Origin of the sequence: Sphingomonas nostoxanthinifaciens (assembly GCF_019930585.1) — a bacterium.
Classification (GTDB): Bacteria; Pseudomonadota; Alphaproteobacteria; order Sphingomonadales; family Sphingomonadaceae; genus Sphingomonas_I; species Sphingomonas_I nostoxanthinifaciens.
In genome coordinates this window covers 3,172,855-3,225,567 of the sequence record NZ_CP082839.1, presented here as the reverse complement: position 1 = coordinate 3,225,567, position 52,713 = coordinate 3,172,855, and the positions used below count along the sequence as shown (strand labels likewise).

At 65.7% G+C, this 52,713-nt stretch carries 69 protein-coding genes and 3 tRNA genes (2 of these 72 cut by a window edge); 16 read left to right on the top strand and 56 right to left on the bottom strand.

All coding sequences use genetic code 11. The features are described 5' to 3' along the window. Positions 1-80, top strand: the 3' portion of a protein-coding gene (locus K8P63_RS15285; protein ID WP_223796876.1) for a hypothetical protein. 121 nt of this gene lie to the left of the window's left edge; 80 of the gene's 201 nt are visible here — the last part of the coding sequence; the start codon falls outside the window, past its left edge; the stop codon is at positions 78-80. 160 nt (positions 81-240) lie between these two features. Here K8P63_RS15285 and K8P63_RS15280 read toward each other — a convergent pair whose 3' ends face one another. The 8 genes from K8P63_RS15280 to K8P63_RS15245 all read right to left on the bottom strand — a co-directional run bounded on the left by K8P63_RS15280 (position 241) and on the right by K8P63_RS15245 (position 6,678). Continuing rightward, a complete protein-coding gene (locus tag K8P63_RS15280) occupies positions 241-528 on the bottom strand; it encodes a DUF167 domain-containing protein (protein WP_223796875.1) in 288 nt (95 codons plus the stop codon). Beyond that, positions 528-830, bottom strand: coding sequence for an alkylphosphonate utilization protein (locus tag K8P63_RS15275; RefSeq protein ID WP_223796874.1), 303 nt, complete (start codon positions 828-830; stop codon positions 528-530). Before K8P63_RS15275 ends, K8P63_RS15280 begins: the two co-directional genes overlap by 1 nt. Positions 831-1,018: 188 nt before the next feature. Further along, positions 1,019-1,094 (bottom strand) — tRNA-Lys (locus tag K8P63_RS15270). 81 nt (positions 1,095-1,175) lie between these two features. Next, positions 1,176-2,279: a rod shape-determining protein RodA gene (gene rodA, locus K8P63_RS15265; protein ID WP_223796873.1), complete on the bottom strand. Its 1,104-nt coding sequence runs from the start codon at positions 2,277-2,279 to the stop codon at positions 1,176-1,178. Continuing rightward, positions 2,276-4,237, bottom strand: coding sequence for a penicillin-binding protein 2 (mrdA, locus tag K8P63_RS15260; protein ID WP_223796872.1), 1,962 nt, complete (start codon positions 4,235-4,237; stop codon positions 2,276-2,278). The genes rodA and mrdA overlap by 4 nt, the downstream gene beginning before the upstream one ends. Beyond that, complete coding sequence (locus K8P63_RS15255) at positions 4,234-4,746, bottom strand: rod shape-determining protein MreD (RefSeq protein WP_223796871.1); 513 nt, start codon at positions 4,744-4,746, stop codon at positions 4,234-4,236. The genes mrdA and K8P63_RS15255 overlap by 4 nt, the downstream gene beginning before the upstream one ends. Next, positions 4,743-5,621, bottom strand: a complete 879-nt coding sequence (gene mreC, locus K8P63_RS15250) for a rod shape-determining protein MreC (RefSeq protein ID WP_223796870.1) — start codon at positions 5,619-5,621, stop codon at positions 4,743-4,745. The genes K8P63_RS15255 and mreC overlap by 4 nt, the downstream gene beginning before the upstream one ends. 16 nt (positions 5,622-5,637) lie before the next feature. Further along, a complete protein-coding gene (locus tag K8P63_RS15245) occupies positions 5,638-6,678 on the bottom strand; it encodes a rod shape-determining protein (RefSeq protein WP_317629315.1) in 1,041 nt (346 codons plus the stop codon). A 100-nt stretch (positions 6,679-6,778) separates the two neighbouring features. On the opposite strand from K8P63_RS15245, the gene mutL reads away from it, so the two are divergent. Then, entirely contained in the window at positions 6,779-8,539 is a 1,761-nt protein-coding gene (gene mutL, locus K8P63_RS15240; RefSeq protein WP_223796869.1) for a DNA mismatch repair endonuclease MutL, read from the top strand. 156 nt (positions 8,540-8,695) lie between these two features. After that, a complete protein-coding gene (locus tag K8P63_RS15235; RefSeq protein ID WP_223796868.1) occupies positions 8,696-8,902 on the top strand; it encodes a hypothetical protein in 207 nt (68 codons plus the stop codon). 91 nt (positions 8,903-8,993) lie between these two features. Here K8P63_RS15235 and K8P63_RS15230 read toward each other — a convergent pair whose 3' ends face one another. From K8P63_RS15230 to K8P63_RS15220, 3 genes are all read right to left on the bottom strand, one after another. After that, on the bottom strand, positions 8,994-9,599 hold the full coding sequence (locus K8P63_RS15230) for a PEPxxWA-CTERM sorting domain-containing protein (protein WP_223796867.1): 606 nt from the start codon (positions 9,597-9,599) through the stop codon (positions 8,994-8,996). A gap of 137 nt (positions 9,600-9,736) precedes the next feature. Next, entirely contained in the window at positions 9,737-11,578 is a 1,842-nt protein-coding gene (ilvD, locus tag K8P63_RS15225; protein WP_223796866.1) for a dihydroxy-acid dehydratase, read from the bottom strand. A gap of 35 nt (positions 11,579-11,613) precedes the next feature. Continuing rightward, a tRNA-Cys gene (locus K8P63_RS15220) sits at positions 11,614-11,687 on the bottom strand. A gap of 130 nt (positions 11,688-11,817) precedes the next feature. On the opposite strand from K8P63_RS15220, the gene K8P63_RS15215 reads away from it, so the two are divergent. From K8P63_RS15215 to K8P63_RS15165, 11 genes are all read left to right on the top strand, one after another. Beyond that, positions 11,818-12,195, top strand: a complete 378-nt coding sequence (locus tag K8P63_RS15215) for a hypothetical protein (protein WP_223796865.1) — start codon at positions 11,818-11,820, stop codon at positions 12,193-12,195. After that, positions 12,192-12,383, top strand: a complete 192-nt coding sequence (locus tag K8P63_RS15210; protein WP_223796864.1) for a hypothetical protein — start codon at positions 12,192-12,194, stop codon at positions 12,381-12,383. The genes K8P63_RS15215 and K8P63_RS15210 overlap by 4 nt, the downstream gene beginning before the upstream one ends. A gap of 140 nt (positions 12,384-12,523) precedes the next feature. Further along, the gene (locus K8P63_RS15205; RefSeq protein ID WP_223796863.1) at positions 12,524-13,156 is read left to right on the top strand and encodes an SOS response-associated peptidase; all 633 of its coding nucleotides are present in this window, start codon (positions 12,524-12,526) and stop codon (positions 13,154-13,156) included. A 10-nt stretch (positions 13,157-13,166) separates the two neighbouring features. After that, a complete protein-coding gene (locus tag K8P63_RS15200; protein ID WP_223796862.1) occupies positions 13,167-13,499 on the top strand; it encodes a hypothetical protein in 333 nt (110 codons plus the stop codon). A 30-nt stretch (positions 13,500-13,529) separates the two neighbouring features. Then, complete coding sequence (locus tag K8P63_RS15195) at positions 13,530-13,841, top strand: hypothetical protein (RefSeq protein ID WP_223796861.1); 312 nt, start codon at positions 13,530-13,532, stop codon at positions 13,839-13,841. A gap of 173 nt (positions 13,842-14,014) precedes the next feature. Beyond that, complete coding sequence (locus K8P63_RS15190) at positions 14,015-14,551, top strand: PEPxxWA-CTERM sorting domain-containing protein (protein ID WP_223796860.1); 537 nt, start codon at positions 14,015-14,017, stop codon at positions 14,549-14,551. Positions 14,552-14,592: 41 nt separating this feature from the next. Next, positions 14,593-14,883, top strand: coding sequence for a hypothetical protein (locus tag K8P63_RS15185; RefSeq protein ID WP_223796859.1), 291 nt, complete (start codon positions 14,593-14,595; stop codon positions 14,881-14,883). Then, positions 14,880-15,185, top strand: a complete 306-nt coding sequence (locus K8P63_RS15180) for a hypothetical protein (RefSeq protein ID WP_223796858.1) — start codon at positions 14,880-14,882, stop codon at positions 15,183-15,185. The genes K8P63_RS15185 and K8P63_RS15180 overlap by 4 nt, the downstream gene beginning before the upstream one ends. After that, positions 15,185-15,364: a hypothetical protein gene (locus K8P63_RS15175; RefSeq protein WP_223796857.1), complete on the top strand. Its 180-nt coding sequence runs from the start codon at positions 15,185-15,187 to the stop codon at positions 15,362-15,364. The genes K8P63_RS15180 and K8P63_RS15175 overlap by 1 nt, the downstream gene beginning before the upstream one ends. 216 nt (positions 15,365-15,580) lie before the next feature. Continuing rightward, entirely contained in the window at positions 15,581-16,354 is a 774-nt protein-coding gene (locus K8P63_RS15170) for a PEPxxWA-CTERM sorting domain-containing protein (RefSeq protein ID WP_223796856.1), read from the top strand. A gap of 628 nt (positions 16,355-16,982) precedes the next feature. Continuing rightward, positions 16,983-18,830, top strand: coding sequence for a methyl-accepting chemotaxis protein (locus tag K8P63_RS15165; protein ID WP_223796855.1), 1,848 nt, complete (start codon positions 16,983-16,985; stop codon positions 18,828-18,830). Between the two features lie 272 nt (positions 18,831-19,102). On the opposite strand, the gene K8P63_RS15160 is transcribed toward K8P63_RS15165, so the two are convergent. Then, complete coding sequence (locus K8P63_RS15160; protein ID WP_223796854.1) at positions 19,103-19,471, bottom strand: hypothetical protein; 369 nt, start codon at positions 19,469-19,471, stop codon at positions 19,103-19,105. Positions 19,472-19,490: 19 nt separating this feature from the next. Next, positions 19,491-19,811 (bottom strand): Pam3-gp28 family putative phage holin, encoded by a 321-nt coding sequence (locus tag K8P63_RS15155; RefSeq protein WP_223796853.1) that lies wholly within the window; start codon positions 19,809-19,811, stop codon positions 19,491-19,493. Positions 19,812-19,897: 86 nt separating this feature from the next. On the opposite strand from K8P63_RS15155, the gene K8P63_RS15150 reads away from it, so the two are divergent. Further along, positions 19,898-20,062 carry a hypothetical protein gene (locus tag K8P63_RS15150; RefSeq protein ID WP_223796852.1) on the top strand — a complete coding sequence of 55 codons (165 nt, stop codon included), beginning with the start codon at positions 19,898-19,900 and terminating at the stop codon, positions 20,060-20,062. 1 nt (position 20,063) lies between these two features. On the opposite strand, the gene K8P63_RS15145 is transcribed toward K8P63_RS15150, so the two are convergent. The 13 genes from K8P63_RS15145 to K8P63_RS15085 form a co-directional block, all read right to left on the bottom strand. Next, positions 20,064-20,786, bottom strand: coding sequence for a glycoside hydrolase family 19 protein (locus K8P63_RS15145; protein WP_223796851.1), 723 nt, complete (start codon positions 20,784-20,786; stop codon positions 20,064-20,066). 639 nt (positions 20,787-21,425) lie between these two features. After that, positions 21,426-21,872, bottom strand: coding sequence for a phage holin family protein (locus tag K8P63_RS15140; RefSeq protein ID WP_223796850.1), 447 nt, complete (start codon positions 21,870-21,872; stop codon positions 21,426-21,428). 50 nt (positions 21,873-21,922) lie between these two features. Further along, a complete protein-coding gene (locus tag K8P63_RS15135; protein WP_223796849.1) occupies positions 21,923-22,555 on the bottom strand; it encodes a hypothetical protein in 633 nt (210 codons plus the stop codon). 230 nt (positions 22,556-22,785) lie between these two features. After that, positions 22,786-24,459, bottom strand: a complete 1,674-nt coding sequence (locus K8P63_RS15130; protein ID WP_223796848.1) for a GDSL-type esterase/lipase family protein — start codon at positions 24,457-24,459, stop codon at positions 22,786-22,788. A gap of 90 nt (positions 24,460-24,549) precedes the next feature. After that, positions 24,550-25,122, bottom strand: a complete 573-nt coding sequence (locus tag K8P63_RS15125; protein ID WP_223796847.1) for a hypothetical protein — start codon at positions 25,120-25,122, stop codon at positions 24,550-24,552. Between the two features lie 26 nt (positions 25,123-25,148). Further along, positions 25,149-25,529, bottom strand: a complete 381-nt coding sequence (locus K8P63_RS15120; protein WP_223796846.1) for a hypothetical protein — start codon at positions 25,527-25,529, stop codon at positions 25,149-25,151. 181 nt (positions 25,530-25,710) lie between these two features. Beyond that, the gene (locus K8P63_RS15115) at positions 25,711-25,998 is read right to left on the bottom strand and encodes a hypothetical protein (protein ID WP_223796845.1); all 288 of its coding nucleotides are present in this window, start codon (positions 25,996-25,998) and stop codon (positions 25,711-25,713) included. Between the two features lie 14 nt (positions 25,999-26,012). After that, positions 26,013-26,423 carry a hypothetical protein gene (locus K8P63_RS15110; protein ID WP_223796844.1) on the bottom strand — a complete coding sequence of 137 codons (411 nt, stop codon included), beginning with the start codon at positions 26,421-26,423 and terminating at the stop codon, positions 26,013-26,015. Between the two features lie 9 nt (positions 26,424-26,432). Then, positions 26,433-31,271 (bottom strand): phage tail protein, encoded by a 4,839-nt coding sequence (locus K8P63_RS15105; protein ID WP_223796843.1) that lies wholly within the window; start codon positions 31,269-31,271, stop codon positions 26,433-26,435. Then, complete coding sequence (locus K8P63_RS15100; protein WP_223796842.1) at positions 31,238-31,684, bottom strand: DUF6950 family protein; 447 nt, start codon at positions 31,682-31,684, stop codon at positions 31,238-31,240. Before K8P63_RS15100 ends, K8P63_RS15105 begins: the two co-directional genes overlap by 34 nt. Then, complete coding sequence (locus K8P63_RS15095; protein ID WP_223796841.1) at positions 31,681-32,334, bottom strand: hypothetical protein; 654 nt, start codon at positions 32,332-32,334, stop codon at positions 31,681-31,683. Before K8P63_RS15095 ends, K8P63_RS15100 begins: the two co-directional genes overlap by 4 nt. Next, positions 32,331-32,930 carry a hypothetical protein gene (locus tag K8P63_RS15090; protein ID WP_223796840.1) on the bottom strand — a complete coding sequence of 200 codons (600 nt, stop codon included), beginning with the start codon at positions 32,928-32,930 and terminating at the stop codon, positions 32,331-32,333. Before K8P63_RS15090 ends, K8P63_RS15095 begins: the two co-directional genes overlap by 4 nt. Position 32,931: 1 nt before the next feature. Further along, the gene (locus K8P63_RS15085) at positions 32,932-35,151 is read right to left on the bottom strand and encodes a phage tail tape measure C-terminal domain-containing protein (protein ID WP_223796839.1); all 2,220 of its coding nucleotides are present in this window, start codon (positions 35,149-35,151) and stop codon (positions 32,932-32,934) included. Between the two features lie 30 nt (positions 35,152-35,181). Here K8P63_RS15085 and K8P63_RS15080 point away from each other — a divergent pair, with 30 nt between their 5' ends. Beyond that, positions 35,182-35,676: a hypothetical protein gene (locus K8P63_RS15080; protein WP_223796838.1), complete on the top strand. Its 495-nt coding sequence runs from the start codon at positions 35,182-35,184 to the stop codon at positions 35,674-35,676. Positions 35,677-35,682: 6 nt separating this feature from the next. Here the strand turns inward: K8P63_RS15080 and K8P63_RS15075 are convergent, their stop codons facing one another. The 30 genes from K8P63_RS15075 to K8P63_RS14935 form a co-directional block, all read right to left on the bottom strand. Further along, positions 35,683-36,096: a hypothetical protein gene (locus tag K8P63_RS15075; RefSeq protein ID WP_223796837.1), complete on the bottom strand. Its 414-nt coding sequence runs from the start codon at positions 36,094-36,096 to the stop codon at positions 35,683-35,685. 12 nt (positions 36,097-36,108) lie between these two features. Further along, positions 36,109-36,240, bottom strand: a complete 132-nt coding sequence (locus K8P63_RS21035) for a phage tail assembly chaperone (RefSeq protein ID WP_223796836.1) — start codon at positions 36,238-36,240, stop codon at positions 36,109-36,111. Then, a complete protein-coding gene (locus tag K8P63_RS15065; protein ID WP_223796835.1) occupies positions 36,240-36,650 on the bottom strand; it encodes a GTA-gp10 family protein in 411 nt (136 codons plus the stop codon). The genes K8P63_RS21035 and K8P63_RS15065 overlap by 1 nt, the downstream gene beginning before the upstream one ends. Next, positions 36,637-36,936: a hypothetical protein gene (locus tag K8P63_RS15060; protein WP_223796834.1), complete on the bottom strand. Its 300-nt coding sequence runs from the start codon at positions 36,934-36,936 to the stop codon at positions 36,637-36,639. The genes K8P63_RS15065 and K8P63_RS15060 overlap by 14 nt, the downstream gene beginning before the upstream one ends. Positions 36,937-36,963: 27 nt before the next feature. After that, positions 36,964-37,404 (bottom strand): phage tail tube protein, encoded by a 441-nt coding sequence (locus K8P63_RS15055; protein ID WP_223796833.1) that lies wholly within the window; start codon positions 37,402-37,404, stop codon positions 36,964-36,966. A 66-nt stretch (positions 37,405-37,470) separates the two neighbouring features. Next, complete coding sequence (gene gp17 / locus K8P63_RS15050) at positions 37,471-37,866, bottom strand: tail completion protein gp17 (RefSeq protein WP_223796832.1); 396 nt, start codon at positions 37,864-37,866, stop codon at positions 37,471-37,473. After that, positions 37,866-38,366 carry a hypothetical protein gene (locus K8P63_RS15045; RefSeq protein WP_223796831.1) on the bottom strand — a complete coding sequence of 167 codons (501 nt, stop codon included), beginning with the start codon at positions 38,364-38,366 and terminating at the stop codon, positions 37,866-37,868. Before K8P63_RS15045 ends, gp17 begins: the two co-directional genes overlap by 1 nt. Then, entirely contained in the window at positions 38,363-38,722 is a 360-nt protein-coding gene (locus K8P63_RS15040; RefSeq protein WP_223796830.1) for a phage head closure protein, read from the bottom strand. Before K8P63_RS15040 ends, K8P63_RS15045 begins: the two co-directional genes overlap by 4 nt. Continuing rightward, positions 38,722-39,303 (bottom strand): head-tail connector protein, encoded by a 582-nt coding sequence (locus tag K8P63_RS15035; RefSeq protein ID WP_223796829.1) that lies wholly within the window; start codon positions 39,301-39,303, stop codon positions 38,722-38,724. The genes K8P63_RS15040 and K8P63_RS15035 overlap by 1 nt, the downstream gene beginning before the upstream one ends. Positions 39,304-39,306: 3 nt before the next feature. After that, positions 39,307-40,218, bottom strand: coding sequence for a collagen-like protein (locus tag K8P63_RS15030; RefSeq protein ID WP_223796828.1), 912 nt, complete (start codon positions 40,216-40,218; stop codon positions 39,307-39,309). Next, complete coding sequence (locus K8P63_RS15025) at positions 40,169-41,566, bottom strand: phage portal protein (protein ID WP_223796827.1); 1,398 nt, start codon at positions 41,564-41,566, stop codon at positions 40,169-40,171. The genes K8P63_RS15030 and K8P63_RS15025 overlap by 50 nt, the downstream gene beginning before the upstream one ends. 3 nt (positions 41,567-41,569) lie before the next feature. Next, complete coding sequence (locus K8P63_RS15020; RefSeq protein ID WP_223796826.1) at positions 41,570-41,800, bottom strand: hypothetical protein; 231 nt, start codon at positions 41,798-41,800, stop codon at positions 41,570-41,572. Between the two features lie 50 nt (positions 41,801-41,850). Beyond that, positions 41,851-43,245: a phage major capsid protein gene (locus tag K8P63_RS15015; RefSeq protein WP_223796825.1), complete on the bottom strand. Its 1,395-nt coding sequence runs from the start codon at positions 43,243-43,245 to the stop codon at positions 41,851-41,853. Continuing rightward, positions 43,242-43,859, bottom strand: coding sequence for an HK97 family phage prohead protease (locus tag K8P63_RS15010; RefSeq protein WP_223796824.1), 618 nt, complete (start codon positions 43,857-43,859; stop codon positions 43,242-43,244). Before K8P63_RS15010 ends, K8P63_RS15015 begins: the two co-directional genes overlap by 4 nt. Before the next feature lie 18 nt (positions 43,860-43,877). Further along, complete coding sequence (locus K8P63_RS20815; protein ID WP_263282732.1) at positions 43,878-44,843, bottom strand: phage terminase family protein; 966 nt, start codon at positions 44,841-44,843, stop codon at positions 43,878-43,880. After that, complete coding sequence (locus K8P63_RS20810; RefSeq protein ID WP_263282643.1) at positions 44,840-45,562, bottom strand: phage terminase family protein; 723 nt, start codon at positions 45,560-45,562, stop codon at positions 44,840-44,842. The genes K8P63_RS20815 and K8P63_RS20810 overlap by 4 nt, the downstream gene beginning before the upstream one ends. 148 nt (positions 45,563-45,710) lie before the next feature. Next, the gene (locus tag K8P63_RS15000; protein WP_223796823.1) at positions 45,711-46,175 is read right to left on the bottom strand and encodes a hypothetical protein; all 465 of its coding nucleotides are present in this window, start codon (positions 46,173-46,175) and stop codon (positions 45,711-45,713) included. A gap of 29 nt (positions 46,176-46,204) precedes the next feature. After that, entirely contained in the window at positions 46,205-46,447 is a 243-nt protein-coding gene (locus K8P63_RS14995) for an HNH endonuclease signature motif containing protein (RefSeq protein WP_223799841.1), read from the bottom strand. A gap of 168 nt (positions 46,448-46,615) precedes the next feature. Continuing rightward, complete coding sequence (locus K8P63_RS14990; RefSeq protein ID WP_223796822.1) at positions 46,616-46,765, bottom strand: hypothetical protein; 150 nt, start codon at positions 46,763-46,765, stop codon at positions 46,616-46,618. 559 nt (positions 46,766-47,324) lie between these two features. After that, the gene (locus K8P63_RS14985; protein ID WP_223796821.1) at positions 47,325-47,468 is read right to left on the bottom strand and encodes a hypothetical protein; all 144 of its coding nucleotides are present in this window, start codon (positions 47,466-47,468) and stop codon (positions 47,325-47,327) included. A 24-nt stretch (positions 47,469-47,492) separates the two neighbouring features. Beyond that, a tRNA-Gly gene (locus K8P63_RS14980) sits at positions 47,493-47,566 on the bottom strand. 120 nt (positions 47,567-47,686) lie between these two features. Next, on the bottom strand, positions 47,687-48,256 hold the full coding sequence (nusG, locus tag K8P63_RS14975; RefSeq protein WP_223796820.1) for a transcription termination/antitermination protein NusG: 570 nt from the start codon (positions 48,254-48,256) through the stop codon (positions 47,687-47,689). A gap of 40 nt (positions 48,257-48,296) precedes the next feature. Further along, the gene (locus K8P63_RS14970; RefSeq protein ID WP_223796819.1) at positions 48,297-49,232 is read right to left on the bottom strand and encodes a hypothetical protein; all 936 of its coding nucleotides are present in this window, start codon (positions 49,230-49,232) and stop codon (positions 48,297-48,299) included. Continuing rightward, positions 49,129-49,755 carry a hypothetical protein gene (locus K8P63_RS14965; protein ID WP_223796818.1) on the bottom strand — a complete coding sequence of 209 codons (627 nt, stop codon included), beginning with the start codon at positions 49,753-49,755 and terminating at the stop codon, positions 49,129-49,131. Before K8P63_RS14965 ends, K8P63_RS14970 begins: the two co-directional genes overlap by 104 nt. A gap of 322 nt (positions 49,756-50,077) precedes the next feature. Continuing rightward, positions 50,078-50,218 (bottom strand): hypothetical protein, encoded by a 141-nt coding sequence (locus K8P63_RS14960; RefSeq protein ID WP_223796817.1) that lies wholly within the window; start codon positions 50,216-50,218, stop codon positions 50,078-50,080. A gap of 38 nt (positions 50,219-50,256) precedes the next feature. Continuing rightward, positions 50,257-50,496 (bottom strand): DUF2312 domain-containing protein, encoded by a 240-nt coding sequence (locus K8P63_RS14955; protein WP_223796816.1) that lies wholly within the window; start codon positions 50,494-50,496, stop codon positions 50,257-50,259. Next, positions 50,496-50,702: a hypothetical protein gene (locus tag K8P63_RS14950; protein WP_223796815.1), complete on the bottom strand. Its 207-nt coding sequence runs from the start codon at positions 50,700-50,702 to the stop codon at positions 50,496-50,498. Before K8P63_RS14950 ends, K8P63_RS14955 begins: the two co-directional genes overlap by 1 nt. Continuing rightward, positions 50,702-51,892, bottom strand: a complete 1,191-nt coding sequence (locus K8P63_RS14945) for a DNA polymerase III subunit beta (RefSeq protein WP_223796814.1) — start codon at positions 51,890-51,892, stop codon at positions 50,702-50,704. The genes K8P63_RS14950 and K8P63_RS14945 overlap by 1 nt, the downstream gene beginning before the upstream one ends. Beyond that, positions 51,885-52,523, bottom strand: coding sequence for a hypothetical protein (locus K8P63_RS14940; protein ID WP_223796813.1), 639 nt, complete (start codon positions 52,521-52,523; stop codon positions 51,885-51,887). Before K8P63_RS14940 ends, K8P63_RS14945 begins: the two co-directional genes overlap by 8 nt. After that, positions 52,520-52,713, bottom strand: the end of a protein-coding gene (locus K8P63_RS14935) for a hypothetical protein (RefSeq protein ID WP_223796812.1). The gene runs 454 nt beyond the window's last position; only the last 194 of its 648 coding nucleotides appear in the window; its start codon lies off the right edge, out of view; the stop codon is at positions 52,520-52,522. The genes K8P63_RS14940 and K8P63_RS14935 overlap by 4 nt, the downstream gene beginning before the upstream one ends.

Below are 52,713 nucleotides of genomic sequence, written 5' to 3'. Positions count from 1 at the left end.
CGCAACGCGTCGATATCGGCAAGCCGGCGCCGGGCACGTTCGCGACGCCGGTCGATGTTTGGGTGACGCCGAAGGGCTGAGACGCGCGCCGCGCGGCGCCGCGTCGAACGCATGCTGCCGGGTCGAGCGCCACGCGAGCCGTTCGCTGCGCAACGGCGCTATCGATGGGGTCGCCCGGCCGGTTCTGGCGCCGATCTCCCGGATCGCGCACATCGGCGGCCTGGAAATGGCCGCTTCGGGTCACGGCGTTAAACGTATGAGCTTGTTTCGGCTGGCAGCGCCGCGCACCAATTCCAGCGTGGATACGGATCGACCGATTGCCTTTGCGAGCAGTCGCAAAACCGCTTCGTTCGCCGCGCCGTCTTCGGGCGGCGCGGTAGTCCGCACGGTAAGCGCGCCACCCGGCGCGGGCAGCATTATCGCATCGGCCGATGCACAGGGCGATACCCGCACTTCCAGCCGCCCGTCTGCGTCGGCCAGCGCCAGGATGGCCGCAGCGGGCGGCATGGTCGGCTTCGGGCGCGCCATTATCGTTTGCGGACGAACTCGGCGCGCAGCACGAGGCCCTTGATGCCGTCGTAGCGGCAGTCGATCTCCTGCGCATCCCCGGTCAGCCGGATCGACTTGATGAGCGTGCCGCGCTTGAGCGTCTGGCCGGCCCCCTTGACGTCGAGATCCTTGACGAGCGTGACCTGATCGCCATCGGCCAGCACATTGCCGACCGCGTCGCGCACCTCAACCTGCGCCGCAAGCCGGTGATTGGCGGCCGCCTCGGCAGCCGGAACCCACTCGCCGCTGTCCTCGTCATAGACATAATCGTCGTCGGACACGTCGCCTCCTGCTCGATCCTCATCGTCGGCGGCCTTCTACGCCGCGCAATGGCTTGTTTCCATGTCGGCCAAGCGACGGCGCTGCCGAGCGACTAGAACACACCGGGAAAGTCTGAATTGCGGTCCGAATTAATGTCAGAAGGCGCACGTCTCCCGTCAGAAAAAGCGTGCTTTTCTAACGAGATATGTGGTGGACGCACTTGGGCTCGAACCAAGGACCCGCTGATTAAGAGTCAGCTGCTCTACCAACTGAGCTATGCGTCCATGCCGGATACGGCGCGACGGGTAAGCCCGTCGGAGGCGCGCGGTTAGCAAGGCGATCCGCGCTTGTAAACACCCAATTGCTCAAAGACGTGCGGGCTTGCGGTGGCGGTCGATCGCCATCAGCAGCCCCAGGCAGATCAGCACCGTCATCATCGCCGATCCGCCCCACGAGATCAGAGGCAGCGGGATGCCCACCACCGGCGCCAGCCCCATCACCATCAGCATGTTGATCGTCGCGTAGAAGAAGATCGTCGTCGCGAGCCCCGCCGCCGCGATGCGGCCGAAGCGCGTCGGCGCGCCGAGCGCCACGCGCATGCCCCAGCCGACGACCACCGCATAGGCCAGGATGATGCCGATGCCGCCGGCGAGACCCCATTCTTCGGCCATGGTGGCAAAGGCGAAGTCCGTATGGCCTTCGGGGAGATAGTCGAGATGGCTCTGCGTGCCGTTGAGGAAGCCCTTGCCGAACACGCCGCCCGATCCGATCGCGATCTTCGACTGGATGATGTGATAGCCGGTGCCGAGCGGATCGCTTTCGGGATTGAGGAAGATCTCGATCCGGCTGCGCTGGTAATCGTGCATCCGCGCGAGCGCGATCGGGGTCAGCGCCGCCGCCGCCGCCGCCGCGCCGACGAACAGCCGCACCGGCACGCCGGCCAGGAACATCGCGGTGACTCCGCCGAACGCGATCATCAATGCGGTGCCGAGATCGGGCTGCACCAGCACGAGCAGGAAGGGCAGGCCGATCATCAGCGCCGCCGGCCAGATGGCGTTGAAGCGCCGCACTTCGGCCGCCGGCAGATGATCGTAGAAAGCGGCGAGCGCCACCACGATCGCCGGCTTCATCAGCTCGGATGGCTGCAGGCGGATGATCTTGAGGTCGAGCCAGCGCCGGCTGCCGCCGCCGACCACGCCCAGCGCCTCGACGCCGACCAGCAGCACCACCAGCGCCACATAGGCCGGTATCGCCAGCGACTTGAGCTGGCGCTCGTTCAGGCGCGAAAGCACGATCGCACCGACGAGAAAACCGAGGAAGCGCACGCCCTGCGGCAACGCCCATGGCATCAGATGACCGCCGGCGGCCGAATAAAGCACCGCCAGCCCGAAGCCGGTAAGGGCCGCGACCAGGAAGAGGATGCCCCACGGGATCCGCCGGAGTGCGACCGGCACCAGCGAGTTGCTCAATCGGGCTCCCCCGTGCTCCGTTCGGCGGGCGCCTGGTCGGCGGCGGTCTGCAGATGGCCCGCCTGCCAGCGCGCGACGTCGGCCGCCATGCGCTGGGCGATGTCGCCGCCCCAGCCGGATTCCATCGTGGCGAGCGTCGCCATCGCGCGGTCGGGCGCGAACAGATAGGTCATCACGTCGCGCGCGACCTGCCCGGCGGCGCCGCCGTGATTGCCATGCTCCAGCGTCACCGCGATCGCATAGCGCGGCTCCTCCACCGGCGCGAAGCCGATGAAGTGGCCGTGATCGCGATATTTCCACGGCAGGGCTTCGCTGGCGGTGCGGCCGGCGCGGCGATCGGCCATCGAGATGCGGCGCACCTGCGCGCTGCCGGTCTTGCCGGCCATCTCTATCCCGGCCAGCGGCAGGCGCGAGGCGCTGCCCGAGCCGACGCCGCCGGTGTTGACGACGTCGCGCATGCCGAGATGGACCAGCTCCAGATGGCTCGGCGGAATGTTGAGCGACGGTCCCTGCGGCCCGTAGCGGCGATTGAGGACGAGCCGCGGGTCGAGCGCGCGGCCGCTGGCGATGCGCGCCGCCAGCACGCTGAGCTGGAGCGGGTTCACCAGCATATAACCCTGGCCGATCGCGGCGTTCACCGTGTCGGCCGCGGTCCAGGGATGCTTGTAGCGGCGCAGCTTCCACGCGCTATCCGGCACCGTGCCGTAGCGCTGCATCGCATAAGGCAAATCGAACTTCGCGCCGAGGCCGAGATCGCGCGCCATCGGCGCGATCTTGTCGATGCCGATGCGGCGGCCCATCGTATAGAAATAGACGTCGCAGCTCTGCTGGATCGCACGGCGCATATCGATCGGGCCATGGCCGCTGTGCCGCCAGCAGTGGAATTGCGCATTGCCGACGCGATAGACGCCGGAACAGTGCACGATCTCGTCGGCGGCGACGCCCCATTGCAACAGTGCCAGCGCGACCATCGGCTTCACCGTGGAGCCCGGCGGATAGAGCCCCTGGATCACCTTGTTCGTCAGCGGCAGATGGTCGTTGCCCGACAGCATAGCCCATTCGGTCGGCGAGATACCGTCGGAGAAAGTGTTCGGATCGTAGGCCGGCATCGACACGAAGGCGAGCAGGCCGCCGGTGGCGACGTCGATCACCGATACCGCGCCGCTGTTCGGCCCCAGCCGGCGCGCGGCATATTCCTGCAGGCCGGCGTCGATCGTCAAATGGAGCGTGTGGCCCATCTGCTCGGGCCGGGTGGTGAGCTCGGCGACGAGGCGTCCGTGCGCGGTCACCTCGGTGCGCTTGGCGCCGGCCTTGCCGCGCAGCCACGGCTCCATCGACTTCTCCAGCCCCTCCTTGCCGACCTTGAAGCCGGGGGTGATGAGCAATGGATCGCGCGTCGCCTGAAACTGCTCGGCGGTGGCCGGCCCGACATAGCCGACGAGGTGGCCGACCGCGGCGCCCGCAGGGTAGCTGCGCGCGAAGCCGCTGGAGGGCGCCACGCCAGGCAGATCGGGCTGGCGCACGCTGACCGCGGCGTAGCGCTCGTAATCGAGGTTCTCGATCACCGGCACCGGCTGGTAGCCGGGCGCCTTGTCGAGCGCTTCCTTGATGCGCGCGACGTCGTCGTGGCTCAGCGCGAGCAGCTGGCGCAGCTCGTCGATCGCGCGGTCGGGATCCTGCAGCCGGTCGGGGATCAGATCGACGCGAAAGCTGGTGCGGTTGACCGCGATCGGCCGGCCATTGCGATCGACGATCCAGCCGCGTCGGGGCGGGATCAGCTGGCTCTGGACGCGGTTGCTCTCGGCCAGCCGATCATATTTGGCGTTCTGGGCGATCGACAACCATGCCATGCGGCCGACCAGCAGCCCGCCCGCGCCGAGCTGCGCCGCGCCGAGCATCAGCGCGCGCCGGGTGAAGGAGAAAGCCAGCGCCTGATCGGTCAGGACGCGCGACTTCATCGTCGCAGCCGCCACTGGTCGAGCCAGCCGCACAGGCGCTGCACCACCGGGAACAGCAGGATGGCGAAGCCGAGCTGGGGCAGCAGCGGCCACAGCGCGCCGCCACCCGCCGCGAACGCCGTAAGCACCCAGCCGCCGATGCCGACGAACAGGATGGCAAGCATCGCCAGCCACCAGTCGAGCCAGTAATCGCGCCACATCGGGCGATGGTCGGCGATGTCGATGCCGAGGAAGGCGAGCGTCCACAGCGCCATGCCGACGCCGAGCGGCGCTCCGCCGATCAGATCGTCGGCAAGGCCGAGCGGCAGCGCCACCCATGCCGGCCAGAGTTCGGGTCGGCGCAGCCGCCAGCCGAGCGCGATCAGCAGGCCGAAGGGCGGCAGCGACGGTGCCGTCACGACGATCGGCAGCAGCACCATCATCGATCCCGCCACGGTCGAGGCGAGCGGCACCAGCCACAGCCGCAGCGACGGCCGGCGGAGCAGATTGCTCTCGATCTGCGCCATCATTTGTGCCGCCCCGTCGGCGGCGCGAGCGCCGGTGGCGCCGCCGCTTCCGCCAATACCATCGCCACGTCGAGCCGGGTCGGATCGGCGAGCGGCCGGCCGTTCGCGACCTCGCCGCTCGTGCTGGTCACCACCGCGACCGGCAGATCGGGCGGATAGACGCCGCCGACACCCGATGTGACGAGCAGGTCGCCGCGCACCAGCGGCGGCGCGCCGGCCTGGGTCGAATGAATGTCGAGCACGCCCGCGCCGCGCCCCTCGGCCAGCGCCGGCGCACCCGTCCGCACCACGCGCAGCGGCACGCTGCTGCCGCCGTCGGTCAGCAATTCGACGCGGGATGCGTGCAGCCCCGCTTCGGCCACGCGCCCGACCAGCCCATCGGGGCCACGCACCGGCTGCCCGGCGCGGACGCCGTCCGCCGAGCCGGCGGCGAGCGTGGCATAGCGGCGCGTGCCGGCCAGATCGGAGCCGACGAGGCGCGCGGTCACCACCGGCTGCGTGCCTTGTTCGATCAGATGGGAAATCCGGCGGAGGCGCGCATTCTCGAACGCAAGGATCCGCGCCTGCACGAGCCCGCGCTCGGCCGCGGCGAGCTGGCGCCGCAGCATCTCGTTCTGGCTGCCCGCCGCGACATAATCGCCGATGTTGGTCGCGAGATCGTCGGCGCCGCGCGAGATCGGGCGCGTGAGGATCGAGGCGGGGGAAGTCAGGTCGAGCGCGAACCCGCGAATGCCCTGGAAGGCGAGCGGATCGAACTTGGCGACCAGTACGAGTCCGAGCGCCACGACGATGCCCAGCGCCGCCGCGACATAGCCGAAGAACAGACCATATTGCAGGCGGCGCGAGAAACCACGATCGCGATGGCGCGGCGGGGCCATGACGGCCTCCGTTCGATCAGGCGGTGTGCAGCACGCCGCGGAACATCGGATCCTCCAGCGCGCGCCCGGTTCCGAGCGCGACGCAGGTGAGCGGATTGTCCGCGACCGTGACCGGCAGGCCGGTCGCCTGCCGCAGCACTTCGTCGATCCCTTCCAGCAGCGCGCCGCCGCCGGTCAGGACGATGCCCTGATCGACGATGTCGGCGGCAAGCTCCGGCGCGGTATTCTCCAGCGCCATGCGCACGCCCTCGACGATCGCGGAAACCGGCTCGGACAGCGCCTCGGCGATCTGCCCTTGCGTGATCTCGATCTCCTTCGGCACGCCGTTGACGAGATCGCGGCCCTTGATGTGAAAGCTCTTGCCGACGCCGTCCTTCGGCATGCGGGCGATGCCGAAATCGTGCTTGATCCGCTCGGCGGTGGCTTCCCCGATCAGCAGATTGTGATTGCGTCGCACGTAGGAGGCGATCGCCTCGTCCATCTTGTCGCCGCCGACACGCACGCTGGTGGTGTAGGCGAGGCCGCGCAGCGACAGCACCGCCACCTCGGTCGTGCCGCCGCCAATGTCGACAACCATCGATCCGATCGGCTCGGTCACCGGCATGTCGGCACCGATCGCGGCCGCCATCGGCTCCTCGATCAGGAAGACCTGTGATGCACCGGCGTTCGACGCGGCGTCGCGGATGGCGCGGCGCTCCACCTTGGTCGAGCCCGACGGCACGCAGATCACGATCTCCGGCCAGCGCGGGAAGCGGCGCGAGCCGTGCACCTTGCGGATGAAGTGCGAGATCATCTGCTCGGCGATGTCGATGTCGGCGATCACGCCGTCGCGGAGCGGGCGGATCGCCTCCATATGCTCGGGCGTCTTGCCCATCATCATCTTGGCGTCGTCGCCGACGGCGCGCACCTTCTTGACGCCGTTCATCGTCTCGATCGCGACGACCGACGGTTCGTTCAGCACGATCCCGCGACCGCGCACGTAGACGAGGGTGTTCGCAGTTCCGAGGTCGATCGCCATGTCGTGCGACATGAATTTAAGCCAGCGCATCCAGGCCATGTACACTCATCCGTCCGTCGCGCGCCCGGCGGGGAATCGGTCAGTCGAAAGGGGATAAGCCGGGTCGCGGAAGTCGGCGGCTTGGTCTAGAGCGGCACCCATGTCAATACGCCGCCTCCCCGAGCATCTGGTCAACCGGATCGCCGCCGGTGAAGTGGTCGAACGACCGGCCAGTGCGCTGAAAGAGCTCGTCGAGAATGCGATCGACGCGGGCGCCGAACGCATCCTCGTCCGCCTGAAAGACGGCGGAATCGGCGGGATCGAGGTGATCGACGACGGCTGCGGCATGAGCCCCGCCGACATGGCGCTGGCGCTGGAGCGACATGCCACCTCCAAGCTGCCCGAAGCCTGGTGGGCAGAGGGGGCGATCGAGCGCGTCGCGACGTTGGGTTTCCGGGGCGAGGCGCTGCCCTCGATCGCCAGCGTCGCCACGCTCACGATCGAAAGCCGCGTGCGCGGGCAGGAGGGATGGCGCCGCACCGTCGATAATGGCCAGATTGCGGGCGAGGGGCCGGCCGCATTGCCGCCCGGCACGCGGGTAAAGGTGGAGGGGCTGTTCGCGCGCGTGCCGGCGCGCGCCAAATTCCTGCGTTCCGCCCGCGCCGAATATGCCGCCTGCGTCGACATTGTGCGCCGGCTGGCGATGGCGCGGCCGGAGATCGGCTTCACGCTGGAGCATGACGGCCGCCGCAGCATCGCCGTCCAACCTGGCGAGACCCGGCCCGAGCGCGTGGCAGCGCTGATCGACCGGGAACTGGCCGGCAATTCGGTGGCGGTCGATCATATGCGCGAGGGCATCCGCCTCGGCGGCGTCGCCGGGCTGCCGACCTTCCATCGCGGCGTGGCGGACCATCAATATCTGTTCGTCAACGGTCGGCCGGTGAAGGACCGGCTGCTGATCGGTAGCGTGCGCGCCGCCTATCAGGATCTGCTCGCGCGCGATCGGCATCCGGTACTGGCGCTGTTCCTCGACGTTCCGGGCGAGGAGGTCGACGTCAACGTCCACCCCGCCAAGACCGAGGTGCGCTTCCGCGAGGCGGGGCTGGTGCGCGGGCTGATCGTCGGCGGTCTGCGCGCCGCGCTCGACGCCGCCGGGCATCGCAGCGCTCAGCGCACGTCGGTGGCATCGCTCGGCGCATGGCAGATCGAGCCGCTCGCGCCGGCCTGGGCGCCGACGCGGCCGCCGGTGCAGGGGGCCGTGTGGGATCATGCGCCCGCCTTTGCGGCGCAGCCGGTCGGGCGTGCCGAGGTTGCCGAGGTGTCGGTGCCGTCGCCGGCCGAGCATCCGCTCGGCGTCGCGCGCGGGCAGGTGGCCGCGACCTACATCGTCGCGGAAGCGGCCGACGGGCTGATCCTGGTCGATCAGCATGCGGCGCACGAACGGCTGGTGCTGGAGCGGATGCGGCGCGGCATGGCCGAGGGCGGCGTCCGGGCGCAGGCATTGCTGTTGCCCGAAGTCGTCGAGATGGACGAGGCTGCCTGCGATCGGCTCGAGGCGCGCGGCCCCGAACTGTCCGAGATGGGGCTGGATCTCGAACGGTTCGGCGCCAAGGCGATGCTGGTGCGCGCCGTGCCGGCGTTGCTCGGCACCGGTGACGTCCAGCAATTGGTGATCGATCTCGCCGATGAGCTCGCCGCTTACGATGAAGCGCTCAGCCTGAGGGAGCGTCTCGACGGCATCGCCGCCACGATGGCGTGTCATGGCTCGGTCCGGGCGGGGCGGCTGCTTTCGGTCGCCGAGATGAACGCGCTGCTGCGCGAGATGGAGATCACGCCCCATTCAGGCCAGTGCAATCATGGGCGGCCCACCTGGATCAAGCTCGGCCACGGTGACATCGAGAAGTTGTTCGGCCGTCGCTAAGCCTCTGAGCAACGCGCGTTATATTCTCTAATTGTAAACGATCGCCGGCAGCGGAGGTCGGTTGACATGCTCGACTCGTCGCAAGCAGGCAACAAGTCGAGGTTGCATTTCACGCTTGAAGGAAACTTCTGTGCGTTATAGCGTTTCGGTGCCTCAATGACTGATGCTGCCAAATTACTGTCGATCGCCCGGCGACTCCGCGTTGAACTGGAGACGCTAGACCGGCTGGAGCTCGACGATGTCACCGTGCGCGGTGAGGTGCAACTGGCTGCGTGCCAGGTTCAGTATGCGCTCGACATTCTGGAGCAATGCCAGCTTGTCGTGGCCAGCATCGCGGCCGAACAAACCGACCTCCCGCACTGAGGCAGGGCCACGCTCCGTCAGAGCGATGTGGCTGCGTACAATTTCCTGCTGACGAACGCCGCGGCCCGAGGGCCGCGGCGTCAATTATCGGTCAGGCGAAGCGGACGGTCGTCCGCTGACGGCGACGCATGGCAGTGCCGACCAAGCCGAAGCCGCCCAGCATCAGCGCCCATGCCGCCGGCTCGGGCACCGCGCCGGCCGCGGTAACGTTGTCGATCGCGAAGTCGTAGGCGGGGCCGACGCCGGTCGTCTCGACCGCGAGCACGCTGAGCGAGGTGATGCCCTCACCGGCGAGCGAGAATATCTGGTCGACATTGCCGTCCAGCGTCAGCGTCTGGCTGAGGCCGGTGTTGGTGGTCACCGAATAGGTGCCGGCTGATTCGTTGACCAGATCGAGCGACACCTGGGTGAAGGCGCGGCCGAGGTCGATCGTGATCGGGTTGCTATAGCTTCCGCTGGTCGACGGGCTGTTAAACGGCGCGGTGGCGTACACAGCGGTCTGGTCGACGCTGCTGAACTCGCCGTTCAGCAGCGTTCCGCCGGAAAAGGTGATCCCGTCGATCGCGACCGTCTGGCCGGCGTTGAAGTTGAACAGCGGCGGGGCACCGGCGCCGGCGGCCTCGAAATCGATCGTGACAGCATTGGCGGCGGCGGGCAGGACGGCGCACGCAACAAGAGCAGCAAAAAACGAACGCATGGGAGGTCTCCTTCGCTGAGGCGAAGGCGGGCTAGGACGGCCCCGTTACAGATTTGGGAAACATTTTGTTAACAACGGGACGAGTTGTTAACCGGTGCGGCGAACCGGTTGATGCGGCCGCACCGGCTTGTTTTTTTTTAGTCGGGCAGGACGCGGATCGCGCCGCGCGCGGCGTTGCTGGCGAGCAAAGCATAGGCCTGCAGCGCCTTCGATACCGTGCGTTTGCGGCCGAGGGGGCGCCAGGCCTTGTCGCCGCGCGCTTCCATCGCCGCGCGCCGCGCCGCCAGCGTCGCATCGTCCACCACGAGATTGATCGTGCGATTGGGAATGTCGATCTCGATCATGTCGCCATGCTCGACCAGCGCGATCAGGCCGCCCTCCGCCGCTTCGGGCGAGACATGGCCGATCGACAGGCCGGATGTGCCGCCGGAGAAGCGGCCGTCGGTGAGCAACGCGCACACCTTCCCCATGCCCTTCGATTTCAGGTAGCTCGTCGGGTAGAGCATCTCCTGCATGCCCGGACCGCCCTTCGGCCCCTCGTAGCGGATCACGACGACGTCGCCCGCCTCGATCTGGTTGCCGAGGATCGCCGCCACCGACGCGTCCTGGCTCTCGAACACCTGTGCGCGGCCGGTGAACTTCAGGATGCTCTCGTCGACGCCGGCGGTCTTCACGATGCAGCCTTCGGGCGCGAGGTTGCCGAACAGCACGGCGAGCCCGCCATCCTGCGAGAAAGCGTGGGTCGCCGAGCGGATCACGCCCTTCGTGCGATCGACGTCCAGCTCCTGCCAGCGTTGCGACTGGCTGAAGGCGACCTGGGTCGGCACGCCGCCGGGGGCGGCGCGATAGAATTTGCGCACCTCGTCTGAATTGGTGCGCGCGACATCCCAGCGGCCGAGCGCCTCGCCCAGCGTCGACGAATGGACGGTCGGCTGCTCGACGTCGAGCAGGCCGGCGCGGTCGAGCTCGCCGAGGATCGCCATGATCCCGCCGGCCCGGTGGACGTCCTCCATGTGGACGTCGGCCTTGGCGGGGGCGACCTTGCACAGGCACGGCACGCGCCGGCTCAGCCGGTCGATGTCGGCCATGGTGAAGTCGACCTCGCCTTCCTGCGCCGCCGCCAGCAGGTGGAGCACGGTGTTGGTCGAGCCGCCCATCGCGATGTCGAGGCTCATCGCATTCTCGAACGCGGCGAACGTCGCGATCGAGCGGGGGAGGACGGAGGCGTCGTCCTGTTCGTACCAGCGCTTGGTGATGTCGACGATCAGGTGGCCCGCCTCGCGGAACAGCCGTTCGCGATCGGAATGGGTCGCCAGCACCGATCCGTTGCCGGGCAGCGACAGGCCGAGCGCCTCGGTCAGGCAGTTCATCGAATTGGCGGTGAACATGCCCGAGCAGGAGCCGCAGGTCGGGCAGGCCGACCGTTCGATCGTCGCCACTTCCTCGTCCGAATAGCTTTCGTCGGCGGCGGCGACCATCGCGTCGACCAGGTCGAGCGCGACCTCCTTGCCCTTCAGCACGACCTTGCCGGCCTCCATCGGGCCGCCCGAGACGAACACCGCGGGGATGTTGAGGCGCATCGCCGCCATCAGCATACCGGGCGTGATCTTGTCGCAATTGGAGATGCAGACGAGCGCGTCGGCGCAATGCGCGTTCGCCATATATTCGACCGAGTCGGCGATCAGTTCGCGGCTGGGCAGCGAATAGAGCATCCCGCCATGGCCCATGGCGATGCCGTCATCGACCGCGATGGTGTTGAACTCCTTGGCGACGCCGCCCGCCGCCTCGATCTCGCGCGCGACCAGCTGGCCCAGATCCTTCAGATGGACATGGCCGGGCACGAACTGGGTGAAGCTGTTGCAGACGGCGATGATCGGCTTGCCGAAATCCTCGTCCTTCATTCCCGTCGCGCGCCATAGGCCGCGGGCGCCGGCCATGTTGCGGCCGTGAGTGGTGGTGCGGGAACGATAGGCAGGCATGGGGCGCGTCCTTCGCCCCGTGTCTCAGCCGGAAATGGAGGCCCGAGCCGGAATCGAACCGGCGTGCAAGGATTTGCAGTCCTCTGCGTAACCACTCCGCCATCGGGCCAGAACCGGGGCAGGGGCGCGCAAATGCGTGGTTTTTTGCGGTCGGTCAAGGCGTGCAGAAACCGAGTTCGCAGTGATTTTGCGCGAGTTCGCAGTGTTCCCGATATGGGCTCGCCGCTAAAGGGGTGCCGATGCGCTTCCCAAACTGGCTTTTTCGACAGCATGAACGGACGGATTGGATCGGCAAACTGGCTCGCTATGCCAGGGCCGACCGACGCCTGCCGGTCGATCCGATCGACATCTACGACCGTATCCGGTCGACCTCGGGCGGAGACGCCGAGATGCTCCACGCGCTGCATGCAGCGTTGGAGGAATGGAATGGGGGTGAGCCGTATCGGCTGGATCGCGACCGGGGCGCCCGGCGCGAGCGCGAGCGCGCCGCGGAGAATGCGGCCTATGAGTCCGAGCTCCGAGCAGAGGCCGAGAAGAAGCGCTTGGCCGCTGCGCTTGCGCGCCGCCGCCGGGCCACCGATGATCGCGGCGCCACGACTCAGGAGAGCCAACCGTGAAGCTGATCCTCGCGCTGACCGCCGCCGCCATGCTGACCGCGCCGGCGCTCGCCGCACCCTGCCGCGACGCGAAGGGCCATTTCGCGAAGTGCCCCCCGGCCGGAGCATCTTCGTCGGCCGCCGTGACGAAGGACAGCAAGGGGCGTTGCCATGGCGCGGGCGGCAAGTTCGTAGCCTGCCCGAAATAGGTGCTGATCGAGTTCGAGGATAAGGAGCCGGCCACGCCGCCGGGATGGCGGCGGCGCGTCGAGCTGGCCCTCGCTCTCACGCTAGGCGCCTACGGGCTCGCTGCCGGGATCTACGGTGCTGTGCGGACCGTTGCCGGCTGATGTGTAACCGCGCGCGCATGAGAGACGAGCCCGAGACGCTGTTCGAGCGGTTCGGCGCGAGGTGGGTCGCTGACCGGCCGACCGACAATCGGTTCAACTGGCAGGAGCTGGCACCCCAAAGCCGCGCCTACGTCATCCGCCAGAGTGATCGCGGGCGCGGCGTCGACCTGATGCGCTGGGACGTGCTGGGCGGGCAGGCGGCGTGGCCGATGACGAACGTCCGTAACCTCGGACTGCCCCAATGGCGCCGGCTCGCCGAGAATCCCGAAAATCGCTGCCTCGTTCCGCTCACCGAGTTCTGCGAATGGACGCCCGAGGCGCACGACCTCGGCGACGGCAAGAAGCCGGTCAAAGGCGAGATGTGGTTCCAGGTGACCGACCAGCCGATGTTTGCGGTCGCGGGCTTCTGGCAGGCGACCAAGGACGGCGCCGGGTTCACGATGGTGACGTGCGACCCGAACGAGATGGTCGCGCCGATTCATCCGAAGGCGATGATCACCATCCTGCATGAAGCAAGCTGGGATCGCTGGCTTGCAGGATCTTATGCCGACGTGGTTGGGCTCCAGCAGCCGTATCCCGCGAAACTGATGACAGTGCGCGGACCGGAGTTCCCGACGCGCATCAAGGCCTGAAAGGAAGCCGATGCCCGACGATCAGCCGATGGTGAGCCTGGACGATCCCGCATATCACGCGGCGATCGTCGCGCTGACGGCGCAGGTCGCAGCTGCGGCCGAGGGGAATGGCGGCGATTTCAACACGCCGTTGATGGCGGTGATGTTTGTCCTGTCGATGATGCTCGAGGCCGATCCGCGCATGGCGACGCCGGGCAACTTGCGGAAGCGCAGCGACGAGATCGGCAAGGTGGTGCTAGAGCAAATGAGGTGGATGCGCCGGCAGCGCGAGTCGACGGGCCAGTCAATGTTCCATCAGATGATGCGGGAGGTCGCTGATCTAAGCATCGCCGGCAGCGCATAACCCAGGAGCCGAGTCGAGGGCTTGCCTCGGATGTTCTTTTTATGTTCTCACATCCGCATGAGACAAATCAGCCCTGACGAAATCAAGACCCGTATCGCCATCCAGCTTCGCTGCCTGCCTGGCTGGATCAAGACCGCCACGGGCATGCGGGGCGATCGCGCGACCGAGCTTGCGGCCGAGCAGATCATGGAGCGCGTGTTCAACGGGGTCGTCGTCATCGCGCCGGACCTGATCGACGCAACGCCCTATGGCCGCAATCCAGGCCAATTCGGCGTCACAGAAACGTGGCCGGCCGGATGTGAGCCGGACGAACCGGACCGGCGATCGGCGCCCCTGCTCTAGGCATCGCCTTTGCTCCGCTGGCCGCACCACCCGCGGCCACGCAACATAGCTCCCGTGAACTGGGCGCCTTGCGGCGCGCGGCGAATAGGTCGGGCAATTCATGACGTTGGTAAAAGGGCAGGGCGATGCTACAATCGCAAGCTCGCTATGGAGCGTCCGGTCGGGGAACCTGCATGACGAAGCTGAAGCTAATAACGGCAGCGTCTGTCGCTATGACCGCATCGCTGCTTGCTTATTCACCTGCGAGGGCTGATCGCGTCGTCATAACAGAGAATGGATTTTCCGATAACGGAAAACTTGTCGTCGATCTTACCTTTAGTCAGCCCGGTACTTATTACGCTAGGGACCATATTGTCGGTGGTTTCGCGACTTACACATCGGACATCACTGCTGCGTTTTCATTGCCCGCAACGACCATCAACGCCGGCTTCTATTATCTAAGCGATAGATCATTCTCGATTAATTTTTACCAAGACGACGACCATTCGATCTACATCTTGTCTGATCCTGGTATTATCGAAGATTTCGATTTTCACTATGCGTTGGCGCTAAATGGCTCGGCAGTGTCAGAAGCCTATAATCCGATTACGATCGTACACCTTCCCTCCGTTGCTCCGGAGCCTGCATCTTGGGCCTTGATGCTTGGGGGCTTCGCCGTGATAGGTGCTGGGATGCGCCGACGCCAGCGTGAGAGCGTCAGCTTTGCCTAAGGGCTGAACCACTGGAAGGAAACGCTGCTCTCGTGAATGCTATGACCGAACCGACTATGATTGAGCGGGTGGCGCGGGCGATGGAGCCTTCGGTCTGGAAAGATTTCACGGTCAAGCCAGGCTCCGATCAGATGGTCGGTACGATGCGCAGGGAATGGGAAACCCGTCGGCGCCTTTCGCTCCGAAAAGCGGAGCGCGTCATCGCAGCCATGCGCCACCCGACTGACCTAATGGGGAATGGCCTGCCGAACGGATACAAGCCGGGCAGTCACTCAGCGACGCAGATCTGGCGTGCCATGATCGACGCCGCGCTTGCGGAAGGCGCGCGATGACCGACCCGACCATGATCGAGCGGGTGGCGCGAGCGCTATGCGCTGTCGACAATAAGGATCCGAATGAATTCGTCGACACCCCTATCCCGCGAGAAGTGCGTGTCAGCGTTTCCCCACGACCCAAGGTACCGCTTTGGACGCGATACGAGCGCCACTCTCGCGCGGCGATCGAGGCGATGCGCGAGCCGACACGAGCGATGATGGATGCCGGGTTCCTAGCGAACCCGAACACGGAAGGGCTAGCACCGCCAGTCTATGCATGGCCGGCGATGATCGATGCCGCGCTAGCGGAGGAGGGGTGATGATCGAGGAGGATGCCTGGGTGCAGGCGATAGGTGAGGGCTTCTACCGAAAGGTCATCGCTTTGAGACCTGGCAAGGCGCTGTGTCGCGGTGGCCCAGAGCAGAACGAGGCCTGGTTCGATCTCAGCCGGCTCGAAGCCGTGCCTCCTCCTGACGCGGTTCTGACGCCGCTCAGCTAAGCGGCTTCGACTATCCCTGATTGGAGGATGCGCAAGGCCAACGACGGCGACGCCGTGATCGCGAGGCTGGCGGCCGGCATGTGGGGCAGCAGGATCGACATCCCTTGGGATGAAGCCGGGATCATGTGGCACAAATTCATATTCTGTTAGGGAATAAAGGATCGCGGATAGGGTCTTAGCTTCGGCCAGCGTTGGGCCACAAGGGGAGACTGCTCGATGTTCCGGTTACATAAAGTGCAATCAAGTTATGTACTTGCCGTCACTTCGGTTGTGTTGGCCGCCGCTACGCCGGCCGGTGCAACGACGACTACCATTATGATTACACCGGAGACGTATGGCTATTACGATCCAAGCGAAACGGGAAATTTTGGATTGAGCCCTTTTCATGGCGGCGCGGCGATCGCCAATTATTCGCAAGTAGGACGCGCTGCAGGCTCTTCATTCGCAGGTGATTACGCGGCGACCATAGAGTTCTTGATCCCATCTGTTCCGATAAACGCTGTTATTACGGGTCTGAGCCTGACTGTTACATCTCAATTTGGGACCCACATTAACGATGTGCAACTCCGATCCTACTTTGCGGCAACGACTGTGGCCGATCCGTCTCGTATATATGCGGGCAGCAATCTAACAAATTTCTTCGACTTAAACCCAGCGGTAACGTCGACAGATCTACTCGGAACTCCCACCGTAAATTATCTTGAAGATAATCCCGGATTATATCTCGGCTTCTCGTTCCGGGAGACCAACCCAATCAGTCCACGTTTTTGCGTAACGACATGCAGCCCAAAGACGATTGGCAGCACGGGAGATCCTAGTTTTTATACCTTGCCTGTTTTGACCGTAAGCTACGAAATTCCGGCGCCACCGCCACCGCCACCGCCTTCAGCAGTTCCCGAACCCAGCACGTGGCTCATGATGCTTGGCGGCTTCGCCTTGGCTGGTTCTGCAGCGAGGCGCCGCCAACGGGTCGCCGCAACCTTCGCCTGACCGCCAAAGGTCTGCAAAAGGTGGGCGTTCCCGGCAACGGTGAGCGCCCTCCCTTTATGCGCTGACAATCAGCTCCCCGGTCCGCTTGCCGCTGCCCGACGCCGTGCCGATCGTGTAGGTCACCGGCACCTCCGCGATCTGGAAGCGGCCGGACACCTCGCGCGCCAGCGGTGTGTCGTTGATGGACAGGACGAACTTGCCGGCGATCCCGGCCAGCTGGTCGCCAAGCGTACGAAAATCGTCCGGTTGGAACCCGTCGCCATAATCGCCCCGCAGCCGACATAGGGCGGGTCGAGATAGAACAGCGTCTCGGCGGCGTCGTAGCGCCGGATCACGTCGGCATAGGGCAGTTGCTCGATCGTCACGGCCGCCAGGCGGTCGCGGACCAGACGAAGGCCGCTAGCTCGATCCGGGACGCGACCGCAGCTACCTGCGTAAGGTCGCCGGTCGCCGATGCGTACACTCGGCCGGTCTGCTGGGCGCAGATCAAGATTGATTCGAGCAGATCGAGGGAGGCCGAACGCGCTCGTCGCGACCTTAACTAAACGTCTAACGTCTCAAATTCTTGATTTTACGTAATTTTGAGATTTTGGTCATAACGGTCAGCCCAGATTTATGGGGTTCCGCCATGCGAAACATGCGCATCGTAAATAAGCTTCTGGTCTCGTTCGGAGTGGTGGGCATTGGCCTGTTGGCACTCACCTTGTTCTCGATCAGCCAGTTAGGCTCGATCGATACCTTAATGAGCAAGGCCGTCCGGGACCGTCTGCCCAAAACAGTGCTTTCGCAGCAGATCGATACAGCGACGTCGGACTTCCGCATCGCCGAAGCTCAGCACATTCTCTCGGTGGACGGCGCGGGGATGGACGCCGCGGAAGCCAAGATGAACGAGCAGCGTGGGATTGTCGATCAAGGCTATGATGTACTCAATGGTAACTTGCGCCTTCCCCGCGCGCGACAACTCCTAAACGAATTTCACGAGCGCTGGCTGGCTTACAGCGCAGAAAATAAGGTACTGTTGGCACTCTCGCGGCAAAACAAAAATGCGGAAGCTACCGCTCTGATGCGGGGTCAATCGCAGCGACTGTTCGACGCGCTGTCGAACTCGATCGGACAGCTCGCAACATTTGAAGGCGGTCTTGCAACGGCCGCCGCCGATGAAGGCGACGCAGGCTACGATCATGCGCGCATCCTATCGATCGTCGCCGTTGTTGGCATGTTCGGGTGCCTCGCCGTAGTGCTCGTCGTGCTGGTGAAGCAGATTGCCAAGCCGGTCGGTGCTGTGACTCAAGCGCTGACAGAGCTGGGGAAGGGCAACATGCACGTCGCCGTCCCCGTGGACGATCGCGCGGATGAGGTCGGCGCGCTTGCCGCTGCCATGAAGGGGCTCCGCGACCAGCTAGCGGCAGCTGAACGCGCCAAAGAGGAGCAAACGGCGCTGATCGTGGACAGCGTTGGAGAGGCCCTCTCGAAGCTCGCCAGTGGCGACCTTGTCTCGCGCGTGGAGGCCGATCTGACCGGCCCCTTCGCCAAGCTTAAGACCGACTTCAACGCCGCTGCTGCAGCACTGCAATCGACACTGGGACAGGTTGCTCAGGCAGCGACCGGCATAAACGGTGGTGCGGGTGAGATCCGCCAAGCCTCGGACGATTTATCGCATCGGACGGAACAACAGGCGGCGAGCCTGGAAGAGACCGCCGCTGCCATGCACGAAATCACCGAGACGGTAAGAACCACCGCCGAGCGCGCAAGTAGCGCCAACGAAGCTGTTCTTCGCGTGCATACCGACGCCGAGCATTCCGGCGACGTCGTCCGCCAGGCGGTGCAGGCAATGGGCGGGATCGAGCGTACCTCTAACGAGATTTCGGAGATCATCTCTGTGATCGATGGGATTGCCTTCCAAACGAACCTTCTTGCGCTCAACGCCGGTGTCGAAGCAGCGCGCGCAGGAGATGCGGGTAGAGGCTTTGCCGTCGTGGCGTCGGAAGTCCGCGCTCTAGCTCAGCGGTCGGCTGAGGCCGCCAAGGACGTTAAGTTGCGTATCAGCGCATCTTCCCACCAGGTGGCAGCGGGCGTGCAACTCGTCAACGAGACCGGCCAGGCGCTTACACGCATCATCGGCCAAGTCGGAACGGTCAAGACGCTGGTATCCGAGATTGCCGCAGTGACCGAACAGCAAGCTGCTGGCCTGCATCAGGTGAACACAGCGGTGGCCGAAATGGATGGGGTTACCCAACAGAATGCCGCGATGGTTGAAGAAGCGACCGCGGCGGCACGCAGCCTTGCGACAGAGGCCGACGGCCTCAATCGGCAGATTGCACGCTTCAAAACAGGTCAGCAGCGTGACGCTCACGCCTCTCCCGTCCACGAGCTGCAGCATCGAGCTTCTTCAGGTGCGCGTCAGCTCGCCAAGCCGGCACTCCGGAGCGTTGGCAGCGCTAATCCTAAAACCGATGACGATTGGTCGGCCTTCTAACACCCGTGCACCTCAATGAGATCAAAAGCGCAGAAATCTCTCAGAATGCTTGAGGAGCCATACATGCATACCTTAGATCTAAATGTCGTCAGGATCAGGCCCGATGTAAATAGTTATACTCTTGGGCTCCACGAACTCGGCTTAGCCCTTGAACGGATGAAGCTTGAGTTTGCATGCTTGAAAGAAGAGCTAGCGAAACACATGCCGCTGGCTGCCGATCCGAATCCTACCGAAACCGGCGGAGGAACGCTAACGCTCCTCCGCCGCTCGGATCATGCGGTAGCCGCCGGCGCAGCGGCAGGCTTCAGCGCCGACGCCACGTCATTGTAGAGCGACTGCACCAGCTCGCGCGCGACGTCGGCCGCGTCCGAGGCCAGGGAGGCGAGCCCGCCACCTGTGACATAGGACAGGACGAGCGGCGCGGTGTTCGCCACCACCTGCTCGAACTTCTCCGCGCCGGTCAGCGTCGAGTCCTTCAGCGCCGTGATGTCGGCGGTGACGGTCGCGCCGATCGAGGTCGTCTTGAGGGTGGCGACGACCTTCTGCGTCTCGGACAGGGCGAACTGCTCGACCGCGTGGCCGGCGGCGTGGAGCGCGGTCAGCTGCGCGGAGCTGAGGAAGCCGACGAAAAGCTTGGACATGGTGTTCTCCGATTGAAGGTCAGGCGACGGGACCAGCGCTGCCGGCCTGACCGGCGACAGCGTCGGGAAGAGATGCGGGCTCGGCGTTGAGCGCCGCCCATGCGGCCGCCCAGCGGGTATGCGAGAGGAAGGCGCGCGCCTGCGCCCAGCCGGTGGCGCCGGCGACCATGAGCGTGCCGACGATCGTCTCGACCATGGTGGCGACGAAGCCGTCGACCGCGCCCTGGTCGACGATCCCGCGCGTCACCAGCGCGGAGCCGGCGGCCACCAGGGCGTGACGGACGAATGATGCCAGCAGAGCGTGCACGGCCGTGGCGGCCGGCGCGGAAAGATCGGGCATAAATATTTCCTCAATTAACAATTTGGTACGATTGGTGAGGAGCACAGTTGTCAAAGTAGCGTACTAAGGGATCCGGAGACTCGCAGATGCCCAAGCGGAAGCTGAATATTGCCGAGACCTATGTGCGGGATTTTGGTGCACGAGCGATGGCGCATCTCTCGGATGACATCAGCATTGCAACGGCAAGGTGCGACTGGAAGTTGGTTTTAACACTTTCTTCCGCTCGCCAACAAATCGGCCGGTTTGAATGACTTAACCTCGCGGATGCGGACGCTGGTCGACCATGACGGCCTGAAGGCGCGCGCGGATCGCGGCGACGTTGGCGAGGCCGATCGATCCCCCGTTGGTGAGCTGGCGCGCCTTGGTGAAGTCGCCGGCGTCGACCGCGTCGTTGACGCCGGCGGCGCGCCAGAACTCGCGGGCGATGACGAGGCTGTCGGCCGGATCGGCGGCCAGATCGGGATTGCCGACCAGGTCGAGCCCGACCATCTGGCCAAACCGCGCATAGGCGGCCTTGCCCGTCAGCTGGAGCATGCCCCGGCCGCGATAGAGCCACCCGTCCTTCGCCGGCGGCGCGGCGTTGCCCATTCGGCCGCCGTAGGCCCGACAGGCGATCTCGACGGGCCGCCCCACGCAGGCTGCCGCCTGCGCAGCGGTAAAGTGCGTCGGCCACTGCGCCAGCATGGTTGCCGCCGAGTAGCGCAGATCCTCCTCGAACCTCGTGAGGGCGCCCGTCTCGTTGCAGGTCTGCGCCACGAACTCGGCGAGCCGCGCCGGCGTCTGTGCGATCGCATCGCCCTTGATCCACTTCGCCGCCGCCGCGCCGATCGCGGCGATGGCGACGTCGGCCGGGCGCTGGGCGGCATAGGCGAACAGCGCCGTATAGGTCTTCGGGCCATCGTCGCCGTCGATCGCGCCCGCATAGTAGCCGGCGCGCGTCAGCGCTGGCTGGGCGATGCCCTTCCAGTCGATCATCCGGAACTCCAAGTTATCGGGGGACGTTGATAGGCGCGGGCCGAGCTTTACGCCTCAATGCTCGACCCCGGCGTCCCGGCTGGCCTCACCCCCCAAGGTCAGCGGGGCGTTTTCGAAATTAATCTATGTGTGCTACCCGGAATATCCGGCAGCTAGAGTTTACTGGCTGTTGCGACGCCCCGCCGCTTGCCTTAGGGGGGAGGGTATTACGGCGGGGCGTCTGCGTACGGTGATCTGCAAATCTAGCGGCCAATAGTCAGATTGAGCACGGCTGCGGCCTTGATTGGCTGACAGTTAGACCAACCTTTTTGCAATCCTTTGTATTGCCACTTCGTGCAGGGCGGGTATCATGTGACGACCCGTTAGTGCTCCCCTGTGCAGCGGGAAGTGCTCCGCCGGCCGCCCCCCATCCGGCCGGCGGGGCGCTGTCAGACGCAGCGGCGGAGGTTGCCGGCGCCCCATCTTCTCCTCGATGTTCGGCTCGCATGATCGCCTGGCGGCCTTCCAGTCGATCATGCGGAAACTCCTTAATTTCCCGGTCAGGTCTCCGCGCTTAGAAAGACTGCGCTCGTTCGCGTCCCTTTAAGCGGCGAGAAGTGTCCCGCCGGTCATCCCGAAGAGGCCGGCGGGTCGCGACGTTCATTCTTGCTGATCGAGCTTCCGCAGCAGCTCGATCTGATCTTCCGGAGGCCGCGATTGAGCCGGGCGCCGATACTGTGAGCGAAGCGCCGAGCCGATCGGGTTCTCGTCACGGATGACGTCGATGCGAACGTTGTCGGGTGCGCCGCTGCCGGCCGGCACCTTGACGACGTCGCCCGCGATGGAAGCGCGCGTGAACTGATCCAGCTGCGCCTCAGCCGCTCTCATGAACCGCGAGCGCAAAAGCTTGATCAGGCGGTCGGATGAGACTGCCGCGAGCGCCGAGCAGAACGCGCGCACGTCGCCGTGCAGGTCGAACTTGTCGGAGATGATGACCGCGAACAGGCCGACCAGCCCGAGCAGCAGAGCGTCGCCCAGCATCGCGCGCCAGCTGAGCCGCCGCCCTTCGCCGAGCGCGAGGCCATAGCGAGCCGCCGTGCCGATCATCAGCCCCGCGCCGATCGCCCCATAGCGGCCCGCAGCGTCCGCCTGCCAGGTCAACGGAACACCCATGCCGCAGCGACCAGCGCCATGACGATCGCTGCGTTGACTGCCATGCCGCGATGCACGCGGGCGAGGCCGATCTCACGTTTGAGCGCGCGTGTGCCGAGCAGCAGGATGAGCGCGGCGCACATGGTCGCGATTGCCATGATCTCGATGCCGTCACCGATGAGCGGCGGCCACGGCGTGCCGAGCAGGCCCGGCAGGAAGGCCGGACCGAACAGCCAGATCCCGATCGCCATGACCGCGGTCGTGAGGCTGCGATAGCGATCCAAGATGGTGGTGGAGCGCCCTTGGGCGCCCCAGCTCAGCACGACCATGCTGGCGAGAAGGAATAGCGCGAGACGCAAACCGATGCGGGTTGCCTCAATCCATGCAGGCGCGCTCACTCTCCCGACTGCCTGCCAGCAGATGGTTCGATCATCATCGTGGTGTTCTCCCAGCCGGCTAAAGGCGCGGCGAGCGAGGTCGTTAAAGGGATGCCGGCACCCGTTCGCTGGCAATAAAGAGCGGGGTGGAGCGCGCCGCAGATCGACCTGCAGCGCGCTCCACTTCGTCGCGACATTAACTTTTAGGTAACCGAGGCGGCTTAGACCTCGATCCGACCAGTCTCCGCGACGGTCGCGCAACTGAGCACGTCGCTGGTTCCGCTCCACCCCCGGCGGCGTGCTCCATTTCGTCGTATGTGATCCGGATCAGCTCACGACGATCGAGAATGGCGCAGAAGAACGAGGCCACTGCGTTCCATTCACAATCTGAAATGATTGCAGGGGGTCGGCAGTGCTAAACGGACACCACCCGCGATTCGCTGGGGCAGACGGTGGAGCGCGGCGATACTGGACCGTCGCGCTCCATTTCGTCAGCTCACCGTGATCGTGCAGGGCAGGTCCACCGTGCCGCCTGAGATGCTATCCACGCAGTGGACGGTGAAATTGTAGGTGCCTGCGGTAGTCGGTGTGCCCGTCAGCATTGCCTGCGTTGCATTCAACGTCAGGCCCGGCGGGATCGTGCCGCCGGCGACAATGCTATGAACCTTGGCGGGGAGCGCGGTCGGCGCACCCGGCAGGGAGCCAGCGAACCCACCGCCCGTCGACATCAGCGAGCACAGGAATGGTGAGCCGACGGTGGCAGTGGCGCTCTGTCCGCCTGCGAGCTTGAGCGAAAGCGGCCAATAGGCTGCCTTGGAGGCCGCCGGATTGTACGTCGCGCCCATGGCGTTGAGCTCGGTAAGGATCGCGTCGCGGATCTTGGTGGCCATGTACCACTGGCCGTCCTGGTTGGCGTAACCATCGTTGAGGTGATTGCGGTCGCCGTTCAGGATAAGGTCGTTGATGCCGTCGTAGGACGGTGTGCCGGTGTAGCCTTGGCCGAACTGCACGGCGCTCTGCGCCGCCCCGCCGGTCGCAAACTGCAGACGGACGAAGATGGAGAACGGATCGGCCCAGGTATTGAACTGCGCACGGATCTGCTCCTCGCGGTTCTGGAGCGTCGTGCGCGCCTGGATCACGCCGCCCCACATGCCCATGCACACGATCAGCGATCGCGGGAAATCGGCACGCACCTGTTGCCATAGCGCATAGAGCGCAGCGACGGTTGGGCTGACGGAGCCGTTGTCGTTGTAGCCGAGCGATATGACGATCACGTCGGGGTCGATGGCCGGTTTGATGATCGGCGTGATGAAGTTGGTGTAGATGGACCCTGCCGAGGCGGTCAGCGACCACTGCGCCGTGCCGGTCGTGGTTACCATCGACGACCCGGACAGACCGGCCGTGACGACGTTGTGGAAGCCGAGATAGCGACCGAGCGTGCGCATCAGGTCCTGGCCGCGGACGGCGTTGTACGAGGCGCCCGAAGTGTAGCTGTCGCCGAGGCACAGGATGGTGCCCGTGCTGGCGCGGGTCTGCTTGACGCAGGAGCCGCCAGCATCGACGCCAATGCCGTAGAACCGGATGGCCCCATTGCACTCGAGCACGATGTCGTAGTTGCCCACCGCGCCGAGATCGAACTTGGTATAGCTGAGGTCGCCCGCACCTGCGGCGTTACCGAAAGGCTGCTTGCCGGCGATCGCGAGCTGGCCGTTGACCCAGAGGCGCAGGCCGGCGGCCGGCGTGTCCTTGGTGGCGATCTCGATATAGCGGGTGTTGACGACGCGTGTGCGCCACTCGGTGCTGAACTGCCAATAGTATTTGCCGCCGGGCATGAAGGCGTTCATGCCGCCGCCGGTGTTCGGGGCGTCGTCCATCTGGACGATCACCCACAGGCGCGGGTCGCTGGTCACCAACGGCGCGCCACCGAAGGCCTCGAATACGCCCGGATTGCTCTGCTGCGTGTAGAGGTTGGTCAGCGTGGCCGCACCCGTCGCGGCGCCGGGCACCAGCGCCAAGGCGGCCGCGTCCTGGCGGCTGGTGGCCTGCTCGAGCGCGGTGAGCGCCAAGACCTTGGAGAAGGTCGCCGCGCGCACCGCATCGACAGCTGATCCGCCTCCCCGGAAGCGTCGGCGGATATCGCCAAAGATATCAGGAAACATCGGCATCGCGAGCACTCCAAACGGCAGGAGAAGGAGGGCCCGGCGGTTCACCCGCCGAGCATGGGTTGGGATTGACGGGCAGTCAGGAGCGGTCGGTCACCACTCGCGAGAATAGACGGACGCAGAGGCGACGGCGCAGATGATCGAGATCGCGCCGGTGCCGACGTGGCTATCCTTCGACTCGTAGAAGCTGCCGGCGGCGATCAGGAGGCTGTGATAGTCCTGCGTCGCCGTTCCGGTGCCGCTGATGTAGCAGGCGCCCGACGACTGGTTCTGGATGTTGAAGCCGCGCCGCGCGGTGTTGACCGCCATCAGCTGCTGTGCCGTCCCTGCCGTCGTGACGCTGGCCCCGCGGTCGGTCGCGGTGGACCTGATCACCGTGTCGACCGGCTGCGGCTGACCGCCGGGCGCTCCCTGAACGGTGATGACGTCGGCCGACGGCGCGCCTGCCGTGCCCAGCGCCGGCTGCTTGTCGGAGGTCGCCGGGTTGATGGTCGTGCCAGCAGCGTTCTTGACCTGGTGGCAGGGCACCTGAGTCGACGAGACCGCGGTCGAGCAGGTTGCGATCGTGGCGCCGGTGGCGTCCTTGACCTGAATGTCGGCCAGGGCCGGAGCGGACGCGACGAGGACCGCCGCGGCGAGCGCCGCGACGCGAAAGAGCATCTTCATGGTGGTGTCTCCCTTGTGGGTGGTGGTCAGATGATGCCGCCGGCGAGGCCGAGGCCGGTGCCGGACGGGTCGGAGAAATCGACGGTGCCGGGCGTCGTGCCGGCGGCGGTCACGACTTCGGTGACAGCGAGATCCGCGGTGGCGCCCTTGCTGTCGGTGACGCGGAGGACGTAGTTGAAGGTGCCCGCGGCAGTGTAGGTGCCGGTTACCGACAGGCCTGCGATTGAGCGACCGCCGGGCAGAGCGCCGGACTGCTTGGTTAGAGCGTAAGGCCCCGTGCCGCCCGAGATGACGGGCGTCAGCGCTGCATTGCCGCCCACGACGGGCGAGCCCGCCGCACCCGCAATTGCCAAGGCTGCCGCGCCGTGAGGCGGCATATAGGTGATGGGGATCGATACCGGCGCCATGGGTGGCATCGAGATCGTGGGGACCACATCGTTAGTCCCGCCGTGTCCGGACATTGGTCAGCCCTCTGTCGAAAAGAAAGGAGCGACGGGCGGGGGCGGACGCAGCGCTTCAGGCGCCCGCCGAAGCAGGTTCTTCATGGTGGTTACCCTTTCGGAGAGAGCCGGCGAGCCGGCGGGAGGATCAGATGCGCGCGAGGCTGTTCTGAAGCGTCGTCATGCCGGTGATCATGCAGGTCAGGTGCGACCCGACCAGCTGATCGCTCCCCATGAACGTCGCCAGATCCTTCGCCGTGGCGAGCAGCGAGGCAAACTCGGCGGTCGCGACCAGCGCCTTGAGCGAAGCAAGCCCGGCTTCCCGGCCAGCGGCTGCACTGGCGAGCGCCGCGGCGAGAGCTGCCTGCCGATCCGCTTCGGACGGCATCGGGATGAGCGAAGGGGTCGGCGCGGTGGTGGGCGCTTCATCTGCCATGGTGATCTCCGTGGTTAGGGCGCGGGCGGCGCGAGCAGGTCGAGCAGCGGCGGCTGATTGATGTTCGTCGCGGCCCACGCCTGCCCGCTCTGAACGAGCGCGGCTGCGGTCGACATGATTGCCTCGGGCGCGGTCTGCGCCGGCGGCGAGCCGCTATTCAGGACGGGGTCGTTGTAGTGGCCGAAGATCGTCGACCGGAACGCATCGGAGACGACCGTGCCGGTGTGATCGAGCACGCACAGGCTCAGGTCATACTGCAGCTTCGTCGCGTCGCGCGGCGCGCCGGTGCGCCAGCGATAGGTCACGAGGTAGATGGCCAGATCGTCCTGGTAGGCGAACTCCATGACGTCGGGGATCTTGTCGTCCCCCTGCGTCCATTCGAGCGCGCGGTTCGGAAGGGTGGAGAGGCGAACGGCATCGGCCACGGGCGATCCTTACGGCTTGATCGGGTTGTGGGTTAGGACGCGCGCACGCGCCTCGGTGCCGGCGGCGTAGACCCTCCCGCCGACGTGGATGTGTGCCACCGGCCGCACCCCCCATTCCTGCACCTCGACGATGCGGTCGTCGGCATGAAAGGTGCCGTCGATGAGAGACGCCACCTGCGCATCGAGCGCGGCGGGCGCCATCAGCACGGTGCCGTCGGGCAGCTCGATCGGTGTGTGGATCGAACAGACCAGCTCGGCGCCACGCGCGGTCCGGAGACGCACGCATGGTTGCGGGCTGATCTCGACCGAGTCGACCGAGGCCCGCTCTGCACTGCTCCAATCGTGCCGCAGCAGATCGATCGGCGCGCCAGGTGCCGCGGCGCCCGCCTGCAGATCGTCCATCAGCCACGCATCGACCGCGACGCAGGCTCCGCCGCCGCTGCCGCCGCCAGACGAGCCGCCGGGCGAGCCGTCGGCCCGGTTGGTGTAGAATGCCCCCATAAGGATCCGCTGCTTATCGGTGTTGCCCTGGAATGCGGGGGTGACCGAATAGCTTGCGCCGGCGGCGCTCATGTTGGGCGCGATCAGGTAGAGGTAGAGCTGCTGATTGTCGCCGAAGCCGGTGAAGGTGCCGCCGGGCATGTAGGTGAAGCCGTCGCCGAAATCGACCTGCCAGTCGCCGAACTGGATGCCGCCTTGGACGCCCGAGACGAAGAACCCGGCTGCCTGCACCGAGGCCGAGATCGCGAACGCCGTCGTCAGCTGCGCGCTGGCTTGCCGCCCGTCTGCGCCGAGGTTCTTGGCCGAGTTGGCGACCCGATATCCCTTCGGATTGCGGATGAAGCCATAGCCGCCCGTGATCGGCTGGGCCTGAATGTACAGTTGGCAGGCGGCGAAGTTCTGCCAATTGATGTTGCCGCTGATCCCCTGCACCGTGATGCGGCCGACGAACTTGGTCCACAGATCTTTGACGCAATTATCGGTCTTGATCGCCACCGCCGGATGCTGATCGCAGTAACTTCCATTGCCGTCGAGGAACGACGTCCAGATGCCGAGATATCCACCTTCGCCGTTGGCCGGAACGGTGCTGCCCTGCACGTAATACTCGAACTCGATGTCGATGTAGTCGTAGGGCCCGATCACGAAGCGTTCGGTCGTGACGTTGACGTCGCTGCCCTGATCAGGAGGAAATACCAGCCGTCGCCCATCACCGCTGTCCTGCGGGATCGCGCGACCATCGAAGCCAGCCCAGCAGGTGGAGTCGGAGGGCGATCGGAAGAGCGGATCGAGGAAGACGTTCGCGCCGGTGTCCTGCGCGATGATCTTGGCGCGATCCTGCAGCGCCTGCGCGAGCACGGTCTCGGCCGACGCGAACGCATTGCTCAGGGTGTGGAAATAGCCGCGGTCGAAATAGGTCTGGTGACCGACGTCGTTGATCTGGACGGTGTTGATTAGGAAGTCCTTCAGCACGTTCCATGCGTTCTGCATTGCGTCGGCCTGTGCCGCGCAGCCGAGGCCTTCCCCCTTGATCCGCTCCGACGAAACCTGCGCGTCGACGTCGTTCACGAAGCCGCGATAGCGCTTCTTCTCGTCCGGCGACGCGTGGTTGTTGTCGGCCACGTCATCGGTGAACGCCTGCACCGCATCCGCCGTGCTTTTTGCGGTCGCCGCGGTGCTGTTGGCCGTGTCGACGTCGGCGGCGATCTGGGCGGCGGAGCGGCCCGCCAGATTGGTGGTGTCGAGCGCGACGTTCTGTCCGGTGACGTCGCCCATCGGATCGCCAGGCCCGTCGGTGTATGGAGGCAGGGCGGTCTGGCCGGAGGTCATGTGCCCCATGGCCGGCTCGGTCATGAACATGTAGCCGTCGCTGGCATCAGCTTGGGATACGGTGGGGTTTCCGTAGCGCCCGTACATGCGCCACATCAGCATCATGTACGCGGCAGTCTTGCTCGTATCGATCACGTCCGCGACGTTGAACACCGCGCCGATGACGTTCATGGTGGCCGGGTCGCCGTTCTGACCGCCGCCCCCTCGTGCGCCAGCCCAGCTGGGCGCTCCGATCAGGTTGCCGTCCTTGTCGAAGATCAAGCCGAACATATTGACGTCGCAGCGATGGTTGGCGAGCGAGCATCGGGCGTAGACGCGATCGCTGTTCTTGACCTTGAGCATATACGGGGCCGATGCCGCCACGCTCGGGCGGGCCGCATTGAGCGGAGTCCACGGACCGTAGGTCGAGAAGACATCGAAATATTCGTAGTTGTTGATGAGGCCGAAGATGTGCGCCCAGGCCGAATTGCGCACGCCAAACCAGCCGGCGAGGTTCGTCGCGACGTCGAAGGTGTGACTGACCTGGGGGGCGCCGCTATAGGTCGGCTGGGATTGTATGGCGCCCCCGCCGATTGGCGCCGACGGCAGGAAACCGCGCAAGCCCTGCGAAAAGTCTGACAAGGGCAGCTCGTTCGGGGCCGCGCCGGCGTTGGTCGCCGACTGCGTCATCGACGCGATCAGATTGATTTTTGCCGTGTAATAGCTGGTGAACGCGGCACGAAAATTGACCGGGTTGACCGGGCTGTCGACGGTGACGTCGGCCCAGGCGCCGGCATAGGGCCCGATGCTGGTCAGATAGGTTGCCAGCGCATCGCGGGCGGCGATCAGGAGCTGGGAAGCGACGCCGAGCGCGCTCGCCTGGGCGACCAAGGGGTCGATCTCCGCGGTGATCGCATTCCAGTCGGCGATAACGGCAGGCTTCTCGCCACGCGACAGGATCCTGTCGCTGGCGATGACGCCCAGCTGCGAAAGCGCGGTGCCGGCGTCGCTCGCTGCCTTCGCCGCCTCGTTCACCAGCGCATCGAGCCCATCGCCGCTGACGTTCGCAAAATCATAGGCGAGCTGGCTGACGGTGACCGGACCGATGATCTGCCGCGCGCCCTGCGCGCTGCGGCGTAGGTACGAGACGGCGACTTCGTACTGCTGGCCCGGAATGACCGCCGTGATCTTGGTGCCGGTGGTGCTGGGCGGCAGCGTCGCGGCTGCGATCCATGCAGCATCGGCGCCCTGCCCGCTGATGAACACGCGATACTCGAACACGATCGCCTCGGCCGTCGGCCGATCGACAGCGCCGGCAATGACGAGCGCCGGGAGGGTGTTCGCGCCCTGGACGATCGACGTGCCGGTGATGGCCCAGGCATTGGCTCCGGGGGTCGGCACGAGCGTCGGGCCCGAGACGCCCGGCGTGGGAGGCGCCACGGTCGTCTGGCCGAGCGCGAACGGATGCTTGGCGACCGTCTCCGATCGGGCAGTGAAGATGGGCGTTAGCGAAGCTGGATCGAAGCTGCGGTTGAGCAGCAGCACCGGCTGGTTGACGAGCCCGCCCTCGGGCAAGTTCACGGCGATGCAGTCGCCGGGCTTATAGCCGATCCAGCGCAGCTTGAGCGGTAGCGAGATCGCGCCGAACTCGCGGCTATTCTCGATGTCGTAGCGCGCCGCGACGGCGATCTGCGCATCGACGTTGATCAGCGGATAATCGATCTGCTTCGTGCGCTGGCCGCCATCAATCGGGAAATAGTCGGCGACCACGATCGGCGTACCGGGCAGCAGCTGCCACTGGTTCGCCTCCTGATAATAGCGCGGCACCACGCGGTTGATGCGCTGCAGGCGGCTCTGCGTCGCCGGCACCACCGCGTCGCCCATCAGGTCGGACGGGTTGACCGTGTCGAGCACCACCTTCGGCGCGTTGACGTAGCAGCTGACCTTGGCTCCCAGCTGGATGGGCTCGCCCATGCCTGCCTGGAGGATCTTCTTCATCGTGTCCCAGCGGCCATCGCCGCTGTAGACCACGCCGCCGGCCTTCCAGCCGTTCGTGCGCGCGACGTTGGCGCCCTCGACGAACGCGGCGACGTCGACCGCTTCGATCGGCGCGCCCATACCGAACGTCTGGACGTAGGTGCTGCTTGTTACCTGGCGATCGCGCTCCCACGTGCCGAGCGCCCAGCGCAAGCCGTGAAGATAAGGGTCGTCGCTATATTCCCAGGTGTCCATCGCCGCGTCGAAGGCGGCAGTGTTCTTGGGATCGGCCCAGCGATGCGAGCCGCTGCCGCCGGGATAGGTCGAGTCCTTGCGCGGATCGTAGCAGAGATGCCCGAGCATCACCCAGATCGGCTTGGGCACGCCCGACTGGTAGTGATCGCCCTTCGTGTCGAAGCGCAGCGTCCAGGTCGCCGCGGTCATGCCGTGCAGGCGGCGGTCGGCGCCCCATCCGGGCGGCGTGCCGGCGCCGGTGCCGAAGCCCATGGCGGTCGGGGTCGGGATCGCGCCGAGCTGGCGCGTCTGCCACATGAAGCCGTCGAACGGCGAGCCCTGCGCCGGCCCATCGTTGGCGAAGTTCACCGTGGTCGTGTCGGCGTTGAAGCTCTCGAACGCGAAGGACGGGCCGCCGGCCGACAGGACGACCACGAAGCTCTGCCGGTCGTTCGTGCCCGCGTCGCTGGTGTCCCACGCCTTGCGGAAGACGATGTTGCCGGCGGTGCCATGGCGCCCGATCCCGTAGGGCAGGAAGCCAGCGGGATCGGCGGTGAATTGGTCCGGCGTTCCGGTTGACGTCGCGGTAGGCTTTTTCGCCGTCAGCGTCGCGCCCACCTCGAGCCCGATTGCGCCGATCGCCGCGATCGACGCCACCTGCGATGCGACCGAAGCGACCGCTACCTCGCCCAGCGTGCCGGCAGCCGCGGCACCGGCCGCACCAGCGATCGCGCCCACGCCGGTCGCGACGAGGGCGACCGCGCCGACGACCAGCGCGGCGGTGCGCAGGACGTGGCTCACTTCGACGAACCGAAAGGATCGACGCGCCAAGCGTCGAGGAACTCCACGGGCTGCAGCACCGCCGCACCGCCGGGCACGTCCTCATGATAGCCGACCACCCGGCCGTTCCCGAGCGCGATCGTCAGGCTGCCGAGCGCCGTGTTCGCCGGCAGCATGAGAAAATCGCCGACGACAGCCGACGCCGGCGGGATCCGCGGCAGACCCATGGCGTCGAGCGCCGCCGCCACATCATCGAACCCGCGCGCCTGCAGCTGCTTCAGCGCGCCGCGTACCGTCGAATAGGCACCCGTGGGCGGCAACTGGACCTTGCGGCCCATCTTGCGCAGGTGGAACGCGCCCATGCGGACGCAGTCGTTCACGCCCAGGCGCAGCTTGCGGGTACGGAAGCGGTCGAGCGTCGCTTGCGCGGCATCACGGCGCCTGAGCATATCGGGATCGGTCATCGCTCTTGCAGCATCCCGCCATAGGAGGTGGAGGCGCCGAGGCCGCCAGAGTACGAATAGGTGACGGCGGTGCTGTCGCCGGCGACGCCCCAGTCGATCGGCTGGCCGACGCCGGTGACGTCGTCGAGCCCGGCATCGTTCGCGTAGATGGCGCGCTGGCGACCGGGCGACAGGCGCTGGCCCTCGTCATCGGCGAGGCAGCGCTCGAACACGCTGATGACCGTATATTCCAGATCCCGGCTGTTTGCGCGGACGTTGAGCGTCGGCACGTCGAGCTCGCCGAAGAACAGCTGATGCGGATCGGGGATCACGAGGCCGGTCGCTGGATTGACCGCGCCGACGTGGATCAGCACCTGGCTGCCCTGCATGTTAGGCGCGGCGAGGTCCGCCGCCGCGGCATCGTTCGCCGGATAGATGGTGATCTTTAGCTGGGGCGCGTCGTCGCCGGTGCCGTCGCTGATCTCAGCGCAGGTGGCCAGCACGCCATAGGTCGGGTCGCGCCCGAGATATGCGCGGCCGCCGAACGACAGCTCGGCCGAGCCATCGAGCAGGCCGAGCGGATAGCCGGGAAGCGCGATGAACACCGATCCGAAGATGGTGGGGTTCCATCCCGAGAAGGCGGCGTCCGTCGCCGGGGTGAGCTGGGTCATTCCGCCTCGGCGATCGTGAAGGTCGGCAGGTCGGTGTAGGGCTCGAGCCGCAGCTTCCAGCTGACGACCTGCCCCTTCAGCCACCCCTCGATGTAGGGCTGGGCGAACTCACAGGTCGCGCCGTCGGCGGGCGCGCGTCGCAGCATCAGCGCGAGCGGCAGGCTGACGTTGCCGGCGCCGTCCGCCGCGATGTCGGCGCCGGACGCGTAGAGGTATCGACGGCCGTTGAGGATGATCGAGAAGAACTGGTTGAACCGGATCACATAGCCGGGCGTGAAGCCGCGCAGCGCCAGCGTGGACCCCAGCTGGCCGCCGCCATTCACGACGGGCGCGCCGGGGTTGCCGATGGCCAAGCCCGGCTGCGGAAACGCAAAAAGGCCGCCCTGCGTCAGCGCCATCGACAGCAGGCCGGCATAGATCCGACCATCGGGCTCGGTGGCGACGGTCGGCGGCTCGATGTCGAGCGAATACCGATTGCCCATCCGGTTCAGCTTCTGCGCCGGACCGCCGAGGGGCGGGGTCAGGACTCCTCCAAAATCGGTGAGCGTCGGCGTGCCCGTCCGCCAGTTCTTGGTGCTGGGGATCAGGATCGACATATCACCTCATCCGCCGAGCGGCTTTTTGCACCACGCGCTGCTGGCCGATCCGACCGCCAGCCGCGGCGATCTGCGGGGCGGCGGCGCTGACCTGACCTGCCGAAATGCCGCCGATGCGATCCCAGAGGTTCTGGTCGACGAACGAGTTGGACAGGTCGTAGATGTTGTTCACGATCGGCCGCTGGGCGCTGGTGATGCCCGACAGCGAGGGCAGGCGCAGGCTGGCCGACCCGACCATTCCGCCGTCTGCGAAATGCGGCATCCGGTTGTCGTTGATCGCGGTCAGCAGCGCGCGGTGCTTGGCGGTGGCGGCGGCGTTGATGATGAACTCGCCATTCGACAGCAGCGCCGGGATTTTGTCGTCGCGCGGGCCGCCCGCGCCGAAGACGGGGCCGCCGCCGGCGCGCTTCAGGACCGGGCCGCCATCCTTCAACCCGAAGAAGCCGCCGCCGATCGTGTTCACCAGCAGCTTCTCGATTGCGATCTTCGCCAGATCGGCCAGGATCGAGGTGGCCATGTCCTTGAAGGCGGATGCAACGGATTTCGTGCCGGTGATGACGCCGACAAAGCCGTCTTCGATGCCTTTGAACCCGTCGACAGCCACCTTCTGCAGAGAGTCGTTCAGCGCGTCGCTGCTGCCCACGGCCTCGGAAAGCTGGCGCTTGTAGGCATCGATCGGGCTGGCGTTCGCCAGATTGGTGGCATCGCGCTGACGAGCGAACTGCTGGGGAAGCAGGGACTTCTCAGCTTTCGCGTTGGCGATTTCACTCGGGTCGTTGCTCTTCTCGATCGTGCGATCAAGATCGGCCAATCGCTGTTTTTGCTGCTGGGCGAGGAGTTGCTGCTCGATCGCCAGCCGGTCTTTCCGAGTGGTCGCAAACTGGAGGTCGATCTGGAGCAGGGCGATCTGATTGTCGCGCGCCTGCTTGTCCGCCTGATAGGCAGCATCATAGAGCGCGATCTGCAGTTTGCGCTGCTCGACCTCTTCCTGAATGCCGGCATTTTCGAGCAGCTGCGCTTTCAGCTGATCGGCATGCGCCTGCGTCAGTTTCTTCGCGCGAACCTGGTCGTCGATCGACTGGCTCTTGGCAGAGAGATCCGTCTGGATCTGGCCGAGCGCGATATCGTACCACTGCTGCGCCGACTGCGTCAGCTGCTGCAGCGCCTTGCTATAGGCATCGTTCTCGCCGCGCTGCTGATCAGTGAAGCTCTTGTCCTCTTCCGCTGCGCGTTCGGCGGTGCGGTCGACCTTCGACTTTTTTGGCTTCTGGTACGGCTTGAGATCGTCCGCGACGCCCTTGCCGTCGATGCCATCGACAACCAGCCCCTGTGCATATTGCGTGCTGCGGTCGGTCGCCTGGGCGAGAAGGGCCTTCTTTATCTCGATCGGGTCGCGCCCACCGAGCTGGCCCGCCTTAGCCAGCTGGTCGATGGCCGCCTTCGCTCCGTCGACCACGGCGCCGATCTGTTTGTCGAAGGCCTTGTTCGAGGTGTCCGGCGAAACCGCCGCCAGTTTGACCTGGAACTCGTCGATCACCTTCTGCAGGGGCGCCAACGACGCTTCCTGAGAAGCGACACTGGCACGGCCGAGCTGGACGCCAGCGAGATCTGGCGCGTCCGACGGTGTGAACAACGACAGGATCCCGCTTGCGCGCTCCGTGAAGGTCTGCTCGCCCTTGCCCTTCAGGGTCTTCGCGTCTTCCTTCTCCGCCGCCTCGGCCGCCAGCTGATTAGCCTGCGCTTGCAGCCGGATCGTCTGGATCAGCACCTCGTTGTGGGTCTTCAGGCGGCCGGTGGTCAGATCGATGATCTTGCCCAGCTCGGATTGAGCGGCGCCGAACGTGTCGGCGGCGGTGGCGGCCTTGCCGATATCCTCGGCCAGCATCTTCGCCGCGTCGTCCGACTCCAGCAGCTTGATCGCCAGAGGTGCAAGCACCGCGACGAACGCCGAGACGGCGAGGCCACCGGGGCCGCCCATGAACGCGCCGAACTTCGCGAACGCGGAGGTGGAATTGCCCGCCTCCTGGCCGGCGAACGCGGCGGCTTCACCCAGACGGCTGATCTGCTCGCCGAAGATCGTCGCGATCGGCAGGCCCGCGCTGTAGCTGTCAGCGCTGCTGCGCAGGACGTGCTGCAGGATGAGGCTCGATGCCGACATGCGGTTGTGTGCGGTCGTGATGACTTCGCCCGCTTTGGTGCCGGCCGTGCCGGCGGCGACCATTTCGCCCTCGACCGCCTGAAGCACTTGGGCTTGATCGCGGAGGCCCTTGGCGAACCGTTCCGCGCCCGTGGCAGCGGCAGCGGCGGCCGTCGCGTAGGCTCGGATGGCCTCGTTGTCGGCGCCGGTGGCGACCGCAGCGCGCCCCGCGGCATCAGCGCGATCACGGAGGGCGACAGCGACCTTCGTCGCCTGATCAGCCGCCTTTACGGCGGAACTGGTGTCGAGCGTCAGCGATCCGCCGGACAGCGCCTGCCGGGCTTCCTGCTGGATATCGGCAAAGCTGCGGCGGAAGTTCGTGACGAGCGCCTTCGCGGGATCGTCGTTGGCCGCCAGCTTGTCGAAATTCTCTTGGACGTCTGCGATCATCTTCGCGACGTCGCCATCGAAATTCTGGAGCGTGCCCGTCGCCGCCTTCATGGCGCGCGTGAACGCGTCGGTGCTCGCCGAAACCTGCAGGTACAGGTTCCGGCTGGACTGACCAGCCATCAGCTACTCCATGGAAAGCGGTGTGCTGCCGACGCTTAGCCGGCGCTAGAACTTCGTCTTAGGGTCCGGAAAACCCTTGAAAGGGGCTGGCTCGCAGTTGCCGTCGGCAGTCGAGAAGCCGATACGACCATAAGGCGCAAAGCGAAACCGAGTATACGCGCCTGTCGATCGATCAACGCTATGGTGCTGCTTTCCGATCGGGGAGTCGTCGCTCGTGATAGGCTCGTCGAAGTCAATGCGGCTTGCCTCGACCGAGAATATCGGACGCAACCCACGATCACAAAGCTCGTCGTAACAATAACGGCCTGCCTCAAGGTCTACTCGAAGTTCCAGCGTGAAGGGGCGCTTTCCTTCAAAATAGTTGGCCGTTTCAACGCCTTTGCAGATCAGATCAAACTGATCGGCAGCGACTGCCGATGAGGCAGAGAGAAGCGCAACAGCGCAAAGCAGCGATCGCATGTCGCAGAGCTATCACCCCCTCGTGGCCTTCTCAATCTCCGCGTTGGCGCGCTGCCGGGCCTCAATCATGGCCCACAGCTCGCACGGGGTGGAGCGCCAGAACGTGTCCGGGGTCCACCCGAACGCGTCCAGCGCGATCCCCATCATTCGGCGGTGCCGGCACCCTGCTCCGACGTCTTCGCCGTCGTCGTCGGAGCCTTCGGCTTTCCCGTGGCGGTGATCCCGCCGGTGGCCGCCTTGATCAACATGTCCTGGATCGGTGACAGCGCGTGAAGCGGCCCCATCTCGACGATGCAGCGCTGAACGGCCGCGTCGTTGACGTTCTGGTGGCTGGCGTCCGACTCCTGGCGGCCATATTCGCGGACGCACTCGCCCGCGATCGTCGCCATCTCACGCACGGTCAACGCCGCGTTCGTGGCATCATTGGCGAGCGCTATGACCGACTTGCCGGTCTCGGTTTCGATCGCCACGATCGCCTCGTAGCTCGGCCGCATGATGTGGTCGGCGCCATCGAGCGCGATCGCGAACTCGCCCTTGACCTTATTCGGCCGCATGCTCGGCCTCCGGTGCGGTCTCGGTCGGCACGGCCGCGTAAAGCGTCGCGACCTGCCCAGCGACGCTGACGACGCCGGCGTCGGCGATCATCATCGACAGGGTGGTGACGTCGGGGGCGTCGACCGGAAGGAACGGGCGCAGCGCGCGCGCGACGCTATGCGCGAGCGGCGCGCCCTGCATCTGGCGCTGCACCTCGGCAGCGCTGCAGCCGGTGATCGAGAGGATCTTCTTGTCGAGATCGTCCGGGCGGGTCGTCTCGAACTTCTGTTCGCCGATCGTGATCATGTCGGTGGCTCCTGAAAGGTTGGCGGATCAGACCGCGTAGGTGTCGGTGACCGGCGCGCCGTTGCCGCTCAGCTTCACCGCGACCGGCACGCCGCTGTTCTGGCCGAAATCGGTGCTGTCGAGGTTGCCGTAGACCGAGCCCGCGAACACAACGTCTCCGACCGCGCCGGCCTGGCCGCCCTTGCGGATCTGGATGTTGAACGGCAGCAACGGGTTGGCGTTGCAGAGCGACTCCAGCCGGGTGTAGCCCAGCGTGTCGGGAAGATCGGGCAGCAGCGTCAGGTCGATCGACCAGGTCTTCAGGCCCGGCGCGGACGAGCCGTACCCCTGATTATCCTTGGTCGAGAGATCGATATCCGACGTGCTGCGGTTCACCTTGCCGCCCTGCTGGCCCTTCAGCAGCGTGAAGGTGCCCGGCGTCGCGCTCTCGACCCACAGCAGGTAATTGTTGCCCAAACCTTTCGCCATCGTGCTTCTCCCATGTGAAAAAGCCGCGCTTGCGAGGCGCGGCGGGGTGGTTGAAAATCGGAAAGATCAGGCCGGCTGGCCGTAGGTCTCGAACTGGTTCACGCCGACGTAGGTGACGCCGTCTGGCCCGGCGCGGCTGACTGATCCTTTGAGCCAGCGCGCATTCTCGATGCGAGCGCCGTCCGCCGCGAGCGGCTTATTGTCGAGCGCGACACGGCCGGCGTGCATGGCCTGAAGGAGCGGCACGCGCGATCCGCCGCGGATCCAGAAGTGCACCTCGAACGTGATATACTCGAACTGGCCGTCGCCTTTGTCGGCCTCGCTCTCGTTGTCCATGTCAGCGACGACCATGTAGGGCGGCTGCATGCCCTCCGGCGGCGCCGTGTAGACGGGCATGCCGATGTTGGCCGCCACCAAAGCGTCGTAGACCGCCTGCTGAACGGCGGAGAGCAAGTCGATCATCAGGTGATAGCTCCCTCCGAGAGGTCCGCCCAAAAGGCGTCGATCTTGCCGTCGGCGATGGCGCCCAGGTCAGGCGCCTCGATGAAGTAGGTGCCGGGCCGGGCTTTGATGTTGAGGGTGTAGGTCGCGATGATGTCGGAGGCCCGCTTGCGGCTGCCGCGCGACTGCGTGCGAAGCTTCCCGTTCACCCGGCGGCGGCGTTGAACGGTAACGGTCTGCGCGCGGATACCGCGATCGACTGGCCGGCCGTAGAACGGGCGGGAGCGGCCGGCCTTCATGTCGAGGAGACCCATGCGCGCGCGGAGGTTCTCGACATCGACATAGGCGCTCAAGCCGGCCTGCAGATTGCCCTGATCGATTGGCGTTCGGCTCTGCTGCTGCGCAAGCCCCTCGATCGCGATCTCCGTGAGCAGGACGCCCATCTCATCCTTGGCCTTGTCGCCCATGCTCTCGAAGAGCGTTTGCGTTGCCGACAGGCCTGCTACCCGTTCGGGACTCATGTCGTGCGTTCCACCGCCGCCGTGTCGGCGATGATCAGCAGCTGCTCCCGGTCGCCGTTGGGATCGGTGATCGACAGGATGTTCAAATCGATGCCGCCTGTGCCGTTCAGCCGGATCTGCCAGCTCGGATCGATGCCGGTGCGCCAGCGGATGCGGATGCGATAGGTCGAGATCCCCTGCAGCGCTTGGGCGATCACTGCCTCGCGGCCGTCCTGCCCCAGCACCTCCGCCCAAGGCTTCATAGTGGCTTGCCACGTTTTCGTGCTCCCGCCGGCGCGGTCGGGCAGCTGAACCGGCTGCATAAATTCGATCTGATGCCTCAGGTCGCCGGCCCGGAGCGCGGGAAGCGTGGCCATCAGATGACGATCTTCGTCCACCGCCGCAGCAGCGGCTCGAACCCGTAGGGGATCTCGACCGCAGCGGCGCGCGTACCGACTTCGGCGGCGGCGCGATTGGAATACCAGTGGGCGATCAGCAGGTGCATGGCCTGCTTCACCTTCTCCGGCACGTCGTCAGTCGTGGGAAACCCGGCCGTTACGTCAATCTCGATCGGCAGCTGCTCCGGCGCGAAGTGGCGGCAGAGGCCGCCAGTAAAGCCGACGCCCCAGCCCATCTGGGCGGGCAGCAGCCGCACCGGCTCCGCCTTCAGATTGGTGACCCAGGCGCCGGCGGGCAGCGCGGTCATGACGTTGTGCACAGGATAGCGCACAGCGTCGACCGACTGGATCGGCCATGATTTCAAGTCGATCCAGCGGCCGAGCTCGGGCCGCGTCTCCGTAATGGGCCGCGGTGTCAGCACGAGATAGGTCATATCCTCGACCTGCTCGCGCGCGGCGACGATCAGCGACGCAATCCGTCCATCGTCGGCATTGGTGTCGACGCGAAGATTGCCCTTCGCCTCGTCGAGCGAGATCGGCTCGGGAGCGGTATCAGCCATCGGTCACCACTTCGCGCCGTCGGCGCCGAGCTGGGTCAGGTCGCGGCCGGCCGGTCCCTCGATGCCCTGGGCGCCGCGCTCGCCGTCCTTGCCATCGCGCCCGTCACGGCCGCGCTTCACGGCGAGCCGCCAATCCTCGCCTTCGCCGGGCCGCGCAGACGTCTCGCGACGCGCGATCCAGAGCGACCCGCCCCACGAAACGGCGTCGCCCGCTTCATAGGCCTCGTCGGCCTTGAACACGCCGCGGTCGATGACGACCGGAAGGCAGAAGGCGAACTCTTTCACGATTTCGCCGCGCTGGAAGCGAATAATGAAGCCGCGCTCGCCATCCTGCTCGACGGTCAGATCGTCGAAGCCGAGGCCGTCGATGCCGTCTTTCCCGTCGATCCCATCGCGCCCAGCGCTACCGTCGGCGCCATTGAGGCCACGAGCACCTTCCTTCCCGTCCACACCATCGCGGCCGACCACCTGACCGAGCTCACGAACAGTGCCGTCGGTCATCGTCAGCAGCAGATTGCCGGATCGATCGATCACGGCGCCGGCTGCTCCGACGCCGTCCTTGCCGGGCGTTCCGTCCGAACCGGGCGCACCATCTTTGCCGTCCTCCCCGTCGCCGCCATCGCGGCCGTCCGATCCGGGCAACCCGTCCTTGCCGGCCGGTCCGGGCGGCCCGTCTTGGCCATCGCGGCCAGGCGCACCGTCCATGCCGTCGACTCCTGGCACGCCGTCTGCCCCGTCTCTGCCCGGATCTCCCGGCGCCGGCGCGCGCTGCTCAAGTTCGAGAATCCGCGCATTCAACGGCGCGATCGCCTTGGCGACGGCTTCGCGAACGATGCCCGCCATAACGTCGGCAAGGGCCTCCGGATCAAGCATCCACGGTCTCCCGGAGGGTTTTCTCGCGAAGCGCCACGGCAAAGCGCGCGATCAGGCCAGCTGCCTCTTTCGCCGCGGCATCCGCCTGCGGCTCCGGTGGCGGCGTCTGCGCAGGCGGTGGCGTGGGCTTGCTGGTCGCAAACGGGTCATCCGATCCGTCGCGCTTCGCCAGCGCCTCGATCGAATAGTTCTGCTGCTGGAGATATACCGCATCGCCGCCGGCGACGGGCGGCTGATTGAGCTTCTTCCGGCCCTCGTTCGGCTTCAGCAATCCACCCTTCACCGCGTCCGAATAGGTCTTCACCTGGGTTGCGGTGTCCATCCGGAGCAGGTCGTCGAGGTCGAACTCGGTGCCGTAACTGCCGGGCAACGCGAGCCCTTCGTCGAGGCACAGCTCGATTTTCTCGATCAGGATCTGGAGGCACTGCGAATAATATTGCTGATCGAGCGCTTCGACATTGTTGTTCAGCGGCGCAGCGCCGACGCCCACCTTGTACGCAGGCACCTTGAAGCAGCTGCAAACGGTCTCGGCGGTCCATTTCAGCTGTTCGATCAGCTGGGAGTCCGACGCGGTGATCGTCAGCTGCTCGAACTTCAGCCCGTCGCCCGCGACCGCGATCTTGCCGGCATTCTCGCCGGAATAATTTTCGGTGAAATCGCGCTTGAGCCGGTCCGCGGTTGCCTGATCGATCGTGCTCGGCGCGGTGAGGATGCCGCCGGGGTTGGAGTTGTTCTCGAAGAACTTGGCCGAATTGGCCTGGATGCGCAGACCCTGCGTCGCGGCGAGCCCGCATGCATGGATCGGCGAGATGCCGACGAGCGGGTGATAGAGCGCATTCATCCGATCGTGGATGATCTCGCTCGCCGGAACGGTGATCTGGTTTTCCGGCAGGCCGGACAGGTCGTCCCGGCTAAGCTGATAATAGACATCGCCGTTGGGCGCGACGAGCGGCTTCACCCGGCGTGGGTCGAGCACGTATAGGCCGACCACGACGTTCCGGTTATCGCGCTCCTTCAGCACGTAGGTGTTGCCGCTGACGAGCTTGGAGATGACCCAATGCTCGAAAAACTCGATGCGGTTCTGGAAATGATTGGGCTTCGTCAGCACAGGCGAGAAGGCGGGCGTGGTCGTCTCGTTCCAGATGCCGTCGCCATCTTGTTGGACCAGGCGCATCCGCATCTTGGCGATGTCCGACGCGATCAGCGTCATGCACGCGTAGACCGCGCTGAAGGTCAGCACGCTCTCGACCCGCACCTCGACCCCGCGCTGCCACGCGCCGGCAAACGGCTCGCGCGCGACGCTGAACCAGCCGCGGCGCGTGTCGATCGGAGCCAGGGCAGTTGGGCCGGCTGCCTTCTCGCGGGTGACGGTCAGGCCGAACAGGCGCACCCGTCAGTCCTCGGCGCGCATGTCGCGGCGGAGATATTCGCCGCTTGCGGCCGATGGGTCGTCCTGCGGCTTGGCGGCGCGCGGCTTGGCCTTGGCCTTGGCGGGCGCGTCGTGCGCATTGCCGAGGGCACGGTGAACGCGGGCGTGGCCGGAGGTCAAAGCCTCGAACGGCTCATCCGGCTGAAGCAGCTTCCCGCGATAGCGAAAGGCCTTCAGCGCGATCATATCGGGCATGGCGGCCCTCCTGTAAGAAAAGGCCGGGCGCGAACGCCCGGCCTTCCAGATCAGCTCGCGACGTACTTGGCGCCGGAGATGTAGGCGACGGCCTGGGCACGGCGGCGCATCCAGTTGATGTACCGCTCCGCACGCAGTGCCACGAGGTTGTTCTGCCAGAGGCTGGTCAGAACGGTCGCGGCGGTGGCGGGGTTGTCCGGCGCCGAGTTCATCTGCAGCGACGCCTCGGTGCTGGCGTCGAGCTCCACCGCACCATCGTCCGCGAGCAGGATATCCGAGGCCTTCGCCAGGATGATCTGATCGCCGGCGACGGTCGGCGGCGCGGCGCCGCCATTGACGACCGACTGCGGCACGTTCGTCGACACGATGACAGGCAGGCCCATCCACTTGCCGCCGTTCATGTTGATGTCCGGATACTCGAACTGGCCGAGCGCATTGGTCATCAGGCCGATCGACATCGCCATGGTCGGCGTCATGATCCACACCGCGTCGGCGAGCGAGAGGTTCGCGGCGATGAACAGGCCGAACAGGATCTGCACGTCGTGCTTCAGCGCGGCCTGGTCGGTGCCGGAGGCGGTGATGTAGGTCGCGCCGTTCGTGATCGACGCCGGCGACACATTCGCAACCGCGGCGATGCTCGGATCGACGAACTGAGCGTCGAGGAACTGCGCCATGGTGTTGATCAGGTCGGTGCGGACGAGATCCTCGGCCGACGGGTTCGACAAGCGCACCAGTTCGTCGCTCATGACGACGATGCCGGCCGCCTTGGCCCAGCCGAGCTGGATCATGTCGAACGCGAGCGACCCGACCGGCTTCGGTGCACCTTCACCGACCCAACCAACGGAGGCGCCCGCGGTCTGGCGCGGGATCTTCACGTTGAACGGCACGTGACGGAGGCCGACAATCTTGCCGATGATGGTCGCCGGGCGGAGCAGCTCGACGAACTCGCTGGCCATCGTCTGATACTGGACGAGCGGCGCCGCCCAGGTGTTGCCCGTGGTCGTGCCGGCGGCGACCGCCGCGCGCAGGACGGTTTCCACCTCGGGCGTGCTGTCGTGCCAGCCCTTGGCGATCTCGGCGGCCTGCATCAGGTTGCCCTTCGACCGCATGAGCGCCGTGGCGTAGCGGGTGAAGGCGGTGCCCTTCGGCAGGTTCGTGCCCTTGACCTCGAGACGAACGCCCGCGCGCGCGGCCGAGGCCTGCTCGCCATTCTCGCCGACGACGGCGGTGGCGGCGGCGACGTTGTGCTTCTCGAGCGACTTCAGGCGCTTGATGTGGCCGTCGATCTGCTCGATGTCCTGCTCGAGGCCGTCATATTCGTCCTGCTCGGCCTGATCGAGGGTCGTGCCGTCGGTGGCGGCCTTGCCCATGATCTCGGTCATGCGGGTGACGGTGGAGGTGCGTCGCGCCTCGAAGGCGGCGATCTGTTCGGCAATGGTCTTCATGCTCGGATCCTCTTGATGGAGCGAATGACGAAAGGAGCCCCATCGCGGGCCGGCGCGTTCAGCCGGACGACCCGAGCAGAGTTGCCAATCGCGGCAAGCTCGGGCGGCGGCAGAATTTCGGGGTCGGGGATGCCCGCTTCGCGGCGAAGTAGACGGTCGGCCGACTTGATCGTGGTGATGGCGCAGTCGGCGTTCGCCGGGATCGTGACGGCGGAAAGCTCCAGCCACTCCCACTCGTCGAACTCGTAACCGCCGTCTTTCAGCAGAGAATATTTGATCGGGGCAAAGCCGATCGACACCGCCCGGACAAGGCCAAGCTTGATGCTCTGCCATGCTTCGTCGAGCCGGTTCTTCAGCGTGCCGGGATCGTCGAGCGAGGCGATGCGCGCGCTGAAGGGGATGCCGGACTCGGTCGGCTTCGCGAACTCAACCGTGCCGATTGGCTGGCTATGGTCGTGCTGCCAGAGCAGCGGCATCGGCAACTTGAACTTCGCGCCGAGCGGATTGACGACGTCGCCCATGCGATCGGCCTTGGGCGTCGAGGCGACGCCGCTCATCACGCGATCGCCGTCCGAGACGCTCTTCACGTCGAGGATGGAATAGGCACGGTTCATTGGGTGGCCCTTTCGGGGTCAGGCGAAGAACATCTGGAACTTGGCACCAGGAGCCGGTGGGGCGGCGAGCATGACGCCGACCGCCATACAAAGGGCGATAGCGGCGTCGATCTTGTTGGCGGCGCGCTCCTTGGCGAGCCAATAATTGCCCCAACGGTCTTCGTCGGTGACGGCCGACATCATCGCGGACACCAGCACGGGGTTGCGGCGCAGCCGTATCCGCCGCTCGAACAGCAGCATCTCCAGCCCCTTGACCGAGGCTGGCATCCAGAGCCCCTCCGGCTCCTTCTTCGCGCGCTTCGCCGCGGCAGTCATCGTGTCGGTCGGCTTGCCCTTCTTGGTGCCGCCCTGCGGGTGCTCGACCTGCTCGATCGAGACGCCGAGCGCGTTGAGTTCGGGCTCGAAGAAAGACCGATAGGCGTAGCGGTCATAGGCAAGCGCCATGACCTTGAAGCGGTGCGCGTCCTCGGCAACCGCCTGGGCGATATGCCCGTAGGGGATGCTCTCCCCTTTCGGCGCCTGCAGGAAGCCTTGCTTGGCCCAGAGCTCGTAGGGCTGCTTATCCTTGACGGCGCGCGCCGCCAGCGTGTCGCCGGGCGACCAGGCCTCAATCCATGCATCGTAGGTCGGAGCCACCACTTTGTAGGGTTGGCCGCGGTCGTCGACACGTTCGATCTCGATCTCGCCCGTCTGGACGATGCACGCTTTCGCGGTGATGTCGCGCGTCTGCGAAAGGTCGAGCCCGAGCGCGATCTCCTTGCCCTCGTGTTCGGCCGGGTCGAAGTCGGCGAGCGCGGGCTCCAGTGTCGCGCGGGTCATCCACGCCGTCTCGGCATCGGTCCACACGCAGAAGTGCAGCCGCAGGATGCCGTTCAGCTTGCCCGGCATGTCCTTCGCCTGCTTCACGACGCCGGCGAGATATTCCTCGGTGATCGTGACGCCGAGCAGCGGGTTCGCCTTCGGCCAGCAGCTGGGATCGTTCAGCGGGTCGTCGCCGGGGTCCAGCCCGCAGACGTACGAGAATGTCGTGTCGTCGATCGGCTCGCCGATATAAGCCGGATCGTCGTCTTTCGCCTCGCGATGCCGGCAGCGACCTTGATGGCGTGCTCGTGCTCTTCCCAGCAGATCGAATTGCGGTTCGATCCGCTGTTGGTGATCATGAAGAGGAGCGGCTGGCGGCGGAATTTAAAGCCGCGCTCCAGCATTTCCATGATCGTGCGATCGGGATGCTCGTGGACCTCGTCGCAGAGCGCGAAATGGGGGCGAGGGCCTGACCCCGTCTTGCCGGCCTCGCGGCTGATCGGCTTGAACCATGACGCCTGCGGCAGGAACGCGAGGTTATATTCGCGTCCCGGTCCGCCGCTTTTCTTGATCCGCGCCGCAAGGGCCGGCGACTTGTCGACCATCTTCACGGCGTCGCGGAAGAGGATGTCGGCCTGATCTTTGCGCGCCGCAGCCGCATAGATCTGCGCACCAGCCTCGTTGTCGGCCATCATGCCATAGAGGCCGATGCCACCGGCGATCGGCGACTTACCGTTCCCTTTGCCCTCCTCGATGTAGGCGCGGCGGAAGCGGCGGGAGCCGTCAGCGCGGAGCCAGCCGAACAGCGACCCGATCTTGAACGCCTGGCTCTCGTGCAGGCTGAACGGCCGACCCTCGAACTGCCCCTCGCTTAGCTTCAGCCGCGTTTCGAAGAACCGCATCACGCGATCCGCCGCCTCGACGCTGAACGTCAGTCCTCGCTCATGTCCATGGACCAGATCGTCCAGGTGCCGCTGGCAGGCATTGCGAACGTGGGGACCGGCTACGATCTTTCCGGCGATGACGGCGCGCGCGTAGGCGGTGGTGCGATCAGTGGTAGCCGAAGAACTCGTCTTCTTCCTTTTCGTCGTCATCCGGCATCGCTACCTTGCTCCTGTCGGTGGGCGATGCGCCGAGCTTGCTCAGCACCGACTGGTACATGTTGAGCTTGGCGACGCCGACATCTTCGCCATCGAGGATCAGGCCGCGCACCATCGAGGCAAGTTCCAGCATCGCCTCGTCGGCGTTGCTCAGCCACGGCATCCGGCGGACGAACATGGCCCATGCACGCTTCGCGGCCGGCGATAGGTGGTCCGGTGCCCTGCCGACCGTCTTGACCTTCGGATTGGCGCGATCCTTGAAGCGCCCCGGACTGCGCGCGGCGGCGCCGGTTACCTTCGCAATCTGGCCGGGGAGGCGCGGCTTCGCCATTTTGACCCCTGTATTTTCAATCGTGAATGCGCGCGTTTTTGACAGGCGTGGTGTCCGGGCCCGGATCGGCCGAAATATCGTCACTCCCCCCCGGGGGGTGTGTTGCACGGGCGCTACACCCGGGCCACTGGCCACCCCTCCGCGTCAGTCGCGATCGTCGCGCGATGGTTGAACTGCTCCGCGGTCACCTCGTCGTGACAGGGCTTGCACAGGCACCGGATGTTGTCGTCGTCGTCGCTGCCGCCGAGGGCGAGCGGCTTGATGTGGTCCGGCACGGTCGACGCGGTGATGATCCCGCGTTCCTTGCACCGTCGGCAGAGCGGCTCGGCCTCAAGGCGACGTCGGCGCTGGGCCATACCGGCCCGGCCGCGTAGACGCTCAACCATCAGCCTTCAGGGGAAGGCAACGAGCGATGCGACACGGCGTTCGGTCCCGCGGATGGTCGCCCATGCGATAGCAGTCACCCAGACGGCGGCATGTGCATGCTCGAACGTCCAGGCTGTCGCGCCGGGCGCTTGGCATGCTCACCGCTTCCAGCCGCGCATCTCGCGCACCAGGTCCGGCTTCTCTCGGCTGAACCGCTCGGGATCGCTGTTGCTGTAGAACATGCGCGACAGGCGCTCCGTCGCGTTGTCGACCTGGGCGACCGAGATGCACACACTTGATGGCCGCATCATAACCGCTCCGCATTATGCGCAATGCGCCGGCTTAGGTGGTTGAGAGACACGAAGGATTTACGTCTGATGGCCTATGACCCGCCGCTCTGGAGTATTCAGTATGCGTATATTGCACGAACGGCACGACGAGCTCATTGATCTCGCCGAGAGTTTTGCCGAGCTACTCGAGCGAAGCGTCGCGCCCACGGCTCACGAACTCGGTTTGAAACGCATGACTTTGTCGATAGCCGTTAGGCATTATCTCGTTGAAGAGCACCGCTGTATCATCGCTCCACTGACCACAGTCGGTTCAGCTGAAGCGAAAGAGCTAATAGCTGTTTTTCTCCGGCAAACTGAAGATCTCCGGAGGGGATATTCTAAACATATTAGCGAATGGCCGGCTGCTCGCGTGCAAGACCGATGGGACGAATATAGAGCAGCATCAGGGCGGTTGATCGGAGAAATGAGGCGCGTGGCTCAGTCAAAACGAGAGGTGCTTTTCAGGCGATCTTCGGCGATCATCAATCAAAACTCTGAACGGAGAGTGGCATAGGTTTCGCGATACCGCGAAGCTCAGTCACTTGCAGGACGTGCCGTCGGTGGTCGGGCACGGCGCATTCTCCACCACGTTCGCCGGGTTGGGATCGAAGGTGGACGTGGTCGCACAGGCGGCCAGTAGGAGCGCAGCCGACAGGGCCGCGAGACGCAGGGCGTTCGACATGGTGTGTTCCTTCGGCTGTGGTGGTGGAGCGGCCAGCCGGGATCGAACCGGCGTCATCAGCTTGGAAGACTGAGGCCCTACCGCTGGACGATGGCCGCGTTGAACTTCGATAGGCAACCCTTCGCAGTACGACCGACGCACCATCGTGCGCCGGTTCGGATCGTGGCGGCGGGTTTGCCGTCTTATGGCTGCGGCAGCCGTCCAGTCCCACAAGCGGCTTAGGCCGCGATCCCCGAAGGTTCCCTCTTCGTTACATCATCTGTTCTCAGCAGCCAAGTGGCGATTTTCATCTCGAAGGGCTTGCCGAACAAGGTCAGCGCGACGCGCGCGTGCTTGCCGTCACAGTCCTGCACGATGCCGATCAGGCCACCAAAGGCTTGGTGTTCGACACGGACGTGAGCGCCGCGCGGGTAGATATAGCGCTGCGACCGCTTCTGCTTATGGGCGGCGCGCTCTTCAGCGCGGCGAAGCTCGTTCAGGTCCGCGGCTGCGATCAGCGGCACGCGACCCGCGTAGCGGAACAGGGAGAACCGCGGGTGCTGGCTGAACGGCGCGGCGATGATCGTGACCAAGTCGGGAACGCTCTCAGCCTTGGCGAAGACGAAGGATGGGGCGATCGCAACGGTGCAATCTTCTTCCGCCTTGCGTGCCCGGTGAATGCGGCGGCGCTGGGTCTCACGCGGCGTCCAGACCTCAAACCCGGCAGCAGCAAGGCTTTCGGCAAGCGGAAGGGTGCGCGCTGCGGAAGTGCGCAGGATGCACCACTTATCATCACCGACTGCAGTCATCGTGCCCACCCATAGAACGTAACAGAAACAGCGATGTTCGTCATGCCGCCTTCGCGTCGAGCCGCTCTAACAGGATCTGCTGTCGCGTGGCGCCGATCAGCCACGCCAGCGGCGGCTGGCCGTGCTTGTCGATCATCCTTCGCGCGAGCGCGGTATAGTCGTCGGCACGGACACCGACGTCGCGCCGCGCTCGGAAGCGGTTCGCGATAGCCTTCGCGATGATGAGGTGGCCCTGATCGCGTAGCGAATGCTTGGGTGCCACCGAGGCCATAACCTCTTGCGGGATATCTTTCGTTTCCTCCGCGGCTTCGGCATTCGCGACAGCCCTCGCTGCGGCGTCGCGCGATAGCCCTATCTCCATGTAATCAGCGACGGTCGGCATCCGCGCGGGGCCTCGCGGCGCGCGAGGCTCCGCGCGATCCGCGCGCAGATTGAACTCGTCAATGATCGCGGTCGCTTCCTCGGGGCGAATGAACGGGTCGCCGGCTGGTGGCTCGGGCCGATCGGCGGCGATGCGCTCGAGCGTCGCGAGCCTACCCAGATCGGCTTTGCGTCGTTCCCACGCGCCGCCTATCTCAGCGAAGATTGCCGCGATGATCTTCGACGGGTGGTCAACCTTCCTGCGGGCGGCCATGCAGCCTCGCTCGAGCAGGTCGGCGGGGATGCCGCGCAGCGTCTCTGCCGCCGTTGCGAGCCATGCCGTCGCGTCGTCCTGGCTCATGCCCGCCGGCGCCACCAGCGTCAGCGTCGGCGAGACCAGCCGGCGGAAGTCGCCGACGAGAGCTGGCGCAAGCTGAGCGCGCGCTTCGCCGATCGCGGTTGGCAGCATGCCGGCCAGCGCAGGGTTTAGCCACCGGCTGCATTCGACGGCGTCATCCTCGGTCCATGCCACCGAAGACGAAATCCGACGCAGCGCCAATGCGCCCTCCGGGGTGGCTACCGCCCGCCCTGCTGCCGTGGTGAGATCGTTGGCCATTTCCGTTCCGCCTGCTGTTCCGTGCCCAGTTCCGCCAAGTCGCTGCCCAATCGAGCTTCACGCCGTCCTTCCCGGGCTTGGCGCGCCAATGGTCGCAGAAGCTGTCGCCCTCGCTTTCCGCATCGGTGCGGGACCAGCTGCGCTCCGACATCGCCCAGGCCAGCCAATCCTCCGGAACCGCGAAATCATCCGGAAGCCGAGTCCCCTTGCGTGCACGCGTGGTGGTCGCGGGGGTGTGGGTGGGGGCGGGGTTGGTTTGGGGGTTTGGGGGAAAGGAAGGGGAGGGGGCGGGAGAGGGGGTGTCGGTGACGCCAACCGTCACCGACGCGTCACCAGCGTCACAAGTGACGTGCTGTGACGGCGCGTGACGCTCGCGCCACCGTCGGGTGCGCAGCGCACCAGGCTTCGGAGCCTGCGCTGCGGCGATTTCCGCTTCGGCGCGCGCCGCCAGCATCGCAACCTCGGCGACCAACGCCGCCGGAGTTCCCGCTTCGATCAAACGTGCGATCAGGTCGGCGCTCATGACCAAGCCTTTCGTCGAAATTTCTCTTGAAATTTCGCGGCTTGCACAACGGTTAGGAAACCGGCGGACCTTATAACGGCTGCAGCCCGAGAGGAATCACATGAAGCACCCGAGCGGTTTAGAGCGCAGCAAGTCGTCGCCAATAGCGGTGGGATTGATCGAAATGTGGGCTGTTCTTTGGGCAGCTCGCGCTGCGCGGCGGCGCGCGAATGCGAGCGAGAATAAACACCGCTGTAGCTTGTGCCGCGCGCCAGCTCCGGTCGGCGAGATACTATGCGACTGGTGCTTCGTCGAACGGAGCTAAATCGAGTTCCGGTCGGCATCAGAAGCCGGTCTGTTCGATGATAATGGGATCGCGCGAGAGGTCATGTCGTTTTGAGCGGGCGCCGCGCATGCTGCGATCGCTATGCGACGGCCGGCGGGCGCGGCGCGTAGCCAGCGCCCGATCGAGGCGTGCTGCCATCGCCTCCTTACGGAAGGGATCAAGCGCTGACCGGCGCATCAGCCGAGCCCGAGCGCGGCTTTGTACGTATCGAGCAGCGCCTCGGCCTCGTCGCGGGCGTGCTTCTCCATCTTCCGCAGGCGGATGATGGCGCGCATGGTCTTCGTGTCGTAGCCCTGCGACTTGGCCTCGCCGTAGACGTCGCGGACGTCCTCGGCCATTCCCTTCTTCTCGTCCTCGAGACGTTCGATTCTTTCGATGAATTGGCGCAGCTGTTCAGCCGCTACGGTGTCGGACATCAGATCAGCTCCATTTGTGGATCGGGATTGGCGGCGATCCAGTGCGCCCGGCGTTTGTTCGCATCGTTGAGCGCCAGCACCGCTTCGGAGTGCTCCAGCTGAGCTGCAGCCACACGATCGTCCGCACGCAGCACCCGGCGCTCACAGAAGCCGACCAGCTCGTTCAGCTGGACGAGTTTCGGGTGCGGCTCAGCCTCGTCGATCATCACACCCGCATAGGCATGAGGATGCCGGTCCAAGCGGTGTCCGCCGGGTTCTTGATCAAGGCGGGCGCTGCAGCATCGCTCGTGTTGATTACAAACTCGCCTGGGCCAGCCGCCTCGATCATGTTGAGCAGATATTCGCCGTTGAAGCCGACCTCGAAGCCCGCATGCTTATGGTCGCAGGCGACGCGGAAGGTGCTGTCGATGCCGGTGTCGACAAAGTGCGAATCGATCTTTGCGCCTTCCGTGTCGAAGACGATCTTGACCGCTCTCGCCCTTCCCGATCCGGCGCTAACCGCCTCGACAGCGCGGCGAAGCTCTGCCGCCTGGAATAGGAAGGACTTGCCCGGGTCGGTGGGAACGACCCGCTTATAATCGGGGAAAGTGCCATCGATCAGCTTGGTCGCGACCGAGACTGCAACGTTGCCGACGCGCAGGCTCACACGAGCTCGTGTCGGGCTGCCGGTCTTCTCAGGCGCGGTTGAAGTCTCCCGGTTGGGCTTGTTCGTCGTGCCGACCGCTAATCCAATGCCGCTGTCGCTGGCGGCGGGCTTGCCCGCCATGCCGAGAAGCAGCCGGATCGTCTTCCTCGGCAGAATGATGCCTGCCAGCGAGCCGGCGGCATCCGGCAGCTCCAGATCGTAGAAACATAGCCGGTGGCCGTCGGTGGCGACAGCGCGGTAGGTCGTCCCCTCGACGTGATGCAGATAGACGCCGTTCAAATAATAACGGGTCTCTTCCGTCGAGACCGCGCCCGCGACGCGAGAGAGGGCGCGCAACTGCTCGTGGCTGAGCGACGCCGTGAAAGTCTCGGCCGCCATGGCGGCCGCATCACCGGGGAAATCGTCAGCCGGCAGCGAATTGCCGACCTTCAAAGCCAGCGCCCCAGAAGTGATGCCCACCTTGCCGTCTGCGGAGGTGATGCTCACCGTCTGGTCGCCGCCGGCATTGACCGCCTTCGACACGCTCAGAGCTTGGGGCAGAATGAACTCGCGCTTGGGGCCGCCGCCATGCTCGACCTTGGCCGTCAGCATGATGTCGAGGTCCGTGCCCGAGACCTCAAAGCTTCCGTTCGCGCGGCAGTGGAGCATCGACAGGATCGGGATTGTGGAGCGCGCCTCCAGCACCCTCGAGGCTATGGCTATGACGTCGCGAAAATCTCGCGACGCGATCAGAATCGATGCGTCAGGCATTCTGTGGTCCTTCCGTTGGTGAGAGGTGAGGCTGCAGCCAGCGCACGCGCGTTTCGCGATCGTGCGGGCGGGTCCAGACGATCCAGCAGAAGTCGGTCGTGCCGCCGCGGAAGGCTTTTTCGCCCAGCTCGGCGATCAGGTGTCCGGGGGGCATGCTCGGGCGTTTCGACAGGATCAGGACGTCGCTGGGCGGGAACTCGGTGAAGAGCGCGTGGCGCGCCTTGCTCGCGAGAAACGACAGCTGCTGGAGGATGGCCACGCGCCGATCAGCGAGCGCAAGGGCACGGCGTGCGATGACCTCGGCGTCCTTGAACGGCGGGTTGGTGACGATCGCGACGCGCTGGCCCGGCTGGACGGCGGCGGGCGTCCCGAACTGCGTCGCGTCCCACGCGCCGGCAAAGTGCTTGGCGCCGCGGTCGATGATGTCGGTGGGGATGATGAACCGGCCGCGCGCGGCGAACACGTCAGTGATGTTCCCGCCGCCCGCGCAGGGATCCCAAATCGAATGATCGTCGAAGTCGACCGCGTCCGCCAACTGCTCGACGCACCAGCGCGGCTCGACATACCAGTCGTTAGCGGCTCGCTCGTAATCGCTCGAGCGGAAGTTGCGGGAGGCGTTGCCGGCGCTCATGCCGCGCGCCGCCAGCCCTTGGCCTCGGCCAGGGCGATCATGTCGGCGATGGGGATATGACCCTTGCCGCCGACGTAATAGCGACCGCGGCCATCGTCGGGCACGCTCTGGCGCTCCTTCGGCGGCAGGATCTCGGATTTGTAGACGACCGGGCCGAGGTTCTGGAGATATCGGGCGGCGCGGGCTGCGA

Coding starts and splice junctions, on each gene's coding strand:
- K8P63_RS15125 (WP_223796847.1), bottom strand. CDS start 25,122: ATGAAGATGCTCTTTCGCGTCGCGGCGCTCGCCGCGGCGGTCCTCGTC.
- K8P63_RS15130 (WP_223796848.1), bottom strand. CDS start 24,459: ATGCCGATGTTTCCTGATATCTTTGGCGATATCCGCCGACGCTTCCGG.
- mutL (WP_223796869.1), top strand. CDS start 6,779: ATGTCAATACGCCGCCTCCCCGAGCATCTGGTCAACCGGATCGCCGCC.
- K8P63_RS14970 (WP_223796819.1), bottom strand. CDS start 49,232: ATGGCCAACGATCTCACCACGGCAGCAGGGCGGGCGGTAGCCACCCCG.
- gp17 (WP_223796832.1), bottom strand. CDS start 37,866: ATGATCGACTTGCTCTCCGCCGTTCAGCAGGCGGTCTACGACGCTTTG.
- K8P63_RS15065 (WP_223796835.1), bottom strand. CDS start 36,650: ATGCGGCCGAATAAGGTCAAGGGCGAGTTCGCGATCGCGCTCGATGGC.
- K8P63_RS14985 (WP_223796821.1), bottom strand. CDS start 47,468: ATGTCGAACGCCCTGCGTCTCGCGGCCCTGTCGGCTGCGCTCCTACTG.
- K8P63_RS14995 (WP_223799841.1), bottom strand. CDS start 46,447: ATGGCCCAGCGCCGACGTCGCCTTGAGGCCGAGCCGCTCTGCCGACGG.
- K8P63_RS15010 (WP_223796824.1), bottom strand. CDS start 43,859: ATGAACCGTGCCTATTCCATCCTCGACGTGAAGAGCGTCTCGGACGGC.
- K8P63_RS15075 (WP_223796837.1), bottom strand. CDS start 36,096: ATGCGATCGCTGCTTTGCGCTGTTGCGCTTCTCTCTGCCTCATCGGCA.
- K8P63_RS15150 (WP_223796852.1), top strand. CDS start 19,898: ATGCCCAAGCGGAAGCTGAATATTGCCGAGACCTATGTGCGGGATTTT.
- K8P63_RS15095 (WP_223796841.1), bottom strand. CDS start 32,334: ATGACCCAGCTCACCCCGGCGACGGACGCCGCCTTCTCGGGATGGAAC.
- K8P63_RS15160 (WP_223796854.1), bottom strand. CDS start 19,471: ATGTCCAAGCTTTTCGTCGGCTTCCTCAGCTCCGCGCAGCTGACCGCG.
- K8P63_RS15175 (WP_223796857.1), top strand. CDS start 15,185: ATGATCGAGGAGGATGCCTGGGTGCAGGCGATAGGTGAGGGCTTCTAC.
- K8P63_RS15155 (WP_223796853.1), bottom strand. CDS start 19,811: ATGCCCGATCTTTCCGCGCCGGCCGCCACGGCCGTGCACGCTCTGCTG.
- K8P63_RS15045 (WP_223796831.1), bottom strand. CDS start 38,366: ATGAGTCCCGAACGGGTAGCAGGCCTGTCGGCAACGCAAACGCTCTTC.
- K8P63_RS15040 (WP_223796830.1), bottom strand. CDS start 38,722: ATGGCCACGCTTCCCGCGCTCCGGGCCGGCGACCTGAGGCATCAGATC.
- K8P63_RS15055 (WP_223796833.1), bottom strand. CDS start 37,404: ATGGCGAAAGGTTTGGGCAACAATTACCTGCTGTGGGTCGAGAGCGCG.
- K8P63_RS14940 (WP_223796813.1), bottom strand. CDS start 52,523: ATGAGCGCCGGCAACGCCTCCCGCAACTTCCGCTCGAGCGATTACGAG.
- K8P63_RS15235 (WP_223796868.1), top strand. CDS start 8,696: ATGACTGATGCTGCCAAATTACTGTCGATCGCCCGGCGACTCCGCGTT.
- K8P63_RS15100 (WP_223796842.1), bottom strand. CDS start 31,684: ATGACCGATCCCGATATGCTCAGGCGCCGTGATGCCGCGCAAGCGACG.
- K8P63_RS15195 (WP_223796861.1), top strand. CDS start 13,530: ATGTTCTTTTTATGTTCTCACATCCGCATGAGACAAATCAGCCCTGAC.
- K8P63_RS15245 (WP_317629315.1), bottom strand. CDS start 6,678: ATGGCCTGGATGCGCTGGCTTAAATTCATGTCGCACGACATGGCGATC.
- K8P63_RS15020 (WP_223796826.1), bottom strand. CDS start 41,800: ATGCCCGATATGATCGCGCTGAAGGCCTTTCGCTATCGCGGGAAGCTG.
- K8P63_RS15280 (WP_223796875.1), bottom strand. CDS start 528: ATGGCGCGCCCGAAGCCGACCATGCCGCCCGCTGCGGCCATCCTGGCG.
- K8P63_RS15190 (WP_223796860.1), top strand. CDS start 14,015: ATGACGAAGCTGAAGCTAATAACGGCAGCGTCTGTCGCTATGACCGCA.
- K8P63_RS14945 (WP_223796814.1), bottom strand. CDS start 51,892: ATGCCTGACGCATCGATTCTGATCGCGTCGCGAGATTTTCGCGACGTC.
- K8P63_RS15215 (WP_223796865.1), top strand. CDS start 11,818: ATGCGCTTCCCAAACTGGCTTTTTCGACAGCATGAACGGACGGATTGG.
- K8P63_RS15090 (WP_223796840.1), bottom strand. CDS start 32,930: ATGTCGATCCTGATCCCCAGCACCAAGAACTGGCGGACGGGCACGCCG.
- mreC (WP_223796870.1), bottom strand. CDS start 5,621: ATGGCCCCGCCGCGCCATCGCGATCGTGGTTTCTCGCGCCGCCTGCAA.
- K8P63_RS15200 (WP_223796862.1), top strand. CDS start 13,167: ATGCCCGACGATCAGCCGATGGTGAGCCTGGACGATCCCGCATATCAC.
- K8P63_RS15165 (WP_223796855.1), top strand. CDS start 16,983: ATGCGAAACATGCGCATCGTAAATAAGCTTCTGGTCTCGTTCGGAGTG.
- K8P63_RS15060 (WP_223796834.1), bottom strand. CDS start 36,936: ATGATCACGATCGGCGAACAGAAGTTCGAGACGACCCGCCCGGACGAT.
- K8P63_RS15015 (WP_223796825.1), bottom strand. CDS start 43,245: ATGAAGACCATTGCCGAACAGATCGCCGCCTTCGAGGCGCGACGCACC.
- K8P63_RS21035 (WP_223796836.1), bottom strand. CDS start 36,240: ATGGGGATCGCGCTGGACGCGTTCGGGTGGACCCCGGACACGTTCTGG.
- K8P63_RS15205 (WP_223796863.1), top strand. CDS start 12,524: ATGTGTAACCGCGCGCGCATGAGAGACGAGCCCGAGACGCTGTTCGAG.
- K8P63_RS14960 (WP_223796817.1), bottom strand. CDS start 50,218: ATGGCAGCACGCCTCGATCGGGCGCTGGCTACGCGCCGCGCCCGCCGG.
- K8P63_RS15035 (WP_223796829.1), bottom strand. CDS start 39,303: ATGGCTGATACCGCTCCCGAGCCGATCTCGCTCGACGAGGCGAAGGGC.
- K8P63_RS15230 (WP_223796867.1), bottom strand. CDS start 9,599: ATGCGTTCGTTTTTTGCTGCTCTTGTTGCGTGCGCCGTCCTGCCCGCC.
- K8P63_RS14950 (WP_223796815.1), bottom strand. CDS start 50,702: ATGATCGACGAGGCTGAGCCGCACCCGAAACTCGTCCAGCTGAACGAG.
- K8P63_RS15115 (WP_223796845.1), bottom strand. CDS start 25,998: ATGGCAGATGAAGCGCCCACCACCGCGCCGACCCCTTCGCTCATCCCG.
- ilvD (WP_223796866.1), bottom strand. CDS start 11,578: ATGCCTGCCTATCGTTCCCGCACCACCACTCACGGCCGCAACATGGCC.
- K8P63_RS14955 (WP_223796816.1), bottom strand. CDS start 50,496: ATGTCCGACACCGTAGCGGCTGAACAGCTGCGCCAATTCATCGAAAGA.
- nusG (WP_223796820.1), bottom strand. CDS start 48,256: ATGACTGCAGTCGGTGATGATAAGTGGTGCATCCTGCGCACTTCCGCA.
- K8P63_RS15255 (WP_223796871.1), bottom strand. CDS start 4,746: ATGATGGCGCAGATCGAGAGCAATCTGCTCCGCCGGCCGTCGCTGCGG.
- K8P63_RS15180 (WP_223796858.1), top strand. CDS start 14,880: ATGACCGACCCGACCATGATCGAGCGGGTGGCGCGAGCGCTATGCGCT.
- K8P63_RS14965 (WP_223796818.1), bottom strand. CDS start 49,755: ATGAGCGCCGACCTGATCGCACGTTTGATCGAAGCGGGAACTCCGGCG.
- K8P63_RS15140 (WP_223796850.1), bottom strand. CDS start 21,872: ATGATCGGCACGGCGGCTCGCTATGGCCTCGCGCTCGGCGAAGGGCGG.
- K8P63_RS14990 (WP_223796822.1), bottom strand. CDS start 46,765: ATGCGGCCATCAAGTGTGTGCATCTCGGTCGCCCAGGTCGACAACGCG.
- mrdA (WP_223796872.1), bottom strand. CDS start 4,237: ATGAAGTCGCGCGTCCTGACCGATCAGGCGCTGGCTTTCTCCTTCACC.
- K8P63_RS15120 (WP_223796846.1), bottom strand. CDS start 25,529: ATGGCGCCGGTATCGATCCCCATCACCTATATGCCGCCTCACGGCGCG.
- K8P63_RS15085 (WP_223796839.1), bottom strand. CDS start 35,151: ATGGTCGCCGCCGGCACGGCCGGCACCAAAGCGGGCGAAGTCATCACG.
- K8P63_RS20810 (WP_263282643.1), bottom strand. CDS start 45,562: ATGCGGTTCTTCGAAACGCGGCTGAAGCTAAGCGAGGGGCAGTTCGAG.
- K8P63_RS15145 (WP_223796851.1), bottom strand. CDS start 20,786: ATGATCGACTGGAAGGGCATCGCCCAGCCAGCGCTGACGCGCGCCGGC.
- K8P63_RS15185 (WP_223796859.1), top strand. CDS start 14,593: ATGACCGAACCGACTATGATTGAGCGGGTGGCGCGGGCGATGGAGCCT.
- K8P63_RS15170 (WP_223796856.1), top strand. CDS start 15,581: ATGTTCCGGTTACATAAAGTGCAATCAAGTTATGTACTTGCCGTCACT.